57 protein-coding genes, 3 tRNA genes and 1 other RNA gene (1 of these 61 running past the window's edge) are annotated in these 57,671 nt (G+C 30.0%); 12 read left to right on the top strand and 49 right to left on the bottom strand.

Going from position 1 to position 57,671, the window contains the following annotated elements:
• Both FAY47_RS16925 and FAY47_RS16920 read left to right on the top strand, forming a co-directional pair.
• Positions 1–738, top strand: the 3' portion of a protein-coding gene (locus FAY47_RS16925; RefSeq protein ID WP_143318112.1) for a metallophosphoesterase. It extends 366 nt beyond the left edge of the window; the window shows 738 of its 1,104 coding nt (coding positions 367–1,104); the start codon falls outside the window, past its left edge; its stop codon occupies positions 736–738.
• A gap of 133 nt (positions 739–871) precedes the next feature.
• Positions 872–1,813 carry a DUF2935 domain-containing protein gene (locus tag FAY47_RS16920; protein WP_143318111.1) on the top strand — a complete coding sequence of 314 codons (942 nt, stop codon included), beginning with the start codon at positions 872–874 and terminating at the stop codon, positions 1,811–1,813.
• 186 nt (positions 1,814–1,999) lie between these two features.
• On the opposite strand, the gene FAY47_RS16915 is transcribed toward FAY47_RS16920, so the two are convergent.
• The 20 genes from FAY47_RS16915 to FAY47_RS16825 form a co-directional block, all read right to left on the bottom strand.
• Entirely contained in the window at positions 2,000–2,437 is a 438-nt protein-coding gene (locus tag FAY47_RS16915) for an NUDIX domain-containing protein (protein WP_143318110.1), read from the bottom strand.
• Positions 2,438–2,500: 63 nt separating this feature from the next.
• Positions 2,501–3,175 carry an HD domain-containing protein gene (locus tag FAY47_RS16910; RefSeq protein WP_143318109.1) on the bottom strand — a complete coding sequence of 225 codons (675 nt, stop codon included), beginning with the start codon at positions 3,173–3,175 and terminating at the stop codon, positions 2,501–2,503.
• A gap of 261 nt (positions 3,176–3,436) precedes the next feature.
• Positions 3,437–4,681, bottom strand: a complete 1,245-nt coding sequence (locus FAY47_RS16905; protein ID WP_143318108.1) for a DUF1015 family protein — start codon at positions 4,679–4,681, stop codon at positions 3,437–3,439.
• A 22-nt stretch (positions 4,682–4,703) separates the two neighbouring features.
• Positions 4,704–5,612, bottom strand: a complete 909-nt coding sequence (locus FAY47_RS16900; protein WP_143318107.1) for a D-2-hydroxyacid dehydrogenase — start codon at positions 5,610–5,612, stop codon at positions 4,704–4,706.
• Between the two features lie 84 nt (positions 5,613–5,696).
• Positions 5,697–6,770: an alanine--glyoxylate aminotransferase family protein gene (locus FAY47_RS16895; RefSeq protein ID WP_143318106.1), complete on the bottom strand. Its 1,074-nt coding sequence runs from the start codon at positions 6,768–6,770 to the stop codon at positions 5,697–5,699.
• A 221-nt stretch (positions 6,771–6,991) separates the two neighbouring features.
• Positions 6,992–7,204 carry a hypothetical protein gene (locus FAY47_RS16890; RefSeq protein WP_207706263.1) on the bottom strand — a complete coding sequence of 71 codons (213 nt, stop codon included), beginning with the start codon at positions 7,202–7,204 and terminating at the stop codon, positions 6,992–6,994.
• Between the two features lie 3 nt (positions 7,205–7,207).
• Positions 7,208–8,185, bottom strand: a complete 978-nt coding sequence (locus tag FAY47_RS16885) for a dipeptide ABC transporter ATP-binding protein (RefSeq protein WP_143318105.1) — start codon at positions 8,183–8,185, stop codon at positions 7,208–7,210.
• Positions 8,185–9,183, bottom strand: a complete 999-nt coding sequence (locus FAY47_RS16880) for an ABC transporter ATP-binding protein (RefSeq protein WP_143318104.1) — start codon at positions 9,181–9,183, stop codon at positions 8,185–8,187. The genes FAY47_RS16885 and FAY47_RS16880 overlap by 1 nt, the downstream gene beginning before the upstream one ends.
• Before the next feature lie 11 nt (positions 9,184–9,194).
• Positions 9,195–10,094, bottom strand: coding sequence for an oligopeptide ABC transporter permease (opp4C, locus tag FAY47_RS16875; protein ID WP_143318103.1), 900 nt, complete (start codon positions 10,092–10,094; stop codon positions 9,195–9,197).
• Positions 10,095–10,105: 11 nt separating this feature from the next.
• Positions 10,106–11,068 (bottom strand): ABC transporter permease, encoded by a 963-nt coding sequence (locus FAY47_RS16870; protein ID WP_143318102.1) that lies wholly within the window; start codon positions 11,066–11,068, stop codon positions 10,106–10,108.
• Between the two features lie 86 nt (positions 11,069–11,154).
• Positions 11,155–12,873: an ABC transporter substrate-binding protein gene (locus tag FAY47_RS16865; protein ID WP_143318101.1), complete on the bottom strand. Its 1,719-nt coding sequence runs from the start codon at positions 12,871–12,873 to the stop codon at positions 11,155–11,157.
• A 271-nt stretch (positions 12,874–13,144) separates the two neighbouring features.
• Entirely contained in the window at positions 13,145–13,315 is a 171-nt protein-coding gene (locus FAY47_RS20445; protein ID WP_185966879.1) for a hypothetical protein, read from the bottom strand.
• A 297-nt stretch (positions 13,316–13,612) separates the two neighbouring features.
• Positions 13,613–14,836, bottom strand: a complete 1,224-nt coding sequence (locus tag FAY47_RS16860; RefSeq protein WP_143318100.1) for an ABC transporter permease subunit — start codon at positions 14,834–14,836, stop codon at positions 13,613–13,615.
• Entirely contained in the window at positions 14,836–15,750 is a 915-nt protein-coding gene (locus FAY47_RS16855) for an ABC transporter ATP-binding protein (RefSeq protein WP_143318099.1), read from the bottom strand. The genes FAY47_RS16860 and FAY47_RS16855 overlap by 1 nt, the downstream gene beginning before the upstream one ends.
• 156 nt (positions 15,751–15,906) lie before the next feature.
• On the bottom strand, positions 15,907–16,173 hold the full coding sequence (locus FAY47_RS16850) for a pro-sigmaK processing inhibitor BofA family protein (RefSeq protein ID WP_143318098.1): 267 nt from the start codon (positions 16,171–16,173) through the stop codon (positions 15,907–15,909).
• 20 nt (positions 16,174–16,193) lie between these two features.
• Positions 16,194–16,472, bottom strand: coding sequence for a DUF2508 family protein (locus FAY47_RS16845; RefSeq protein ID WP_143318097.1), 279 nt, complete (start codon positions 16,470–16,472; stop codon positions 16,194–16,196).
• Between the two features lie 194 nt (positions 16,473–16,666).
• Positions 16,667–17,263, bottom strand: coding sequence for a recombination mediator RecR (gene recR, locus FAY47_RS16840; RefSeq protein WP_143318096.1), 597 nt, complete (start codon positions 17,261–17,263; stop codon positions 16,667–16,669).
• A gap of 96 nt (positions 17,264–17,359) precedes the next feature.
• On the bottom strand, positions 17,360–17,704 hold the full coding sequence (locus FAY47_RS16835; protein WP_143318095.1) for a YbaB/EbfC family nucleoid-associated protein: 345 nt from the start codon (positions 17,702–17,704) through the stop codon (positions 17,360–17,362).
• An 81-nt stretch (positions 17,705–17,785) separates the two neighbouring features.
• The gene (gene dnaX / locus FAY47_RS16830) at positions 17,786–19,411 is read right to left on the bottom strand and encodes a DNA polymerase III subunit gamma/tau (RefSeq protein WP_143318094.1); all 1,626 of its coding nucleotides are present in this window, start codon (positions 19,409–19,411) and stop codon (positions 17,786–17,788) included.
• A gap of 185 nt (positions 19,412–19,596) precedes the next feature.
• On the bottom strand, positions 19,597–20,151 hold the full coding sequence (locus FAY47_RS16825; RefSeq protein WP_143318093.1) for a biotin transporter BioY: 555 nt from the start codon (positions 20,149–20,151) through the stop codon (positions 19,597–19,599).
• A 131-nt stretch (positions 20,152–20,282) separates the two neighbouring features.
• Here FAY47_RS16825 and FAY47_RS16820 point away from each other — a divergent pair, with 131 nt between their 5' ends.
• From FAY47_RS16820 to FAY47_RS16810, 3 genes are all read left to right on the top strand, one after another.
• Positions 20,283–21,239, top strand: coding sequence for a biotin--[acetyl-CoA-carboxylase] ligase (locus FAY47_RS16820; protein WP_143318092.1), 957 nt, complete (start codon positions 20,283–20,285; stop codon positions 21,237–21,239).
• A gap of 98 nt (positions 21,240–21,337) precedes the next feature.
• Entirely contained in the window at positions 21,338–22,129 is a 792-nt protein-coding gene (locus FAY47_RS16815) for a thymidylate synthase (protein WP_143318091.1), read from the top strand.
• Entirely contained in the window at positions 22,129–22,620 is a 492-nt protein-coding gene (locus tag FAY47_RS16810) for a dihydrofolate reductase (RefSeq protein WP_143318090.1), read from the top strand. Before FAY47_RS16815 ends, FAY47_RS16810 begins: the two co-directional genes overlap by 1 nt.
• Positions 22,621–22,773: 153 nt before the next feature.
• Here FAY47_RS16810 and ffs read toward each other — a convergent pair.
• The 8 genes from ffs to FAY47_RS16770 all read right to left on the bottom strand — a co-directional run bounded on the left by ffs (position 22,774) and on the right by FAY47_RS16770 (position 28,713).
• Positions 22,774–23,037, bottom strand: an RNA gene (gene ffs, locus FAY47_RS16805) — signal recognition particle sRNA large type.
• 3 nt (positions 23,038–23,040) lie between these two features.
• Positions 23,041–23,130: transfer RNA gene (locus tag FAY47_RS16800), tRNA-Ser, on the bottom strand.
• A gap of 130 nt (positions 23,131–23,260) precedes the next feature.
• Complete coding sequence (lgt, locus tag FAY47_RS16795) at positions 23,261–24,034, bottom strand: prolipoprotein diacylglyceryl transferase (RefSeq protein ID WP_143318089.1); 774 nt, start codon at positions 24,032–24,034, stop codon at positions 23,261–23,263.
• A gap of 26 nt (positions 24,035–24,060) precedes the next feature.
• Positions 24,061–24,151: transfer RNA gene (locus FAY47_RS16790), tRNA-Ser, on the bottom strand.
• 6 nt (positions 24,152–24,157) lie between these two features.
• Positions 24,158–24,598: a nucleoside deaminase gene (locus FAY47_RS16785; RefSeq protein WP_143318088.1), complete on the bottom strand. Its 441-nt coding sequence runs from the start codon at positions 24,596–24,598 to the stop codon at positions 24,158–24,160.
• A 41-nt stretch (positions 24,599–24,639) separates the two neighbouring features.
• Complete coding sequence (locus tag FAY47_RS16780; protein WP_143318087.1) at positions 24,640–25,893, bottom strand: hemolysin family protein; 1,254 nt, start codon at positions 25,891–25,893, stop codon at positions 24,640–24,642.
• Positions 25,894–26,116: 223 nt separating this feature from the next.
• Positions 26,117–26,191, bottom strand: a tRNA-Arg gene (locus FAY47_RS16775).
• 125 nt (positions 26,192–26,316) lie between these two features.
• Positions 26,317–28,713, bottom strand: a complete 2,397-nt coding sequence (locus FAY47_RS16770) for an HAD-IC family P-type ATPase (RefSeq protein WP_143318086.1) — start codon at positions 28,711–28,713, stop codon at positions 26,317–26,319.
• A gap of 314 nt (positions 28,714–29,027) precedes the next feature.
• Here FAY47_RS16770 and FAY47_RS16765 point away from each other — a divergent pair, with 314 nt between their 5' ends.
• On the top strand, positions 29,028–29,744 hold the full coding sequence (locus FAY47_RS16765; protein WP_143318085.1) for a lysophospholipid acyltransferase family protein: 717 nt from the start codon (positions 29,028–29,030) through the stop codon (positions 29,742–29,744).
• Between the two features lie 630 nt (positions 29,745–30,374).
• Positions 30,375–32,693, top strand: coding sequence for a glycoside hydrolase domain-containing protein (locus FAY47_RS16760; protein WP_143318084.1), 2,319 nt, complete (start codon positions 30,375–30,377; stop codon positions 32,691–32,693).
• A gap of 69 nt (positions 32,694–32,762) precedes the next feature.
• Here FAY47_RS16760 and FAY47_RS16755 read toward each other — a convergent pair whose 3' ends face one another.
• The 7 genes from FAY47_RS16755 to FAY47_RS16725 all read right to left on the bottom strand — a co-directional run bounded on the left by FAY47_RS16755 (position 32,763) and on the right by FAY47_RS16725 (position 39,178).
• Complete coding sequence (locus FAY47_RS16755) at positions 32,763–33,290, bottom strand: hypothetical protein (protein ID WP_143318083.1); 528 nt, start codon at positions 33,288–33,290, stop codon at positions 32,763–32,765.
• A gap of 581 nt (positions 33,291–33,871) precedes the next feature.
• The gene (locus FAY47_RS16750) at positions 33,872–34,207 is read right to left on the bottom strand and encodes a hypothetical protein (protein WP_143318082.1); all 336 of its coding nucleotides are present in this window, start codon (positions 34,205–34,207) and stop codon (positions 33,872–33,874) included.
• Positions 34,208–35,076: 869 nt separating this feature from the next.
• Positions 35,077–35,733 carry a DUF6483 family protein gene (locus FAY47_RS16745; RefSeq protein ID WP_143318081.1) on the bottom strand — a complete coding sequence of 219 codons (657 nt, stop codon included), beginning with the start codon at positions 35,731–35,733 and terminating at the stop codon, positions 35,077–35,079.
• Between the two features lie 509 nt (positions 35,734–36,242).
• Entirely contained in the window at positions 36,243–37,055 is an 813-nt protein-coding gene (locus FAY47_RS16740; RefSeq protein ID WP_143318080.1) for a nitroreductase family protein, read from the bottom strand.
• An 18-nt stretch (positions 37,056–37,073) separates the two neighbouring features.
• Entirely contained in the window at positions 37,074–37,670 is a 597-nt protein-coding gene (locus tag FAY47_RS16735) for a TetR family transcriptional regulator (protein WP_143318079.1), read from the bottom strand.
• Between the two features lie 183 nt (positions 37,671–37,853).
• Positions 37,854–38,321, bottom strand: coding sequence for a chemotaxis protein CheX (locus FAY47_RS16730; protein WP_143318078.1), 468 nt, complete (start codon positions 38,319–38,321; stop codon positions 37,854–37,856).
• Entirely contained in the window at positions 38,303–39,178 is an 876-nt protein-coding gene (locus FAY47_RS16725) for a response regulator (RefSeq protein ID WP_143318077.1), read from the bottom strand. The genes FAY47_RS16730 and FAY47_RS16725 overlap by 19 nt, the downstream gene beginning before the upstream one ends.
• Positions 39,179–39,662: 484 nt before the next feature.
• On the opposite strand from FAY47_RS16725, the gene FAY47_RS16720 reads away from it, so the two are divergent.
• The 5 genes from FAY47_RS16720 to FAY47_RS16700 are packed head-to-tail and all read left to right on the top strand — an operon-like array spanning position 39,663 to position 44,156.
• On the top strand, positions 39,663–40,808 hold the full coding sequence (locus tag FAY47_RS16720) for an ABC transporter substrate-binding protein (protein WP_143318076.1): 1,146 nt from the start codon (positions 39,663–39,665) through the stop codon (positions 40,806–40,808).
• A gap of 23 nt (positions 40,809–40,831) precedes the next feature.
• Positions 40,832–41,707 carry a branched-chain amino acid ABC transporter permease gene (locus FAY47_RS16715; protein ID WP_143318075.1) on the top strand — a complete coding sequence of 292 codons (876 nt, stop codon included), beginning with the start codon at positions 40,832–40,834 and terminating at the stop codon, positions 41,705–41,707.
• Positions 41,708–41,715: 8 nt separating this feature from the next.
• Complete coding sequence (locus tag FAY47_RS16710) at positions 41,716–42,690, top strand: branched-chain amino acid ABC transporter permease (protein ID WP_143318074.1); 975 nt, start codon at positions 41,716–41,718, stop codon at positions 42,688–42,690.
• Entirely contained in the window at positions 42,691–43,449 is a 759-nt protein-coding gene (locus FAY47_RS16705) for an ABC transporter ATP-binding protein (RefSeq protein WP_143318073.1), read from the top strand. It begins immediately after the preceding gene.
• A 2-nt stretch (positions 43,450–43,451) separates the two neighbouring features.
• A complete protein-coding gene (locus FAY47_RS16700; RefSeq protein ID WP_143318072.1) occupies positions 43,452–44,156 on the top strand; it encodes an ABC transporter ATP-binding protein in 705 nt (234 codons plus the stop codon).
• Positions 44,157–44,278: 122 nt separating this feature from the next.
• Here FAY47_RS16700 and FAY47_RS16695 read toward each other — a convergent pair whose 3' ends face one another.
• The 14 genes from FAY47_RS16695 to FAY47_RS16630 form a co-directional block, all read right to left on the bottom strand.
• Entirely contained in the window at positions 44,279–44,461 is a 183-nt protein-coding gene (locus tag FAY47_RS16695; protein ID WP_143318071.1) for a (2Fe-2S)-binding protein, read from the bottom strand.
• Between the two features lie 188 nt (positions 44,462–44,649).
• Positions 44,650–45,192, bottom strand: a complete 543-nt coding sequence (locus FAY47_RS16690) for a glutathione peroxidase (RefSeq protein WP_143318070.1) — start codon at positions 45,190–45,192, stop codon at positions 44,650–44,652.
• A 14-nt stretch (positions 45,193–45,206) separates the two neighbouring features.
• Positions 45,207–45,518: a thioredoxin gene (trxA, locus tag FAY47_RS16685; RefSeq protein WP_143318069.1), complete on the bottom strand. Its 312-nt coding sequence runs from the start codon at positions 45,516–45,518 to the stop codon at positions 45,207–45,209.
• A complete protein-coding gene (locus FAY47_RS16680; protein ID WP_143318068.1) occupies positions 45,506–46,402 on the bottom strand; it encodes an NAD(P)/FAD-dependent oxidoreductase in 897 nt (298 codons plus the stop codon). The genes trxA and FAY47_RS16680 overlap by 13 nt, the downstream gene beginning before the upstream one ends.
• Before the next feature lie 26 nt (positions 46,403–46,428).
• The gene (locus FAY47_RS16675) at positions 46,429–46,908 is read right to left on the bottom strand and encodes a glutathione peroxidase (RefSeq protein WP_143318067.1); all 480 of its coding nucleotides are present in this window, start codon (positions 46,906–46,908) and stop codon (positions 46,429–46,431) included.
• 365 nt (positions 46,909–47,273) lie between these two features.
• The gene (locus FAY47_RS16670) at positions 47,274–48,350 is read right to left on the bottom strand and encodes a CatB-related O-acetyltransferase (protein WP_243129651.1); all 1,077 of its coding nucleotides are present in this window, start codon (positions 48,348–48,350) and stop codon (positions 47,274–47,276) included.
• A 138-nt stretch (positions 48,351–48,488) separates the two neighbouring features.
• Positions 48,489–49,820, bottom strand: a complete 1,332-nt coding sequence (locus FAY47_RS16665) for an FAD-dependent oxidoreductase (RefSeq protein WP_143318066.1) — start codon at positions 49,818–49,820, stop codon at positions 48,489–48,491.
• A 116-nt stretch (positions 49,821–49,936) separates the two neighbouring features.
• Positions 49,937–51,202 carry an FtsX-like permease family protein gene (locus tag FAY47_RS16660; protein ID WP_143318065.1) on the bottom strand — a complete coding sequence of 422 codons (1,266 nt, stop codon included), beginning with the start codon at positions 51,200–51,202 and terminating at the stop codon, positions 49,937–49,939.
• Between the two features lie 11 nt (positions 51,203–51,213).
• Complete coding sequence (locus tag FAY47_RS16655; RefSeq protein ID WP_243129650.1) at positions 51,214–52,410, bottom strand: ABC transporter ATP-binding protein; 1,197 nt, start codon at positions 52,408–52,410, stop codon at positions 51,214–51,216.
• A 258-nt stretch (positions 52,411–52,668) separates the two neighbouring features.
• The gene (locus tag FAY47_RS16650) at positions 52,669–54,201 is read right to left on the bottom strand and encodes a S8 family serine peptidase (protein ID WP_143318064.1); all 1,533 of its coding nucleotides are present in this window, start codon (positions 54,199–54,201) and stop codon (positions 52,669–52,671) included.
• A 29-nt stretch (positions 54,202–54,230) separates the two neighbouring features.
• The gene (locus tag FAY47_RS16645) at positions 54,231–54,509 is read right to left on the bottom strand and encodes a peptide maturation system acyl carrier-related protein (RefSeq protein WP_185966878.1); all 279 of its coding nucleotides are present in this window, start codon (positions 54,507–54,509) and stop codon (positions 54,231–54,233) included.
• A 10-nt stretch (positions 54,510–54,519) separates the two neighbouring features.
• Positions 54,520–55,638 carry a TIGR04066 family peptide maturation system protein gene (locus tag FAY47_RS16640; protein WP_143318062.1) on the bottom strand — a complete coding sequence of 373 codons (1,119 nt, stop codon included), beginning with the start codon at positions 55,636–55,638 and terminating at the stop codon, positions 54,520–54,522.
• 18 nt (positions 55,639–55,656) lie between these two features.
• On the bottom strand, positions 55,657–57,123 hold the full coding sequence (gene ccpM / locus FAY47_RS16635) for a Cys-rich peptide radical SAM maturase CcpM (protein ID WP_143318061.1): 1,467 nt from the start codon (positions 57,121–57,123) through the stop codon (positions 55,657–55,659).
• An 81-nt stretch (positions 57,124–57,204) separates the two neighbouring features.
• Positions 57,205–57,393: a CLI_3235 family bacteriocin precursor gene (locus FAY47_RS16630; RefSeq protein ID WP_185966877.1), complete on the bottom strand. Its 189-nt coding sequence runs from the start codon at positions 57,391–57,393 to the stop codon at positions 57,205–57,207.
• Positions 57,394–57,671: the final 278 nt, after the last annotated feature.

Here is a 57,671-nt window from a genome sequence, read left to right as displayed (position 1 = left end):
AATTCACCTTACGTAAAAGAATATACTATAAGTACTGACAAACAACTTAAGGATGGTAAATTAAAAATTGCTTTAGTATCCGACCTTCACTTAGGATATTTCAGAGGAAACAATAGAATAGACCTATTGAAAAGTGAATTAAACAAATTAGGCGCTGATGTAGTGATAATAGCTGGAGATCTTGTAGATGGTAACTTAGATCCTATTATTGAAGATAATATGTTTAGTCATCTTAAAGATATAAAAAGTACTTATGGGACTTACTTTGCTACAGGAAATCATGATTTTTATACAGGAAAAGTTGATGAGTTATGTACTCTCTTAACTGAACAAGGTATTCATATTTTGAGAAACGAATCAACCTTAATAAATGATGAATTCTATATCTTAGGTAGAGATGATGTTACTGCTGATCGTCTAGGTACTAAAAGACCACCTTTAGATAATATGTCTTCAAATATAGATAACAATAAATTTAGTATCCTTATAGATCATAATCCTCAAAATATAAAAGAAGCTGAAGGAGATAATATTGATCTTCAAGTTTCAGGCCATACACATAAAGGTCAGATTATCCCTGGAAATTTAATTACACATGCCATTTTCCCTTTAGATTATGGATATGGTAAATTTGGCAATACAAACCTTGTAGTTTCTTCAGGATATGGTCTATGGGGACCTCCTATTAGAACTGGAAGCAGATCTGAAATAGTTTTAATTACACTTTCTAATAAATAATAATAAAGATATATTAGGTGAAGATTCATCAGATCTTCACCTCTTTTCTATTTAACTCTAATTAGATTCACTTAATTTATTACTCTGAATATATTATATATTGTTAAAATAATAATAATATCGGGAGAACATAATGATTTCAAATCAAGAATTCATTAATCAATCACTAGAAACAAATTTATTCTTTCTAAGAATAATGAAAGAACATTCTATCTTTCTAGAAGCAGCATTCTCAATAAAAGATCAAAACCTAATTGCTCAAGCTGATTATTTTAAAAATCAATTTACTAACCTTCTTACAAATGCAATATCCATATCTAACGGTGTAATACCAGCTAGAGTATTAAACTCTAATGAAATAGTAACTAAATATACAATGGATGCTGAAAGAGCAACACAATCTGTTAGCGGTATTTATATAGACTCAAACATAACTTCTATGGAAAATTCTTTATCTGCTAATACAAATAATAATAGCAATAATAATATTGCAATGTTAACAGACTATGTTTCCAGATTAAATCAGTATTCTATAGAATTGACAAGCATGCTCATTAAATTTAAAACCGATCTTAGAGATAATGTTTTATCCTGCAAGATATTCACCACAGCTTATCCACTATTAATAGATCACATACTTAGGGAGGCAATACTTTTTAGAGAAACATTAACAAAACTACAATCGGGAATTTCTATTAGTGCGGAGAATGATAAAGATATACTTGAACAAGAAACTTTTTGGAACAGGATAATGTCAGAGCATTCTTATTTCATTAGAGGATTACTAGATCCTACAGAAGCAGAATTATTTGATATAACAAATAACTTTGGACAAGAATTCGAAACCTTACGAGAAGAATCGTCCACAGCTGATAATATTTCATCAACACTATCTGATTTAACAAATACTACCTTAGATGAAACAATTAAATTAAGAGATTTTAAAACTCAAGGAACTGAAGGACTTTTGGGCTGCAAAATTAAATCAATAATTGTCCCTCTTCTTGGAGATCATGTCCTTAGGGAAGCCAATCATTACATTAACCTTCTTCAATTATTTAATAACTTGTCTTGATAATTTATACAAAAAAGGATAGCCTCCCCCAGCTATCCTTTTAGCTAATGTTCCTATAAAATAAAGATTGATAAAATCAACACTATAGAAGTAATGAAATAATAATTATATTGATAAAATCCTGTTTCTGCTAAATGCTTTCCACAACAATTTTCCCTCATATTCTTATTGCAAAAATACATACAATTAAACTTTATTGATAAATTCTAATACTTTCTTATGCAAAAACGGTTGAATTAACGGATAAGTTAATTCGTTTGGTATATCATCAAATAATTTAATTTCATTTATCTCAAAATCAGGCAACTTACCCAACGCTTTCACTCCTGAATAAAATAATGCACCTAAGGACTCAGTATAATCTCCTGCTTGATCACTTTCTACTGAATATATGCATACAGGAGTAAGATTAAACTCCGTTGCTCCTGTTTCTTCAAATAATTCTCTTGAAGCAGTATCATCTATATTTTCATTTGGTTCTCTATGACCTCCAGGTATTTCCCAAGTCTGTCTCTTCTTGTGCTTTACATAAATCCACCGCCCATTAAACTTTGCCATTATCACAGCAAATAATAATTTATCTTCTTTTATTGTATTTAATTTATGAAAATTGATTTTTAGCATATTCCCATTTTATCCCTCTCTAATTTTATACATTATACTTTATAAGAGTAATTTGGATTAATCTCACTTAACACCATCTATTTCTAACCTTAATCTATTAAAATATTCAGCCATAAATTTTAGTCTTTCTTTTCCTATTTCTCTTGCTTTATCCGTATACAATTTATCTGGAATCTTTTTAAATTTCATCTCGTACTCAATAAAAGGAGTATGTTTTGAAACATCTTTCAACCTTCCATTTTCAACTGTATTATCCTTAAGATATTCATTAAAAGACTCATTTGCTATTAACCTTTGTCCAAATTGTCCTGCTAACATAAAAGTACGAGCAATTCCACTTGCTCCTATAACATCAAGTTTATCTGAATCAAAAAGTATTTTAGCTTCTATTGTTTTAGGCTCATTTCCCGTTCTAAACCTATGTGTTATGATACAATGTTTGATTTTCTTTATTTTCTCTTCTTCATAACCTAAATTTCTTAATATATCCGCTGCCAACATACTACCTAAAACTGCGTGATCAATTTTTCCTGTTTTATCTTGGCTCTCTTCTACTCTGGCAATATCATGTAATAACGCTGATGGAATAAGTATTTCTAAATCAACGCTCTTCTCATATTCTGCAAGTAATAAGCAAAGATTATAAACTCTAAATACGTGATCTAAATTATGTGCTGAACACGTTAATCTTTGCTCCACAATTTCTATAATTTTTTTATATTTCTTCTCTACATTCATATATATATCCATCCTATTTAAATAGTACTCCTATGAAGAACATTATCAAACATACGTCCCTTGTCAAATTATTTTATAATTCTCATATAATTAAACTTTTCATAGATCTTTGATAAAAAAAGAGCATAAATCCGAGTTTTTCAAATCTGCTCAAAGACTTTGATTCCTCCCTTTTATGCTCTCTTCTTTTATATCTTTGCTTCTCTCTGCCTCTTTATTAGCTCTTCCTATCTCTTAGTCGAACTTCTTTGAAAGATGCAACTAACTTAATTTATGCACAAACAATCCACTTCTAAGTTTTGGCTCAAACCATGTTGACTTAGGTGGCATTACCTCTCCTATATCCGCAACATCCATTATATCTGAAACTTCTGTTGGATACATAGAAAATGCTATCTTCATATCTTTATGAACTCTTCTTTCAAGTTCTTTAATACCTCTAATTCCTCCAATAAAATCAATTCTATCAGAAGTTCTTACATCTTCTATTCCTAAAATAGGATTTAACACATTATTTTGTAGTATAGCAACATCAAGACAATCTATAGGATCATTTTCATTATATATGCCATCTCTAGCCTCTAAAACATACCAATTATCCTCTACATACATTCCAAAAGTATGTTTTTTACTTGGCTTAACAGCTTCATTATCTTTAGATTTTGTTACTATAAACTTATCTTGAAGCTTATCTATAAGTTCAGCTTTAGTTAATCCATTTAAATCCTTAACTACTCTGTTATAATCCATTACCATTAAATCATTATCTGGAAATGCTACTGCTAAAAAATAATTAAATTCTTCTTCTCCAGTAAAATTTGGATTAGCTTCTCTTCTTTTAAGCCCAACCTTTACAGCTGAGGCTGACCTATGATGTCCATCAGCTATATAAAATGCCTTAACATCCTTAAACAACTCAATTACTTCATTTACTATAATTTCATTATCTATAACCCAAACAATATGACTTATTCCATCTTCTGAAACAAAATCATATACTGGTCTTCTTTTTGTCCATGCTTTTATAACTTCCGAAGCTACATCATCTTCTTTATAAGTTAAAAATATAGGTCCTGTATTAGCATCACAATAATCAACATGATTTATTCTATCTTGCTCTTTATCAGCTCTAGTAAACTCATGTTTCTTAATATTATTATTAATGTAATCATCTATAGATGCACAAAATACTAATCCTGTTTGAGATCTTCCTTTCATTATTTGTCTATAAATATACAGACATGGATGTTCATCTTGAACGTATTCTTTATTAATAACTTTATTATCTAAATTTTCTCTTGCCTTTGCATAAACCTTCTTATCATGTATATCTATCGATGGATCTAAATCTATCTCAGCTCTATCTACATGCAAAAATGAATAAGGATTATCCTTTACCATTACTCTTGCTTCATCGCTATTCATTACATCATAAGGAAGTGCAGCTATCTTTGACGCTAATTCTTCAATTGGTCTTATTGCCTTAAAAGCTCTAACTATAGCCATCTCGATTTCCCCCTAGTATTTATTAGATGTTAAAGAATGTTCTAATTGTAGAAACTACTTCCTCACCTATTCTATTTTGAGCTTCTTTAGTTGATGCCCCTATATGTGGAGTAACACTTACTCTTGGGTGTTTTACTAAAGCTTCATTTAATGTTGGTTCTTGTTCAAATACATCTACTCCAGCACCTGCAACTTTACCACTTTCAAGAGCTTCTAATAAAGCTTTTTCATTTACAACTTTACCTCTAGCACAGTTTATCAAATAAACTCCATCTTTCATTAAATCAAATTCTTTCTTTCCTATCAATGATCCCTTAGTTTTATCATATGGAACATGTAATGATATAAAATCAGAAGCTTTAAATAATTCTTCCATTGAAAGAAAATCATATACTAATGAATCTTGTTTACCAAACAAATCAGTATAAACTACCTTCATCCCTAAAGCAGTAGCTTTAGCTCCTAAAGATCTACCGATTCTACCCATTCCAACTATTCCTAAGGTTTTTCCGCTAAGTTCTATTCCCTCATACTTTTTCTTATTCCATTCTCCATCTCTCATAGTTACATTTGCAATATTTACAAATCTTGCAACTGCAAACATGTGAGCAAGTGCTAATTCAGCAACTGAACCAGAACTAGCATTTGGTGTATTTTTAACTGTAACACCTTTTTCATCAGCTGCTACTACATCTATATTATCTATTCCGACACCTGCTCTTACCACTAATTTTAATTTTCCGCCTTCTTCTTTATCTAAAACCTCTTTAGTAACTTTTGTTGCTGATCTAACAACTAACGCATCAAATTCTTTTAACGCTTCCCCAAGCTTGTCTTGATCTATATGCTCATTAACAACTTCTATTCCTGCTGCTTTTAAATTTTCTATGGCAGTTGCTTCTAACCCATCGTTTGTTAATACTCTAATCATATTAAATTAATCCCCCTTATAATCTTTACTTATTGTTTATATAGTTATTAGAGTTTAGAGATTTTTATCTCTAAACTCCATCTATTAAAATTCTAATATTTCATCAATGTTTTTTAATAAGTCTTTAATATCTTTAACTTGACAGTCTGCCATATGAGCTATTCTAAAAGTCTTATCCTTTAAACTTCCATATCCATTAGATATTTGGAATCCTCTTTCCCCAAGCGCTTTATTTAATGCTGACACATCAATATTTCTTGTATTCTTAATATTAGTTACTGTATTTGATAAGTGATTTTCATCAGAATATAGCTCAAAATGTTCTCTTGCCCAATTTCTAACAACTTCAGCCATTTCTTTATGTCTCGAAAACCTGTTTTCTAATCCTTCTTCATTCAATATATAATCTAGTTCATAATCTAAAGCAAACATATGCGAAAGTGAAGGAGTTGACGGATATTGATAATCTTTCTTTTGAATATACTTGTAAAGTTGTAGTAAATCCAAATAATATCCTCTATTTGGTACTTGCTCTGCTCTCTTAAGAGCTTTTTCAGAGAAAGTACAGACTGCTAATCCTGGAGGTAACCCAAGACACTTTTGAGATGATGTGATACATATATCTATACCACACTTGTCTACTTCCACCTTACTACCAGCTGCTGAACTCACCATATCCACAATGTAAACAACATCTGGATACTTTTTAATTACTTCCCCAATTTCTTCAACAGGATTCATAACACCAGTTGAAGTTTCATTATGAGTTACTGCAACTAAATCATATTCGCCAGTTGCTAATGCCTTTTCGACATCACTTGGATCAACTGCTTTCCCCATTTCATATTCAAAGATATCTGCTGATACATTATTGAACTTGGCCATTTCATACCATCTCTTACCGAAGGCCCCAACTGAAAATACTGCCGCTTTCTTTAGTGTTCCACATCTTATTGCTCCTTCCATAAGACCACTACCTGAAGTGGTTGAAAGAAGGATCTCACTCTTAGTGAAAAATACTTTTCTCAAATTATCACTAATTCTTCTTTGAAGTGCTGAAGCATCCTTACTCCTATGTCCTATCATAGGTGTTGCCATCTTTTCTAAAACTTCAGGACGGACTTCAACTGGACCTGGAATAAATAATCTCTTATGCATATAGCATATCCCCCCAATTTTTATTATATTATCAAGGTTAATAGTATATTTTAACCTTTTTGTTAATTTTACTACTAATTACATTTCAATTCAATACTTTACCACTCCAAATTATCCTACAATATATTATTATTTCCCCTTAATTTTTTTTTCATCATAAAAGAAAAGGAACTGATTTATATAAGAATTAAATCTTATTTAAATCAGTTCTTTTTTCATTTCTAATACATCCATACTTTTGTCAAAAAAAGTATAACCAAGAAATATAAAAAAGCTACAATTGCTGCTATAGGAAGAATTAATTGAAATAAAGCTATTATAAGAGCTAAAATATCTTTTTTCCCTAAATTCTCACTCTTTAGTTGTTGTAATTCCTCTTTTCGTTTTTCTTTGTCTTCTATCTTTTCAAATCTCCTAATACTAAATGGATTCATCTTCTATCCCTCATTTGCTTTATGACAAGCTACAAAATGATTTTTTATTACTTCTCTATACTCTGGCACTTCATTTTCACATATATCACTTGCATAAGGACACCTAGTATGAAACTTGCATCCATTAGGAGGATTTGCTGGAGACGGAATATCTCCTTTTAATATTATTCTATCTCTTTTTGCTGTTGGATCTGGAATAGGAATTGCAGACAATAATGCTTTAGTATATGGATGCAGAGGATTTTCAAATAATTCTTCTTTATCTGTAAGCTCCATCATAGAACCAAGATACATAACACCTACTCTAGTACATATATGCTCAACTACAGAAAGGTCATGAGATATAAACATATATGTAAATCCCTTTTCCTTTTGAAGTTTTACTAACAAATTAATTATTTGAGCTTGTATAGAAACATCTAATGCCGAAACTGGCTCATCAGCTACAATAAATTCAGGATCTAATGCTAGAGCTCTAGCAATTCCTATTCTTTGTCTTTGTCCCCCTGAAAATTCATGTGGAAATCTATCTATATAATATTCTGGCAACCCACACTGACTCATTGTATCAAGAACTTTTTTTCTTAATCCATCTTTTGATACTAATTTATGATCAATTAAAGCTTCTCCTATTATTTGACCAACTGTCATTCTTGGATTTAATGACGAATATGGATCTTGGAATACTAACTGCATCTTAGGACGAAGACTTCTAAGTTCTGTCTTTTTCATAGCACTTATTTCTTGTCCTTTAAAATATACTTTGCCTGCCGTAGGTTTAAGTAATTGTAATATAGTTCTCCCAGTAGTAGATTTACCACACCCAGATTCCCCCACAATACCTAAGGTTTCCCCTTTCTTTATTTCAAAAGAAACATCATCAACAGCTCTTACATCTCCAACTCTATGTTTAAAAAAGCCCCCCATAATAGGAAAGTATTGCTTTAAGTTTTCTACTTTTAATACTAATTCCTCTGTCATTATTTCTTCTCCTCCTTTGATGCAGTCTCTTCATCATATAACCAACATGCAACCTTATGATTTTCACCAATAAGCTTCAAACTAGGTATAGAGGTTTTGCATATATCCATCACCTTATCACATCTATCACAGAAATAGCAACACTCCTTCATTCCTACTGGATTTGGAACTTGCCCTGGTATTGAATAAAGTTCTGTTTGTCTTTCTGATAATTTGGGTTTTGATTTTAGCAATCCAATAGTATATGGATGAGAAGTTTCTTTAAATATCTCCATAACAGGGGCCTCTTCTACAACTTTTCCAGCATACATAACCACAACATAATCTGCCATTTCAGCAACAACTCCAAGATCATGTGTAATCAAAAGTATGGAAGTTTTGAATTTATCTTTAATGCCTCTCATAAGGTCTAAAATTTGAGCTTGAATCGTAACATCCAATGCCGTTGTCGGCTCGTCTGCTATTAATACTTTCGGATTACAAGAAAGCCCCATAGCTATCATTACTCTTTGTCTCATTCCTCCTGATAACTCATGCGGATATGAATCTACTATTTCATTTGCTCTAGGTATTCCTACTTCTTCTAATAACTCTATAGATCTCTTTCTTGCAGCCTTTTTATCCATTCCTTCATGAATCATTAAACTCTCTGAAATTTGAAGTCCAATTGTAAATACAGGATTCAAAGAGCTCATAGGCTCTTGAAATATCATAGCAATATCCTTACCTCTTATTTTTCTCATTTCTTCATCTGACAATTTTAACAAGTCTTTGCCATCATATAATATTTCTCCACCTTCAATACTACCATTGTCCTTTGAAATTAATCCCATAATACTCATGGCAGTTATTGATTTTCCACAACCTGATTCCCCAACTATACAAACTGTTTCACCTTTTCTTACACTAAATGAAACATCATTAACTGCTTTGACTATTCCAGCTTCTATCTTGAAAAAGGTCTTTAAACTCTTTATTTCTAATAAATTATTACTCATACCTCTTCCCCCTATCTCTTCATCTTTGGATCTAATGCATCTCTAAGTCCATCACCTAATAGATTTACTCCCATAGTAATTATTAGTATGCATATACCTGGTGGTACCCAAAGCCAAGGTCTATTTTTAAAATCCGGAAGATTATTTGCAATAGTAATCATATTTCCCCATGAAGGAACAGGTTCAGCAACTCCCATTCCAAGATAACTTAAAGCTGATTCTGTTAAAATAGCTGATGCTATTCCAAGAGTTGCATTTACTATTATTACTGGAATAACGTTCGGAATTAAATGTCTTATTATTTTTCTTCTATCTCTAAGACCTAAAGCTTCTGTTGCCTGCATAAATTCTTGTTCTCTTAAAGATAAAATCTCACCTCTAACAAGTCTTGCAATAGTTGGCCAAGATAATATTCCTATTATGAAAATTAAAAATACAATCCTTAGAGAAGCACTTACCTTAAGGTCTGATAATACACTACCCAAAACTAATATTATAGGTAAGAAAGGAAGAGCTAAAAAAATATCTGTTATAGACATTAAAATAGAATCCACTTTTCCTTTATAATATCCTGCTATAGCACCTACTAAAGTACCTACTATAGTTTCTATTAATACAGCTACAACTCCAACCAATATTGATATTCTTCCTCCGAACATTAATCTAGTTAGCATATCCCTACCTAAATAGTCAGTTCCTAATACATGTCCACCTCCTGGTGGCATTTTTAGATCATCTGTATGAGTATTATAGCCATACTTCATAAAAAATGGTCCAACAAAACTAAATAAAACAATAATTATTATAAGTATTAAGCCAAGCATGGCTAATTTATTCTTTTTCAATCTATTCAACACCATTTTTGAAGGTGATATTATTTCTTGCTCTTTTTCATTAACTAAACTTTCCATTAGCCTTCCTCCTATTTCAATCTAATTCGTGGATCAACCACTGCATATAAAACATCAGAAAGCAAATTCCCAATTAAGGTCAATATGCCCATAAACATGTTGAATCCCATAACAAGTGTATAATCTCTATTAACAATAGCATCATAGCCAACTTTACCAATTCCAGGCCAAACAAAAATAGTTTCTGTTATTATAGCTCCTGCAAAAAGTGATGGTATAGTTAATCCTATATATGTAATTATCGGTATTAGCCCATTTCTTAATGCATGTTTATATATAACCACTTTTTCTTTTAACCCCTTAGCTCTAGCTGTGCGAATATAATCCTGTCTAATAACTTCAAGCATGGAAGTTCTAACATACCTAATATAGTTTCCTATATTTAATATAGTTAGTGTAGCAACTGGCAAAAACATATGTTTTAAAAGATCCATAAACTTAGCCATTCCTGTATAATTAGTCCCTGCAGTACTCATTCCTGCTACAGGAAGAATTCCAAGCTTTAATGAAAAAATATTTATAGAAACTAATGCTATGAAAAATGATGGAAGTGATATTCCTATAAACGTTAGTATGGTAAACGTTTTATCAAACTTTGAATACTGCTTGACTGCTGATATAATTCCTATAGGTATTGATATAATTAAACACAATATAAATGATACAAAAGCTAAGTAAAATGAATTCCATACATAATCTCCCAAAACCTTACTAACAGGCTCTTTATATTTTAATGAATCCCCAAAGTCCATTAGAATAGCTTTTTTAGCCCAATTAATATATCTAACTGGTACTGGTTTATCGAATCCATAAATCTCCTTCAGTTCTTGAACTTTTTCCGCACTCATATTAGGATTAGCCTTTGTATCAACAAAGTCCCCTGGTGTTAAGTTTACTATAACAAAAAATATAATAGATAAAATAAACATTATTGGTATCATTTTTAATACCCTTTTTATAATATACTGTATCATTTAACCTTCTCCATTCCACAATTAATATACTTAATCTATTAAAGGCATCATTAAAAGATGCCTTTAATAACTTTTTATTAATTCAATTAATCTTCTACAGACACCTTGTAAAGATTATAAGTATAACGTACGTATGGAGAAACTTCTAATCCTTTAACTCTTCCATTATATGCCCACATATCATTTCTTTGATACATATAGATATATGGTAAATCTTCATTCAATTCTTTATACAATTCTTTGAATAGTTCTTTTTGCTTATCTTTATCTGATTCTGCTGCTATCTTCTTATATATCTCATCAACTTTAGAATTTGAATATGCAGTTTTATTTTGTGATCCGTTTGTTCCATATATAGGACTATCATTGGGATCTGCTGTTAATACCCATGCCATGAATAACATATCCCAATTGCCAGTCTTTTGTTTTGCTGTCATTGAATTAAAGTCCATCTTTTCACTAGTGAACTTAATTCCAAGTTCTTTCCAGTTATCTGTAGCTACTGATAAAAGCGCATCTACTACTGAATTTGGAGTAGTTCCTGTAAAGTTAATTTCAAGCTTTTGACCATTTTTTTCTCTTATTCCATCTGATCCTACTTTCCATCCAGCATCATCTAACATCTTTTTGGCCTTATCCATGTCAAACGCATAATCTTTGTCCCCATCTGCATATGCCCATGAAGCTTTAGATTGTGGAACATTTATAACACTTGCATATTTTCCATATACTGAGTTGACTATTTTAGCTCTATCTAAACCAGTTGCCAATGCTTGTCTTACAGCTTTATCTTTAAATATTGGCTTAGCTTCATTAAATGCTATATATCCGTATCCGTTAGTTGGGAATAACTTATATGACATATACCCTAATCCCTCTATAGTTTCTACATTGTCTTCTGAAACAGTAGGACTGACTATATCTACATCTCCAGATTGTAACATTGGAATTTGTACATCTTCCTCAGTAATCTTATATATAAGATTCTTCGTTTTTGGTGTTCCTTTATGATATTTAGAATTTGCTTCTAAATCAATTTCTTGCCCCTCTTTGTAAGAAGTCAACTTATAAGCACCAGATACAGGTCCTGGCTTTTTATATGTTTCCTTTAATCCATCTGTATTTCCATGTCTATAGTACTTTCCATAATAACTTTCAGGAATAGGTCTAAAAACTCCTAAATCATATATAGCTGATGAACTTTTTTCTTCTAAAGTTATTTTTATAGTTTCATCATCTACAATTTGAATTCCTGATATATCTTCTGCTTTTCCTTCTTTGTAATCTCTACCACCTTTTATTTTTGTTTTTCCTGTAACAAAATCTAAAGGGCCTGTATATGTTCCATCACATACAACTTTAATAGGAAATGCTATATCTTTTGAAGTTATTTTGTTCCCATCAGACCATGTTAAATCTTTCTTTAATTTAAAAGTATATGTTAAACCATCATCTGACAAGCCATGGCTTTCAAGTAGGTTATCCTCTACTTCTCCATTTTCTGTATTAGTCATTAAATACTCATACATACTATCAGTAATATAATCGTCATTCAAACTCTCTGCATATAAAGGATTAAGTACCCCATCAGGAGCTTCCGTTCCAATTATCAATGTATCCTTTCTATTTTTAGCTGTTTCAGGATTTTTGCTCATATCAGTAGCATCATAAGTTGTAACTATTGAAGATGTTAAATCTGACTTTTCTTTACTTACAGATGAACTATTTGCTGCCCCCCCACAAGAAACAGCCATTGATGCTGTCAGCATTAAGGATAATACCATTAACACTTTTTTTAATTTCATTTTTTATTCCCCCTTATTATTTTTGATCTTTATTTATAAACCTTTTCTTTTAAAGTTATAAATCCCCAATTGCTTAGTTCTTTAATATATTAAAAGAGGTTACAATGCTTCACCGCTTCATAACCCCTTTGTTATACATCTTAAGTAATATTTAACTTTTCCGTAATATACACCTATATATTGATTAATTAATATAATAATATTATTCACCTGACATGTCAATATATTCTTTATTATATATTTCTTTATATTAATTTAATAATTATCCACATCATTTTTCAAAATATAATACCGACTCTGTTTCTCTGCAATACTTAACACAAATACATTGCGCCAATTTTCTCGGACACTTATAGCATAGACATCCCAAATCATCTCCAGCACATTCACCACTTTTCTTTTCTGGGCACTCTCCACAATTAACTCCATTACCTGCTGGCATAAAATCATCTCCTCTTCTTACTTACAATTATAGTTATATAGAATATATTTTTATAAGTCTACTAGGATAATTATACTCCAAAGCATTATAAAAAAACTCATTTAAATAAATGAGTAGAAGTAAATGAAATATTTATTTTTATATTCTCACACTATAAAGCTAGTACTTATGCTAAATACAATAAGAAAGAGACTTTCAAAATTACTTTGAAAATCTCTAGAATATCTTCTTTCTTATCATATTTTATTACGTTGAAGTATAATTATAACCTTATTAATTTCTTTTTGAGTAACAAAATTAAATTAATATATCTTTTTTACTAAATACAATGTGGGCAATTACATAAGAAAATATTATAGTTCCTATCATTAATCCAATACCTAAACTAATGTTGAAATTAGGATTTTGAAACACTCCACTAATATCTCCACTAATTACATCCCCACTTCTACCATAGTTAAAGAACATAAGGTGAGCTACTTTAGCTACTTTAGCAGATACCATACATGCCATAGTACTTGCTACTGATATTATTACAGTTAAAGCCATAGTTGTCATACTACTTTTAAATAAAGCTGATATCAAAAATACAAATGCACAGCAAGTGATAATGAATAAAACTTGTAACCCAAAGCTTTGAAGCAAAGCATCTCCTCTTGTAGCCGTAAATCCACTATTAGTCACTTGCTTAATCATAGGTTCACCCATTCTATTTAAGTTTGAATAATCAAATTCATATGTTTTATGAATTATTTCAGGTATTTTTGTTCCATCAAATCCACCTACAACTCCTACTACTCCGAAAGCTAGAAGTTCAAGTCCACCTATCATACTTACAACTGTGATAACAACTGCAATAAACTTTGATAAAATCACCTTGCCTCTTGATATAGGCTGTACCAATAAGAATTTTAGAGTAGGAGGTGTCGATTCCCCTGATACCATATCGCTCATAAATACAGCAATACCTGATACTAATATTATTAATCCTAAAACCTGAATAATATCTTTTAAATAGTTTATAGCATTAAACTTCCATGATTCAATTGGTTTTACATCATTATCTAAATAATAATTAATTGCTTCTAATCTTTCATTTTGATATTGTTTGCTTTCTTCATTTCCACTTTTGTCATTTAAAGTTTTCTCTATATTTTCTTTTTCATTTTCTAAATTCTTTTTCCAGCTATTCGGGTCATTTTCATTTTTTAACAAATCTTCTTGTATCTTAATTAATTCTTGATCTTTCTCTATTTGTTGCTTACTATTTATAACTTCTTCTTTAGCCCATGATTCAGAACTTTTTTCCGCATCTTTAATTCTATTATTAGCTAAATCTATTTGTCTATTCAACGATTCAATTTGCCCTTGTGGAGAATTTCGATATTCAGAATCCTTAGACCCATAGTAGCTAAGGAATATAGATCCTGTAATAAGAGCTAAAAACAAACCAAAGACTACCCAAGTCTTTCCTCTCCTAAGTAGCTTTATTAATTCATTCTTTATTAATGTAAATATCATTATCTCATTCCTCCTTCCACAAGTTCCATATATCTTTGTTCCAATTCACTTCTATTTCTATATATCTCTTCAACTTCTATATTTTTATTTATGAGTTCTTTTAATACAATGTTAGTACTTCCAAATTCTATTATAATATGAATTTCATTTTCCTTAATCTGTGCATCTCTGACATTACCTAAAGTTTTTAATATAGTTACTGCCTTGACTTCATCTTTTGCTACCTTCAATGTTAAACTATCTAATTCAGTTTCTACACTGTTATCACTAATTTTTTCTACTGATTGTATAATTCCTTTATTGATGAAGGCAACTCTATCACAAAGATTTTGCACTTCACTTAAAATATGAGATGAAATAAATACAGACATACCCTTTTCTTTAGCAGCCTTCTTAACTATATCTCTAAAATCCAGTATTCCAGATGGATCAAGTCCATTTGTAGGTTCATCCAAAATCAATAACTTAGGATTTCCTATTAAAGCTGCTGCAAGTCCTAATCTTTGCTTCATTCCTAATGAATACTTTCTAACCTTGTCATTAATTCTATCTTTTAATCCTACAAGTTCAATAAGTTCTTCCACTTCTTCCTTAGACACTCCTCTAATCCTAGCTATTTGCATAAGATTTTCTCTTCCTGATAAGTACTTGTATAACTCAGGATTTTCTACAACTGCTCCCACGTATCTTAGAGCCTCTTCTTTATCCTTTTGAACACTATGTCCACAAATTGATATATCCCCTTCATTTTGAGCTATAAGTCCAACCAACATTCTTATTGTAGTAGTCTTTCCAGCTCCATTAGGCCCTAAAAAACCAAATATTTCGCCTTCTTCAACTGTTAGATTTAAATCTTTTATAATTTCTCTTTTGCCTAGTCTCTTCTTTACACCTTTAACTTCTAAAACATTCATTATTTTTCCTCCTTAATACCTATAACTAATACTATCCTCCAAAACTTAATATTTCTGTAAATAACATCTTAAGAATTCCTTAACTAATTCTAAATATATTTCTGTATAAAAAAAGACCCTTCAAAATGATTCAACTCATTTTGAAGGGCTCTATCTTTACATAAATAACTTAAATATTATAAGTGCTGCTACACCAGGAATACCTAATGTACCTGCAATCAAAGCAGTTACTAAATTAATTCCTATGTGAAAATTAAAGCTCGCTCCGATTAAATTAACTATATATAAAAGTACGACTCCAAATATACCATTTAATAATATCTTTAATGGCCACTTAAAAAGTTTAAGTAAAAGAAATAATAAGACTACACCTATTAATCCATATATTATTAATCTAGTATCTGCAGATTGTAATAATTCCATTTTCTCACCTCACTACTATCCTATTCAGCTAATTCTAAAAATTTATCAACAATATACTCATTACTTACCGAAATTCCTCGTTCCCTTGCAATAGATAGTAAATGATCAAATCTCTTCATAGCAACCTCTTCTGAGTATATTGCAACTTCAATAAGCCTTGGATCTTCAACATTATTAAAAATATTTCTTGCTGTTTCAATTTCAAGTAAAGCATATTCAATTTCAGTAATTAATTCATCATCTGTTTTATTGTTACTTATTATACCTTTAACATATTCAATAATATTTCTTTTATTCATAACATGCCTCCAAATAATTTATCTAGAGTCTTGCCATTTATTTGATCAAATATACATTTTTAACATTTAAAGGTAACACTTTTAACTTAACTCACATATACTATTTCTATAAGAAGCTTTTCACTCATTATCAAACAAAACTTCTAAAACTCCCATCTATCTATTAAAGGGTCCATTTATTATTGGGCCCTCCTTTATATCTCTTTTCTTCCCTCTAAAGCTTTGGATAAAGTAACTTCATCTGCATACTCCAAGTCTCCACCTACAGGCAAACCTGAAGCTATCCTTGTGACCTTAACATCAAGAGGTTTTAATATTTTAGATATATACATAGCTGTCGCTTCTCCTTCTATATTAGGATTAGTTGCTAAAATTACTTCTTTCACTTCTTCCTTCATTCTTGAAACTAATTCTCTAATCCTTATATCTTGAGGGCCTCTTCCTTGCATTGGAGATAAATTACCATGTAAGACGTGATATGTACCATTGAATTCTTTAACTTTTTCCATAGTCATTATATCCTTAGGCTGCTCAACTACACATATTACACTATTATCTCTATTAGGATTTGAACATATAGAACATGGATCTTTATCCGTAAAGTTCCCACATACCGAACAATACTTAATAGTTCCTCTTGCCTTAACTAAAGCCCCTGCAAACTCTTTAACTTCATCTTCAGGTAAATTTAAAACATGCAAGGCTAGTCTTTGTGCTGTCTTTTGTCCTATACTTGGAAGTTTTGCAAACTCTTCTATTAACTTTTCTATAGCCACTGGATAAAAATCCATATTAATTCATTCCTTTCAAAACATGCATATTAATCTTTATCTCTAATAAAGAAGACATACAAGAATTAAGCTTGTATGCCATCAAAAGTAGATATGCTAGAATAAACCAGGCATATTCATTCCACCTGTTAATTTTCCCATTTTGTTTGAAGTTTCTTCATCAGCTTTTCTTAATGCTTCATTTACTGCACTAAGTACTAAATCTTCTAACATTTCAACATCATCTGGATCTACTACTTCAGGTTTTATATTAATTCCTAATACTTCTTTCTTTCCACTAACACGCACTGTAATAGCACCACCACCAGCTGAAGCTTCAAATTCTGCTGATTCAATTTCTTTTTGAGCTTCTTGCATTTGCTTTTGAAGCATTTGCGCTTGCTTCATTAAGTTGTTCATATTGCCTCCACCGAAGCCTCCTGGGAAACCTCCTCTTGCCATAAACAATTCCTCCTTAATACTAATCTATTTTTCTATTATATAGCATTTTTTATAACAATTCTATCACTGATTTATAATAATTTATTCATCTATTATTTCTACTAATGAATCTCCAAGAGCATCAATCAATATATCTTCAGGTCTTCTCTCATCTTCCCCAGTTTTCTCTACGGTAAACTTTACTTTAATATTCTCTCGCATGACTTCAGATATTACTTCATTTATAACTTTATAGTTATAAGGTTTTTCTAATCTCTGCTTATTAAAAGCATATTCATCATCATACTGTATAGTTAATATTCCACCACTACAAGCTACAGGTTTTCCAGTAACTATTGATGCATATACTACCATTGCTCTCCTAGCTTTAAAGGCTTCTAAGATATCTTTCCAAGCTCTTTGAATATCCCCAATAGTTGTAACTGAATCACTATTCTCTTCTAAATCAAATTTATTTTCTTCATGTACTGAATTTGCAGATACTTTTGCTGAAACCTTATTAGTTTTAACTGCATCTTGCTGCATTCCTGCTGATGCAGCTACAACTTTCACTTTTCCACTTCTCAAAGCTTCCTCAAGTTTATTTACTCTAGCTAATATAACCTCATTTGAAGTGTCATATTCAATTTTGCACATTTTAATTGTAGCTAATTCTAAATACAACCTAGATTGTTTGCTAAGCTTCGCATTATTTTCAGCTTCTTGAAGTATCCTTATATCTCTCATTATTTCTTCAACTCTCATTCTAGAACCTTGTTCTTTAATAAGAGATATATTTTCTAATGCCATATCTAGCACTTCTTCAGGGTTATTAGTTACCTTAATCATAAGCAGATTTCTAAAATGGGTAATTAAATCTTTAATAAATAAGTGAATATCCTTTCCCGCAAATACTATTTTCTCTATAGTATTTATAGCTTTTTCAATGTTTCTCTCAACAATAGCTGATGTTATCTCAAATAAATACTCATTTGTAACAAGTCCAAGCATTCCAATAAGTGAATCATAATCCACCTTTCCATCTCCCATGGCAATAGCTTGATCTAATATACTTAAAGAATCTCTCATAGCTCCATCTGATACTCTAGCTATTAAGTCTAAACTTTTATCATCTGCTAATACGCCTTGTGCCTTAACAATTTTTCTAAGTCTATCTGTTATATTTTTACTACTTATTCTTTTAAAATCAAATCTTTGACATCTTGAAAGAATAGTTATAGGAAGCTTTTGTGGATCTGTTGTAGCTAAAATAAATATTACATTAGCTGGAGGCTCCTCCAGTGTCTTCAAGAAAGCATTAACAGCTCCTATTGATAACATATGAACCTCATCCAGTATATAAATCTTAAATCTAGCCTCTTGAGGAGGATATTTAGAATCATCTATAATATCTCTTATCCTATCTATTCCATTATTCGATGCAGCATCTAATTCTGTTACATCAATAGCTAAACCTTCATTTATCTTTTTGCACATTTCACATTCATTACAAGGTTCTCCATCTATAGGATTCAGGCAATTCAAAGCCTTTGCCATAACCTTTGCTGTAGATGTTTTTCCAGTACCTCTAGTCCCACAAAAAAGATAGGCATGGGCTATTCTATCATTTAATATTTGATTTTTCAAAGTGGTAGTAATATGCTCTTGTCCAACTACATCCTCAAAATTTCTGGGTCTCCATTCTCTATATAACGCTGTATACGCCAAGGGCTTTCACCTCTCTATCATCATAAATACTTTAATTTTTATTATACACCAATTATAAAATATTTAATATATTTTATAATTGCCATTATAACCAACCACAAAGATTCAACTTATGCTATATAAAATAAATGTTAACATTAAAATTGAGGATATCCAAAAAACAAATTTTTTGAATATCCTCAATTCTATAGATATGAAGTACTTGATTGTAACAACCTATTTTGAATTCTGTACCCTATTATTACTGCTAAAACTACTTTAATAATATCAAATGGTATGAAAGGTATAACTCCCGCCATTAAAGCTCCCTTAAATGTCAGGTTTGCTACAAATGCAAGTTGTATTGTTCCTATTATGTAACTTATTCCAACTGCCAGAATGCACGCTAACGAAATCATCAAATAGTTCTTTTTATATTTACAAGAGCAATATCCAATAATTGCTGCTACCACCGGAAAGGAAATTATGTATCCTCCTGTTGGGCCAATTAATGTTTGAAATCCTCCTGTAAATTGCGAGAATACAGGAATCCCAATTGCCCCCAAAAGAATATAAATTAAAACTGACATTGTTCCAAGCCTTCCTCCTAAAATTACTGCTGTTAGGACTATTGCAAAAGTCTGCATTGTAATCGGAACCCCAGTGAAAGGAAGTGGAATTGATATTTGTGCTAAAATTGCAATTATTGCCGCGAAAATTGCACATATAATCTGTTTTCTTAAACTTATTGTCTTATTCATACTTTTATCCTCAACCAATTAATTTTTATGTACAAGTTTATAGTAATATAGCTCGTTTGTATTGTCAACTTGAATATTTTTATAGGTTTACAATCTTTTGTGCTATAATCATAGGCAGGAGGAGATATTACATGGAAGAAAAAATTTTAGCTGAACTTAAAAAAGCCAAAGATTATATATCAGGAGAAACATTAAGTTCAAATTTAATGATTTCACGTGCTGCAATTTGGAAGCATATTAAAAACTTAAAAGCAAAAGGATATGTAATAGAAGGGGTATCTAATAAAGGTTATAAATTAGTTTCAACTCCAGATATAATTAGCCCTAATGATGTTTTGGAATCTCTCACTACATCTAATCTTTGGAATGATATTATCCACTTTGATACAATAGATTCAACTAATAAAAAGGCAAAGGAACTTGCTTCTAAAGGAGCTAAAGATGGTACAGTCATAATTTCTGAAATCCAAGAAGCAGGCAATGGTCGCTTTAAAAGAATATGGTCATCTCCTAAAGGCGGCATATGGTTTTCGTTAATTTTAAGGCCTAATATTATTCCAACAGAATGCCCTAAAATTACTCAAATAACAGCTGCTGCTATGCATAAAACATTATGTAACCTAGGTGGCAACTTAGAAATCAAATGGCCTAATGATATTATTCTAAACGATAAAAAGTTATGTGGAATACTAACAGAACTTAAATGCGACCTAGAAACTGTAGATTATTTAATAGTTGGTATTGGACTAAATGTAAATATAGATAATTTTGATGATGAAATATGTTCTATTGCTACGTCACTAAAATTAGAACTTGGCAAACACTTTAATAGAGCTGAAATTTTATCCTCATTTTTAATAAATTTCGAAAGATTATATACCCACTTCATTACTAATGGCGATATAAGTGAAACCATAACTATTTGTAGAGATAACTCAAATTTATTTGATAAGAAAGCTCGACTTATCACATGTAATACAGAAGAGTCCGTTACATGTCTAAGGCTTTCTGATGATGGAACTTTAATTATTAAAGACACCTTTGGAAATGAGAGAGCTGTGTTATCAGGAGAAATTACTTTTAAATAAAATCTTATAAATTAACATATTATTTTTTGCCTATACAGATTATAATTAGTATAAAAGTTAACAGTTAAAACATATTGTTATTTAGAGGAGGATACTAAATGAGTATTTATGACAAAAAATATTTATCCATAGTTAGAAATATCTTAGAAAATGGATATTATGATAAAAATAGAACTGCAGTGGCTACATATAAATTACCACATCAAATAATGCAATTTGATTTACAAAAAGAATTTCCTATTCTAACAACTAAATTTGTTGCATTTAAGACATCTATAAAAGAAATGCTTTGGATATATCAGAAACAATCAAATATTGTTGAAGAGCTTAGGAAAATGAACGTTAAGGTTTGGAATGAATGGGAAGGTGAAGACGGAACAATTGGCAAAGCTTATGGATACCAAGTTAAAAAATTCAACCAAATAGATAACTTAATTGAAGCATTAAAAAATAATCCTCAAGATAGAAGGATGATGATTAATCTTTGGAATTGGGCTGATCTACCAGAAATGAACCTTGCCCCTTGTTGCTTCCTTACTATGTGGGATGTAACAGATGGAAAACTTAATTGCATGCTTGTTCAGCGTTCAGGAGATATGGGCTTAGGTGTTCCTTTTAATACATGCCAATTTGCAGTGCTAACACATATGCTTGCCCAAGTTTCAGGACTAAAACCAGGCTTATTAACTCACGTAATTAATAACGCTCATGTATATGACAATCAAGTTGAAGGATTAAAATTACAGTTAACAAGAGAAAATGATGCATACGATGCTCCAAAATTTTGGATAAATCCTGATATTAAAGATTTTTATGCATTTACTCCAGATGATTTTAAATTAGAAGATTATAAACATCATGAATCTATAAAAATGGAGGTAACAGTATAATGCTTTCTATAATAGTTGCAAAAGCAGAAAATAATGTTATTGGTGGTGACAACAAATTACTTTGGCATATATCAGAAGATCTTAAAAGATTTAAGGGAATAACAACCAACCATACAATTATAATGGGAAGAAAAACTTTTGAGTCTTTACCAAAAGTTCTTCCTAATAGACATCATGTCATTATAACAAGAGATGCTAACTATAAAGTGGATTCTGACCAAGTTACAATATTGCATGACCTAAATGAAGTTTTAGATAAATATGAAAACTCTGAAGAAGAAGTTTTTATTATAGGTGGAGGGGAAATTTATAATTTATTATTCCCTTATTGTAAGAAACTTTATCTTACAAAAATAAATAAAAACTTTGAAGGTGATACTTATTTCCCAAATATTAATTTTAATGAGTGGGGTGTTATTGAATCATCTTATGAAAAGATCAATGATGAAGATGGTCTTAAATATGAATTTATTAACTTAATAAGAAAATAAGAAAAAGAGGGTATCCAAACTAAATTGGATTCCCTCTCTTTCTTGTCCTATTGTCCTATATTGTTAATCCTATTGAAGAGTAACCTTAAATTATATTTCTCATAAAAAAAGCCTTCCTTTTATTAAGAAAGGCATTTCTAACAAAATTATGAACCGTGCACCCCAGTTCGACTATAACTCGTATGCGTTACCCATGTAGTTAGCTCAAGCCAGATAGATCCACGGCACACGGAAGTGACCACTTATCGCTGCTTCCTTCCGGACCTGACGAGGTTCATGGGTTCCGTTGCGTGGGACCCGACTATCAACACCACTTGCATGGGGCAGACCATATTCATTATAGCCTCTCTGGGGAATTCAATCCTGCTATAGCGGATTGCAGGTTACAAGGCACCGCTAACTCCCCATCTAGCACGGCATTGGCGGAGAGAGGGGGATTTGAACCCCCGATAGAGTTGCCCCTATACACGCTTTCCAGGCGTGCTCCTTCGACCACTCGGACATCTCTCCATGCTCTAATCAACTTTCATAATATTTGCCTAATCAAGACCAACTATTTGGTTTTGACACTTTTTCATTCTAGCATAAATATTATTCTTGTTCAATAGAAACATTTTCTTTAAAAGGTTCTATTATTATTCTAACTTATCTTTTTCCCTTTAATGCTAATTACTATAATACCAATAATTCCTGCAACAATACCAATAATACTAACTAACTGTGCCACTCTTAATCCCATAAACATTAAGCTATCTGTCCTTAAACCCTCAACAAAAAATCTGCCTAAAGAATATAGTGAAATATAACTACAGATAACTATCCCATTATGTTTTTCTTTCTTTTTATATAAGATAAATAATAATATTCCACAAACAAGTAAATTCCATACCGATTCATATAAAAATGTAGGATGATAATATGCTCCTTGTATGTACATGCCTTCTTTTATAAACCCTGGAAAATGACTTATAAAAGATTCACTTACAGGCCCTCCATGAGCTTCCCTATTCATGAAATTTCCCCATCTTCCTATTGCTTGCGCTAATATAATTGATGGCGCTGCAAGATCAACATATTCTATCAAATTCATTTTCTTAACCTTCGCAAATATAAATACCACTAAAAAAGCTCCAATTAAGCCACCATGAATGGCTAATCCACCTTCACGTATATTAAATACATCTATCAAATTATCTCTGTAATTATCAAATTCAAAAATAACATAATATAGTCTAGCTCCTATTATTGCAAATGGGAAAGCCCATAAAAAACAATCTGTCACCAAATCAAAACTCAAATTTTTCTTTTTGCAATTGTACCAAGCTAAACCTAATGCAAGTATAACTCCTAAACCAATTAATATACCATACCATCTTATTTCTAAACCAAAGACCTCAAATGCTACTGGATTCATAACATTTCCTCCTATATGTTGTTTTTTGGCGGAGAAAAGGGGATTTGAACCCCTGGTACCTTATAAAGGTACAATAGTTTTCGAGACTACCGCTTTAGACCACTCAGCCATTTCTCCATAAAATCACTTTTTCCTTCTTGTAGAAAAAAACTTTTTTAATAATTCACTACATCTATCATCATAAGTCCAAATAGTATTTACAAAACTATTTAAACTTCTATTATCAATTAAATTAACTACAGAGCCACAAGCTCCCATATCTTTATTAAATGTTCCTATATATAATCTAGAAATCCTACTTTGAAGTATTGCTCCTGCACACATTGGACATGGTTCTAATGTTACATACATTTCTGAACCATTCAATCTCCAATCACCAATAATTTTACAAGCTTCTTTAATAGCTATTATTTCTGCATGCTCCGTAGGATCATTGTTCATTTCTTTTTTATTATACCCTTTTCCAATTATTACACCATTCTTTACAATGACAACTCCAACAGGAATTTCCCCATTTTCTAAGGCTTTCTCGCCTTCTTCTATTGCATAATCCATATAATTCATGATTCTCCACCATTATAACAAATAAAACTTCTACCTTGTCATTAAGTATATATTCTTACTTTCTTTATACGATTCTTTTCCATTTCTTCAACTACAAATCTGAGGTTGTTGATAAATACTTCTTCTTTATTTTCTGGAATTCTCCCTAATTCTTCAATAATTAATCCGCCTACAGAATCTAGATCGTCAGATTCCATATTAACCCCAATTAAATCGCTAATTTCGTGAATTTTTGCACTTCCATCTACAATATATTCCCCCTCTTTTACAACTTCTATTATACTACTTTCTTCATCATATTCATCTTCAATATCTCCAACTATTTCTTCTATTATATCTTCTATTGTTACAATTCCAACAGTCCCACCATATTCATCTAAAACTATAGCAATCTGATTTCTAGTTTTCTTCATCTCTTTAAAAACTTCAGTTATCTTCTTAAATTCAAAAGTGTAAAAAGGTTCTCGTACATAATCCTGAATATTAAATTCTTCACTAGTCCCTTCTGTGATTATCAAATCTTTAACACTCAGTATACCTACTATATCATCTATAGTCTCATTGAAAACTGGAATTCTTGAAAATTGTTCTATTTTAATGGTCTTTATAACTTCCTCGTAAGTTGTTTCTATATCAAGGGCAACTATATCCACCCTTTGAATCATAACATCTCTAACCTGCATATCTGCAAATTCAAACACATTAAATATCATTTCCTTTTCAACATCTTCAAGTACTCCTTTTTCTTCACCAACACCAACCATTGTTTTTAATTCTTCCTCTGTAATAAATTGTTCTGCTACTTTAGGATCATCCCCACCTAACAATTTAATGAATATTGAAGATATTCCTGAAACAGCTGCTATAAGAGGTTTAAAAAAGAATACAAAAAATTTAATTGGCTTACTTATGAATAAAGATACACTTTCTGACTTTTGCTTTGCCAAAGACTTTGGCGTTATCTCTCCAAAAATAAGAATTAAAACAGTCATGACTGCAGTAGCAATAGCAGCACTAAATTCACTACTACCAAGTAACTTAGCCGCTACTGTAGCAGCTAATGCAGCTGCTCCTATATTAACTATAGTATTTCCTGTTAGCATAACTTCCAAAAGCCTATTAGGATCTTTTAAAAGTGTTTGTACAAGTTTTGCATCCTTTACACCATCTTCTACCATATGTCTAATTCTAATTTTACTCAAAGACATTAAAACTGTCTCTGACATCGAGAAAAAACCTGATAGTATTAATAATATAATTAACAGAAAGATATCTCTCACGTAGCTAGAATCCAACTGCAACCACTCCCTAATTTTACTAATTTTTTATTTAACATTATATCATATTGCTATTCTTTTTAATATAAGGTATTCCTGATTGAATTATTTATATACTTATGAGTTGCCAATTTATCAGCATATTCTTAAGAATATCACTTTCAAATCACATTTTGTTCTAGGTACACTTAAATGAAAGAATGGCCCAAGCCTAATGCTTGAGCCATTCTTTCATTTCACTTGGTATCCCCAGTAGGAATCGAACCTACATCTATCCCTTAGGAGGGGACTATTCTATCCATTGAACTATGAGGACATATTTATTTAAATTACATATACGATTTTATTATACTTACCTATAGATGTCAACATTTTCTACCGAAAGTATAATTATAATAAATAGCTGCTCTATATTAAAAACAGATAAAGCAGCTATTTTACTTATATAACTTGAGTTTTTCTTTTCCCTATAAATCTTCTAGCTATTCCCACTGATATAGCTAACATAGGCCATGATAGTGCTGTAAATCCAACCGCTAACATCCATTGCCCACTTGTTATTGGTGTTAAGCTAAATACTATTTGCCCTATCGGAGTAACATAACAAATCATTGCACTAATCATCATAGCTAACACCAAAAATAATTTAAATGGTGTAAAAGGAAGTGCTACTCTTAATAAAATAACCAAACTTATTCCTAAAAACACAAGTACTGCCACAGATCTGCAATGTTCCAACCTTGCACCTGATAAATATGTTATTACAAAAGCACTAACAGTAAATAACACCATAATTATACCATTAGGTATACTTGCAGTTAAAATTCTCTTTAGGAATCCCTTTTTAACTCTTCCCTTTGATGTCTCCAATGCTAAGAAGAATGATGGTATTCCAATAGCACAACTACCAACTAATGATGTTTGAATAGGTAACAATGGATACGGCAACAATAAAATTGACATTATTAATGATAAACTAACAAAAAATACTGTCTTGGAAAGAAATAGTTCAGCCACCCTTTCCAAATTATTAATTTGTTTTCTTCCCTCTGCAACAACTTTAGGAAGTGCTCCAAAATCAGAATTTAATAGCACTAGTTGAGCCACTGCTTTTGTTGCTTCTGAACCATTTCCCATTGCTATTCCACAATCTGCTTCCTTAAGCGCAAGCACATCATTTACTCCATCACCAGTCATAGCTACCGTATGTCCTTTGGCCTGGAGGGACTTTATTATATCCTTCTTCTGATGAGGTGTAACTCTTCCAAATATGCTATAGTCATCAATAACTTCAACTAAATCTTCTGTTTTAGTCGGTAATGTCCTAGCATCAACATATCTATCTGCTCCTTCAACCCCAGCTCTCATAGCTACTGCAGATACTGTTACTGGATTATCTCCTGATATAACCTTTAAATTCACTCCTTCCTTATTGAAAAACTTCAACACTTCTGGAGCTTCCTCTTTAATAACATCTTCAATTAATATAATGGCAGCTTCCTCTACAGGTTCTAGAATACCTTTTTTTAAACTTATTTGCTTAACTTTCCCAAGCAATAGAACTCTTCGTCCCTTTTTAGCTTCTTGTTCCACTTGTTCACTAAAGTTATCATACTTATCACCTAACAAAATTTCTGGTGCACCTAACACCCATGTTCCATATCCTTTTAAAATTATTCCTCCCCACTTCCTTCTAGATGAAAATGGTACCTTTTCTAATATTTCAATATTAGAATCATAATCATAATATTCTAGTATGGCCTTTTGAGTAGGATTCTTACTTGGAAGATTATGCACTAATGCAGCTAATACTTCGTCTACCACTTCTTTTTTCATTTTACCTATAACTTTAATATCAACTAGTTTTAACTTTCCTTCTGTTATTGTCCCAGTTTTATCTACGCAAAGAACATCTACTCTAGCTAGTACTTCTGTTGCTGATAGTTGCTGTACTAATGCATCATATTTTGCAAGCCTTACTACTGAAACTATAAAAGTTGCACTAGTTAATAATACTAAACCTTCTGGTATCATTCCAACAATACCAGATACTACTCCTATAAGCGCTTCTCTCCATCCTGCTTTAGAAAAAAATATTTGTGTTGTCGTTAAAATAATACCTAGTGGAACTATTAACGCCAACAACAATTTAATTATCTTACTTATTGATGTTTGAAGCTCTGAATTTATTATTTTAAATTTTCTAGCTTCATCTGCTAACTTTGATGAATAGGTTTTTCCACCTACTTTAGTTATTTTTGCATAACCTTCTCCAGCAACTATAAAACTTCCAGATAATATCTCATCTCCAGATTTTTTATATACAGGATCAGCCTCACCAGTTAACATAGATTCATCAACTTCTAGTTCATCACTTTGAATTAATTCACAGTCTGCCAATACTTGATCTCCACTAGATAGACAAACTACATCATCTATAACCAAATCTTCAATAGATACTTCTTTTTCCTTACCATTTCTCAATACCTTGGCATAAGCCATACTTAAAACTGATAACTTTTCAAGTGTTTTCTTAGCATTAAGTTCTTGCCCCACCCCAATGATGCTGTTAACTAAAATAACAGCTGCAAATATTGCGTTTTTAGGGGATCCTGCTATTATTACAATACCAGCCAGTACAATATTAAGAGCATTGAAAATATTAAAAAAGTTCGCTCTTATCATCTGCCAAATTGTTCTTGATGGAGCTGTTGGCAATGTATTTACCTGTCCATTCTTAATTCTTACCTGTACTTCTGTATCTGTTAAACCAATCAATTTGCTCTTATCATAATTATTACAATCTACATCCTTACTTTCCAAATTATTACACTCCATAGACTCTCCTCTTAAAAGTTAATTATTATATCCCTACAATTCATTCTAATTTATTAATCTTAAAATACTCTTAAATATTTAATATAAATTATTAAAATTTCCTTTTTTTAATTAACTTATTAAATATAAATCTTTATGCTCAATACATAAATTCTTATTTGCAGCAAACCAATTATATCATATATATTATAAAAAACTTCTAAATTAACAAATCGTTAAGTTTTTAATAACTAAACTCTTTCTACTTTAATTCTTTCCTATCTTGTAATATACTATTCTATATTAATCTATTTAATTTAGAAAGGATAAAAACTATGTTAAGATCATTATTATTCTACCCAAGTGTAGTAATAAGTTTAGTTGTTGTTTTTATAAATACTATTAAAATTAATTATTTGGAACGTAAAGGTAGAACTGAAGAAAGAATTTTACTTATTCATAGAATCACTCATAAATGGGCTAAATTTGTAATGAAGCTTAGTGGATGTAAAGTTACTGTTACAGGACTTGAAAATATTCCAAAAAACCAAACGGTATTGTTTATGTCAAATCACCAAAGTTACTTTGACATTCCTCTATTAATGAGCTCAATAAATATTCCAAAAGGATTCATAGCTAAGAAGGAACTTGCTAAATGGCCCGGTATAAGCATGTGGATGAGATATATGCAATGTATCTTTATGGATAGAGATAATATGCGTAAATCAGCTGAAGCAATAGTTGATGGAATTAATATCCTAAAGAGCGGATATTCTATGGTCATTTTTCCTGAAGGTACGAGAAGTAAAGGAGGACAACCTAGTGATTTTAAAGGAGGAAGTTTTAAACTTGCTCTTAAATCAAAAGTTCCAATAGTCCCAATTACTATAGATGGTACTTACAAAGTTTTAGAAGCAAATAATAGTAAGATTAAAGCTTCTTCAATCACTGTTAAAATTCATCCATCAATTGATGTAACTTCTCTTTCTAAGGAAGAAATAAATGACTTGCCTAACAAAGTTGAGAAAATAGTTTTAGGTGAGTTGAAATAAAAAAGAGCAATTTCAAAACAGGAATTAAATCCACCTATAAGAGTAGACTCATAATTGAAAAGAAACTTCTTGGGTGGTATTAGAGTAGTAAAACTACTCTTTTTTTACTTTTCTTCTAAAAACCCTCTCTTTTCTTGAGATTCTTTCCTTAACATATTCAAGCCTATTATCAAGTTATTTAATATGTTCTTCTATCTGTAATTGATTAGAATTTTGTTGCTATTCTTCACGTAAAGGAATATAACTACTCAGATCACAATCTTATATATATTTCCCCTTTAGCCCTCACTAGAATAAATTTAATATTCCTTGCACTCGCTACTTTAACTAAAAAACTACTTGTAACTAACACTAATACTACGGATAATTTTTTTAAAACCCTTTTTTCATTTCAATTTAACTCATTTTAACATATGTATTTACTTATTAACATTTTTGAATTACTTTCGATACATTGCACTAAACAGTACCTTGCTCGTAAATATTTTACTCAGGTAGTTTACAACTTTTTTGTTGTTTTCTTAATAGAAAGATTAAACTAATTTAAATATTATTTCAAAATTAAGTTTACAAATTACTCTAATCACCCCTTTATATATTATGAAAATTAAAAATAAAGGAGTGATTCAAATGGATCAAGCAGTATTAAAAACTCAACAATGGCTAAACAAAACATATATAGGAAAATCCGGATACATTAAAGTCTCTGAAGATGGGGTAACTGGATGGGGAACTATGAAAGGACTCACAACTGCATTGCAAATAGAACTAGGTATATCCTTACCAAATGGAAATTTTGGTCCAGCAACAACAGCTGCTTTTGCCAATTTAGCATCTGGATCTACTAAAGCAAATCAAATTTATATATTACAAGGAGCCCTATTCTGCAAAGGATATAATCCTGGTGGTTTCAATGGTACATTTGGAAATGGTACAAAAAATGCTGTAACAAAACTTCAATCAGATGCTGGATTAAGTAATCCAACAGGAATTGTTAATTCACTTTTAATGAAATCATTATTATCTATGGATGCATTTGTTTTGTTAAATTACGGTGAATTCTATGGTAATTCTGGCATTCGTACAATTCAACAAAACTTAAATCGTGACTATTCCGCTAATAAATACTTTGCAAAAGATATAGGACTAGTCCCTTGTGATGGAATTTATGGTAGATCAACTAATAAAGCTTTGCTTTATGCATTACAAATTGAAGAAGGTATTTCTGTACCTAATGGAGTATTTGGGCCTGCAACAAAAGCCAATTGTCCAACAATACCTACTAGAAGTACTAATCCTAAATTTATCTTTCTGCTACAATATGCTTTGTATTGCAATGGATTTGATCCAAATGGTTTTGATGGAAAATTTGGTGATGGAGCTATAAAAGCAGTAACCAATTTTCAAAAGTTTACCTGCCTATATGCTGATGGAATTGCAGGACCTCAAACATGGGCATCTTTATTAGTAAGTACAGGAGATGCTTTAAGAAAAGGAACTATGTGTGATTGTGCAACCTCAATTACACCTGCCAGAGCTCAGACTCTTGTAGCAAATAAGTATAAATCAGTAGGCAGATACCTTACTGGTAAGTTTAAAATGACATCAAGTGAATTAAAGACTATTTTTGCTGCTGGACTTAAAGTATTCCCTATATTTGAAACAGGAGGATACCAATTATCATACTTTAATGCACTTCAAGGAAACAAAGACGCAAAAGCAGCAATTGCAGCAGCAAGCAGCTTCGGTTTTGATTCTGGAGCAATTATCTACTTTACAGTAGACTTTGATGCCTTAGATGGAAATGTAACTTCATCAATACTTCCTTACTTTAGTGAAATTTATCAAGTATTTAAAAGAACTGGTACAACATATAAAATTGGTATATATGCTCCTAGAAATGTATGCAGTAGAGTATCTCAAGCTGGATATTCATGTAGTAGCTTTGTGTGTGATATGTCATCAGGATTTAGCGGAAATCTTGGATACCCCTTGCCTAAAGACTGGGCTATAGATCAAATCTCAACAATATCCCTTGGAAGTGGTGATGGTTTAATAGAAATAGATAATAATATAAGTTCTGGTAGAGATTTAGGAGTATCTAGTGTGAATCCTGGAAATAATGCGGCAGGTATCCCAGACCCATTTACTCCATCAATTCCAACACCAACTACACCTTTAATTCCACTAAGTAATGGCTTTGAATATATAGTTGTGTCAGGTAAAGAAAAAGATGTTGAAAATGGAGTTAATCGTTATAAATATAACTTTATTGAAACTGCTTTAAAAAAATTATATGGATACTATCAAAATAAAAAAAATATTCCATCAGGTTCAGTAAGGCTTAAGGATACGTATACATGGTTAATTCATAAATTTCAATATACTGATTCAGATATTGCACATTTTCAAGCTACTGCCAATCGCTTTGGTTACAATATAGTTATATTTAATTCAAATGAAGAATTTATAAATTATATAAATTCAGGTTCTTTATCTGGCAATGATACTAGAAATCAATTAATTAAAGAATTCACAATGTTTAGTCATGGTCATCCTGGAGATATATGTTTTTCTACCTTATCTAATGGAGATGATACTCCATTTTATACATCAGATATTGCAAAACTTAACAAAAATGTTTTTTATGATAATAAATCAGAATTTTATTCATGCAATGTAGCTACTGGAACACCTGACGAAAATAAACTCTTTGAAAGTTTTGGATATACTTGGTCTATACATTTTAGATGTTCTTCAGTTAAAGCATGTTTTCGTAAAACTACATATGAATACATTTGTAATAAGTCAACACTTGAAAATTTAACAAAAAAAATTGACAGAATCCCTTATGGATATATTCAAACAGGTTCTTATAATTATCCTGAACCTACTGATGAAACTTCTGATTCTACATGGGTTTGGATTTTTCCATTAATTAAATCTTAAAATTCAAAAAGCATTTATAGTTTAAACATTAAAATTCTTAAGCTATAGATGCTTTTTCATACATACTATTTATTTTTTAGCTTTGCTTGCTATTATAATTATAATTAATAAAGCAATATTACATTTAATTAAAATACTATTTACTATTTTATATTTATCCCACTCTATCGTATCCTTTATTGCTACATACTTTTTCAAAGGGTACCATTCTGCTACCTTAAATGTTAGTACTCCATACTTATCTGGCTCACTTTCAAATTCCCCATATACCCTAAAATAATGATATTTCATATAATCATTATACCTATATCCCATTCCACTTACTATTGTTTTATAAATAGGATTTCCTTCAGTTAAATTAACCTCACTAGTGTTCAAATTTTTATAGCCCATTTTTTTACCGTATTCAATTATATTTTCATTCCCACTTAAAACTCCAGGGCCTCCTGTAGATTGACTTATTGCAAGCTCTAATTCAACATAGTTTGAATTTTCTAGTTTTCCTGGAATCTTATATGGAAAATTTGGAACTCCTATTGAAATTACAATTAATGATATAGTAAAAAACATTAATAATATTTTTATTTTTTTATTCATATCAATTTAACTCCTTTGGTAATAAAAGTTTTATTTTTAAGTGGCTTTCTTATCCTAGTGATTCCACTCAAACATATGTAAACAGAACTGATTATTATACAATCATGTATAATGAATATCCAAATCCAACATTTTTTGATTATGAATTAATTCAGTTTTAACATTTAGGAAAGCTACAAAATCACCTTTACTTGATGAATACACTATACTAATAATTCCTTCAGATTCATCAAATTTTTCACGTTATCTTTTTATATTGCTAAATCCATTAAAATATTAGATAGTTAATTTACTATCTCACCTTTTGGAGATTCTCAAGCAATGCCTCTTAAATTAAAAAAATAAATACTGTAAATATAAATGTACTATTATAATTGTATTAATGTAAATTTTACCATAATATAAAACTTATCGAAATGCAAAAACTTAAGTAATCTGTAAGTTCTTTAATCTTAATACTGGGCGACTTTTAGCTACTTCTTTCAATTGATTAAAACACAAAAGCCAATGATCTAGAATCATTGACCTTCTTCTTGTCTATATAAAATTAATTTTTTCCACACACAAACTTCATTTTTAACTTATGCTGGTACTGTACTTAAATATATCTTTGCAACTCTTACTCCTGTAGCAGTTGAATCACGCCAGTCTACGCAATAAGTATTATTTGTATAATCAGCGTCAAATCTATCTCCACGATTTAAATAACCTACAACGTTACCTTGACTATCTCTAATACATACCCCATTGCCAGTACACCATACAACTCCAACATACCCAACTGGAGGTTGATTTTGTGAAATCATCTTAGATTCAGATATAGATATTGCCGCTGCTGAAGCACTTATTGGGGCTATTGATATTAAATTAGTACTTATTAATACTGCACCTAATAAAATTTTAATACTTTTTTTCACTTAAAGTTCCCCCTTTATTCAACATATCCACTGCGTTTTAATATGTGGACATGCTTACAATTATACACAATATTTTCCTAATAATCAATTACCTTTAAAAAATAAATATATATGGAACAAACTAAGACTAGAACAGGAATAAGTTAAAGGAAAATATCAAAAAAGTATCAACAGTATCTTTAATAACTTTAAGTCCTTACACATGTTAGAACTGTACAATCTCTTCAACAAGCGCGTCTATATATGAACAGTTTGAGCAAGTAGTACTATAGCACGGAAAAATACACTTACGTAGTGTCTATTTAAATATAAGAGAAGAAGCAAGTAAAGATTCCGCTTCAATAGGTGAATTAAAAGATGGAATGTGGATAACTATATAAATAGTGAAGATAAGTCTAGTACCATATATGCTATCCATCAGAATCATATTTTCCAAATCATATATAGGTGATGTATAAGCAGAATGGTAGTTCATTATATTATGAAAATAATATGTAATTATTAAAATTGTGAAATAGTCTGTATGAATTTCAAATTAATTTAAAATAATGAATATTTTATAGATAAAATGTTAGAAGTATTGGGCAAACATGATATAGAGGCTTTTGATAAATCAAATTATTTATTCAATAGAGATGAAATTTATGTTTAATTTTTTAACAAGCTTATTTGTCTATTTTCCTACTATAGCAGATATGTGGAGACTAAAAATACAATTAAATAGTAGCTGCCAAATTGATATGCCCCCTTTATATTAGACAGTTAAAACAATAAAACTGTTGCTATGAAGGGAACAACTCAAAAAGTTTCCTCTTTTTTATTATCCTTAACAAAGGGTAAACTTTATTTTCTATTTTGAAATTCTTCTTTTATTCTGTCATAGATTTTAAATTTTCTAGCCCATCCATAACTTCATCTAAAGGTAAATTTCCTTCTTCTAACACATGTTCATCCATCTTCTTCAATCTATTATAGAATTCTATTCCTCTAGAAATAACGTTCTTATCTTTATCACTATCTTTTATCATATGAAACAAAACATCTTCTGCCTTATCTAGCTGATTACTAACTTCATAGAATCTAAATATTCTAGCATTATCCTCAACACTAAGTTCATATTGGGATAAATCTTCAACTATATTCATAATATCATCTAAATATTTCTTTTCTATATACTCTTCTTCTATATATGCACAGTAAAAACTCTCCAAAGATTTTTGATAATAATCTATCTTTCTACTATCATCACTTAAAGCATTATACAGATATCCTTGAAAATAAAGTAACTCTCCAAAAGCTATATATCTTTCTGAATTATACTGATTCTCTTTTCTCACTAGCTCAATAACATCAGAAAATGCTAGGGTATTAATTGTATCTACTTCTAATCCCACTAAAGCTTTCACTTCTTTATTTATCATCTTAAATGCTGTATCTGTTTCCCCATTTAATATACTTTTGTCAACCTCTTCTTTTATGTTTTTAAGGGTTGTTTCAATTTCTTTCATATAATCATTTTTTAACATACATACACCTCTATCTAAGCATTTCCTCGGAAATAAATATTTTTACTTATATTATACAAATATTAAAAGCTAAGTTAAATAACTTAGCTTTTAATATTTTTCACAAACCAAAATTCCCACTTAAATTCCATAGTTGTTTCCCACGAAAACTTCAACAAATAATAATAAATCAACTTATTATTCCTCCTTAACTTTACCTCACTTTTTTTCTCAAATCAAGTATAATTATAGTTTCTATAAGGATTTATTGAAAAGTTCGCAAAAAACCTCTAATTCAATTCAAAATTTATCAGTGGTTATTTTATATTTTCACTATTCATTTCTAATACAATTCAACTTCTGCGGAAACAAAACTATTATTAATAAATATTTCTTTGTCGCTTTTTGTCTTTTAATTTTTTTTATATTTCGTCTGCTAACTATATTATTGAATTCTACTTCTTCGTATTTTCTTTCCTTATATAATCACTAATAGTATAACTTTTATATAAGTATTGTTTTATGCTTTTTTACTTCCACAATATATTCGCATCTTTCCTAGGTACTGTCCTTTGATATGTTACATTTGGGTATCCTATAACCATACAAGTTACTATTTCTTCCTTTAACTCTAGTAAATCTGCAATCTTTTTACTGTTTTTTGCAGCCATTGCAAAAAATCCACTAAAGAATGTTCCAAGGCCTTGTGCATCAGTCATAAGCTCCATATTGGATGATGCAAGAGATGCATTAACTGTTGATCCAGTAACTATTATTATTGCCGGAGCATTAAAGAATAGTTTATCTCCTTTAATTGGATCTTCCTTATATTCCTTATACATCACTTGCCAAAGTTCTGCATATCTTTTAAATTTCATAGTTTCCGGTGTTAAATTATCCAGCATATGGGTTCCTAGTTCATTAAGGCTTTCAAAAGCCAATTCTTTTAATTCATTTAATTTCTCTTTTACAACTATATAAGAAACATCTTGAGCATTTGTTCCTGTTTGCGTGAATCTTCCTGCTTCAATTATCTTAGAAATCTTTTCATCTTCCACATCTTTATTTTTAAACTGTCTTACAGTTCTTCTGAATTTTATAAAGTTTAGCAGTCTTTCTGCATCTATATCAAATTCTTCTCGATTATATTCCTTTACCTCTTCCATATTATATTCGTCTGTTGATACCGCACCTTTTGGACATATAGCTATGCAGTGCCCACATTTAAAGCAAGCTTCGTTTTTAATATTGGCCTTACCATCAATTATTTCAATATCTCTAGGAAAACAATCCTTAACACAAAGTCCACATCCAATACATTTTTCATTATTAACATTCATCATATTTAACACTCTCCCTAATTACTTACAATCGTACTTATCATTAATTATTAAATCACTTACTAAATTGTCAATTGCCTTGTCTCTTTGATCTTTATTGTAAAAATTAAATCCAATTTCTTTCTCTATGCTCTCTGCTTTTAGAAAAATATAATTCAAATAGCTTGCCATCAAATAATTTTTTACTGAACGTTTATAGGTATCTTCTTCATAAAGTTCCTTAAGACAATTTTGATATAACTCTTCATTACTTAATAAGTGGGATTCTCCTTCATTATTTTCAAGGTTATCTAATATTGCAATTTTGGCCACTTCTGAATTTTTCGCAATAAAATCCATACATTCTTTTAATATTAAAACCAACCTTTCATGAGCAGGAAGATTTTCTTTTGCTTTCATTTTCTCTGCTAATAATTTTCTTGCACAACTCATAACTTTCTTTACAGCTACTCGAATTAAATTATCCTTGCTTTGGAAATGATAATTTACCATTCCATTGCCAACCTCAGCCTTTTTAGTTATATCTGCTACAGTAATCTCACTTGGTTTTTTTCCTTCACAGATCATTTTAATAGTTACATCGACTAGCCTTTGCTTTGCTGCATCTTTTTCTCCCATCTATTTCATCTCCTTTCCCAAACAGAATGCTATACTGTATACCATACAGTATAGCATATTATTTCTTTTATTCAACCTCCTAAATATTAAAATTATTTTCCTTATAAAAAAGGAGTTGAAATCATTTTTGATTTCGACTCCTTTTTGTAATTTATTTTTAACCCTATCAGAAAGGCTCTTTGTTTAAATTTTACCGCTTTCAATTGAAATATTTACATCAATAACCACATCATCCACACCCATTTTAACACATATAACCTTATCGCATGTAGCATTGGCTGTAAATTCTCCTTGAATAAGTGTTGGTGTAGATATGTCAATAATTATATTATATTGAGAGAAATTTGTTGTAGCATTAGCTGTCAACATATTTATAAGTTCTGAAATAGCACTTTGAGCCAACTCATCAAAATTCTCTACTGGCATCCCCATCATCATTGTTGATGCAATCTTTTTTGCATCCTCTACGCTCATTCCATAAATTATGTTACCTTTAACATCTCCAATAAGCCCAATAATAATAACTACCCCTGGACTTTCTATATATTTTTCTCTTAAAGAAACTCCTTTTTTTTCAACACTTTTAAAACCAAGTTGAGGCATTACATTATTAAATGCATCTAAAATGGAATTTAAATGATTGACATCCATTCTCCCTCACCTCTTTTAAATCCTATATTTATTGATAAATCTCCAAATTGAGATTTAATATGCGCTGAATAAGTATTTTCTAAATCAGCCTTTGAAATATTTATTGATTCTCCATGAAATGTAGTTGGTGGTGCAACTCTTAGTCCAAATAATTTATTCTTTTTATTTATCATTGAACATGCATTACCTGCAAACATATTAGCTATTTCTGACATGACATTAAGCAATTCTTCATTATTTTTAGGTTCTCTTTTTAATAATACAGTTGCCAACTTCCCTGCTGTTTCAAATGACATATCGAAAATTAGTCTCCCTGCATATTTTCCTATAATTCCCATTACTATTGATATACCTTCACTATGTATACCCAAATCAACGTTGCTCTCATCTGTAAATTCTGGAACTGTCTTAGTAAGTTTATTAAATAAATCTAATATAGCCTCCTTAAACACAGATGAATAAATTCCTTCTAGTTCCAAGTATAATTCTTCATTAGCCATAATTCTATTAATTAATAAGGCTAACTCTTCAGAATCAAAAGGTTTTTGAATATATCCAGATACAGATGTTCTTTTAGCTTTTTTAATTAACTCCTCATCCATCATTGAACTAACAATTATAACTTTAATATTGCTATCAATTTTATGAATTTCTCTTGTGCATTCAAATCCATCAGTTCCTGGAATAGTCATATCCATAGTTACTAAATCAGGTTTTACTTTATTAACTTGTTCAATAACTTCTTCTAAAGATTGCGCCTCTCCAACAACATTAAATCCACTTTCAGTAAGAGACTCTCTTAATAACGCTAATTGAAACGGTGAATCATCGACAATTAAAACTTTTACATTTTCCATAACTTCCTCTACCCCTTTTTAATGTTATACCAAATATTTTAGCCACTTAATGTTATTCATGCAATAAGGCATTTTAACTTTTTATAAATAACCTAATTATTAAGTATTCTTATACTAATTATATTTAACTTTTCGATTTTTTTCAACATTTTAAGACTGGTACTTAAAGATAGTTAACGTTTAATTTTTTGTCTTTGCTTTAAACGTAATAAAAAATTACCTTTATTGTTTAAACTCTCATATGATCTTTCGTCATTATATAAAACTTCCCCATGTCCAGATTTATTTTTTAATGTTGGTATTGTTTTCATGATTTTTTTATTATTTTTTCATCAAAATATTAAATATCTTTATTGTAGTTCTTTATCCATTATGGTATTATATCAATAATATAAATATAATTTTCATGATAATTTATTAAATCTTATTCATTTTATTTGTTATTTTATCATTTATATATTGCGATAAAGGGGAGGAAATATTTATGAAAAAAACTTTACTTTCAGGAGTTTTAGCTTCTGTTATAACAATGACGGCTCTTGTTAGCTGCGGAAATAATACTGGTACTAATGGAGATGTAATTAAAATCGGTGCTATTGGACCATTATCTGGTTCAGCTTCAACATATGGTGTATCAGTACAAGAGGGAGCTCAACTATTAGAGAAAGAAGTTAATGATGCCGGGGGGATTAATGGCAAAAAAATTAAATTTATATTTGAAGATGACCAAGCAGACCCTAATTCAGCGATGCAAGCCTTCAATAAGTTAGTTGATGATGAAAAAGTTTCTGCAATCTTAGGACCTGTAACTTCTGGTGCAACTCTTGCAGTAGCTCCAAATGCAACTTCAAGACAAATTCCAATGATTACCCCAACAGGTACTGAACCAACAATAACAAAAGTTGGTGGTGAATATATGTTTAGAGGATGTTTCATAGATTCATTCCAAGGAGAAGTGTTAGCAAAATACTCAACGGAAAAATTAAAATTCAAAACTGCTGCTGTGCTATATAATGCTGGTTCAGATTATTCCAAAGGGATAGCTGATACATTTAAAGATAAGTTTGAAGGAGCTGGCGGAACAGTTGGAGAATTTCTCACTTACAACGATAAAGACACTGATTTCAAAGCTCAATTAACAAAAATTAAAAATTTAAATCCTGACATAATAGTATTACCTGATTACTACAACGTTGTTGGTCTTATAGCTAAACAAGCTAGAGGTATGGGAATACAATCTCAATTCCTTGGTGGTGATGGTTGGGAATCAGAAGAATTAACTAAAATTGGACAAGATGCGGTAAATGGTGCTTTATATATTAATCACTATTATTCTAATGATGAATCTTCTGAAGTAAAATCCTTTGTTGATTCTTACAAAAAAGAATATAATAAAGAACCTGATTCTTTCGCAGCTCTTAGTTATGATACTTCAAAACTTTTAGTTAAGGCTATTGAGAAAGCTGGTAAAACAGATGGTGCTGCTATTAGAGATGCTTTAGCTAGCATGGAATTAGATAGTGTTACAGGTAACATTAAATTTAATAGTGAAAGAAATGCTGTTAAAAGTGCCACTGTCATTAAAGTTGATGGAGGTAAAAAGGTATTAGCTGATAAAGTTAATTCTTAATATTTAATAAGGAGAAATATACTATGGAATTTTTACAACAACTCATTAATGGTTTAGCTTTAGGTAGTGTATATGCCTTATTAGCATTGGGTTATACAATGGTATATGGTATCATACAACTTATAAACTTTGCTCATGGCGAAATATATATGATAGGAGCCTTCGCGGGCTTCTATTCTGCCTCAACTTTAGGATTACCATTAATCCCAACATTACTTATAGCGATGATTGCTTCTGGACTAGCAGGCATTATAATAGAAAAAATTGCATATAAGCCGTTAAGAAATTCTCCAAGAATAACTTTGCTTATTACTGCAATTGGAGTATCTTTATTTCTACAAAATGCTATGAGAATTCTGGTCGGTTCTAATCCTAAACCATTTCCAGACTTAATTAATGCAGGAACATTAAATATAGGTCCTATTCAAATTGAGTGGAAAACAATCTTGATGTTTGTAGTTTCTGCAGCTCTTGTTATTCTACTTCAATTTATTGTTTATAAGACTAAGATTGGAAAAGCTATGAGAGCATCTTCTCAAGACATGGAAGCTGCCTCTCTTATGGGTATAAATGTTAACAATACTATTTCACTGACCTTTGCTATAGGTTCAGCCCTAGCTGGTATAGCTGGAGTTCTAGTTGCAATATCTTACCCAAGTATTACTCCTTATATGGGAGTTATGCCCGGGCTCAAATCATTTGTTGCAGCAGTGCTTGGGGGCATTGGAAGTATTCCTGGAGCTCTTGTTGGTGGAATTGCTATTGGAGCACTTGAAACTTTTTCAAAAGCTTATATATCTACTAACTTTTCAGATGCAATAGTATTTGGAATTTTAATTATAATACTTTTAATTAAGCCTTCTGGTCTATTAGGCAAAAAGACCAATGAGAAAGTGTAGGTGCTAATATGAAAAATTTTATTAATAAAAAAGCAGCTATCATTATAGTAGGCACACTGATTACATATGGAATTTTATTAGGATTAATAAGTGCAGGTGTCATAAATTCTTACTACACAGGTATTATTACCCTATCTTTAATAAACATCGTCTTAGCTGTTTCTCTAAATCTAATAGTTGGATTTACAGGGCAATTAAGTTTAGGTCATGCTGGATTCATGTCAATTGGGGCATATGTATCAGCAATAATAACACAAAAAGCAGGTATTCCATTTATTCTTTCAATAATTATTGGTGCAATAATTGCCTGTATATTTGCAGCATTAATAGGATATCCTACCCTAAGGCTTACAGGAGATTATTTCGCAATAACAACTTTAGCTTTTGGTGAAATTATTAGAATAATTATTATGAATATTGACGCAATCGGAGGTGCCCGTGGTCTTACTGGCATTCCAAAGAAAACAACTTTTACTTTGGCATTCTTGTTCATGGTAATAGCGATCATAGTTATATATAATATAATTCATTCATCGCAAGGTAGAGCAATGTTATCTGTTCGTGAAAATGAAATTGCTGCTGAATCAATGGGAATAAATGCATTTAAATATAAAATTATTGCATTTATAGTAGGAGCTTTTTTTGCTGGTATGGCTGGTGGACTCTATTCACATTACATGGGATATATCCAACCAGTATCGTTTGACTTTAATCAATCAATAAATTATTTAACTTTTGTTGTTTTTGGTGGTATGGGTTCCCTATCTGGTTCTGTTATTGCTACTGTTATGCTAACTTTCTTGCCAGAGCTTTTGAGAAGTCTTGGAGACTTCAGGATGTTAATATATCCTTTAGCTCTTATTATTCTTATGATATTTAGACCTCAAGGATTATTAGGTAATAAGGAACTTTCACTTAAAATATTCAAGAGAGCTTTTCCTATGAATAATTCAAAGTCAAAAAATGAAAGGGGGATTAAGTAAATGCTAAATGTTGAACATTTATCTATTGAATTTGGTGGATTAAAAGCAGTATCTGACTTCAACCTAAATATAAAAGCTAAAGAAATTGTTGGACTTATTGGTCCTAATGGAGCTGGAAAAACCACAGTCTTTAACATGCTAACTGGAGTTTACACTCCTACCGAAGGTACTATAGCTTATTTGGGAGAAAAAATACAAGGTCTTAAACCTTATAACATTACAAAAAAGAAAATAGCTAGAACCTTTCAAAATATACGTTTATTTTCTAATCTTACTGTTCTTGATAATGTAAAAGTTAGTTTTAATTATAGAGTTAATTATTCTCTTTTTGATTCTATTTTTAGAACACCAAAGTTCAGAAAAGAAGAAGCTGAAATTACTAACAAAAGCATTGAATTATTAAAAGTCTTTTCTCTTCATTCAAAAATGAATGATTTAGCTAGTAATCTTCCTTATGGAGAACAAAGAAAACTTGAAATAGTAAGAGCTTTAGCAGCAAAACCTTCATTATTATTATTAGATGAGCCTGCTGCTGGCATGAATCCACAAGAAACTATGGAACTTATGAACCTTATCAATTGGATTAAGGACGAATTTCATATATCAGTTCTCTTAATTGAGCATGATATGAAACTCGTTATGGGAATTTGCGATAAGATAGCAGTTCTTGACTATGGAAAAAAGATTGCAGAAGGTACTCCTAATGAAATTAAAAACAATCCAAAGGTAATTGAAGCTTACCTTGGAGAGGGGGTATAAAAGTGCTAAAGATAGATAACATTAATCTATATTATGGCGTAATACACGCATTAAAAGATATTTCTCTTGAGGTAAGACAAGGAGAAATAGTGACATTAATAGGAGCTAATGGAGCCGGAAAAACTTCTACCCTTAGAGCTATCTCTGGTTTAGAACCTATAAAATCAGGTACTGTTACATTTAAAGGATCCCACTTAAATAAGATACCTGCTAATAAAATAGTGTCTTTAGGACTATCTCATGTTCCTGAAGGAAGGAGAGTATTTCCAACCCTAACTGTTATGGAAAACTTAGAATTAGGTGCTTATCTAAGAAAAGATAAAACTGAAATAAAAAAAGATATGGAAATGGTTTTTGCTAAATTTCCAAGATTAAAAGAAAGAGAAAAGCAACACGCTGGTACATTGTCTGGTGGCGAACAACAGATGCTGGCTATAGGTAGGGCTTTAATGAATAGACCAGAAATGCTTATACTTGATGAACCATCGATGGGCCTTGCACCACTTGTTGTTAAAGATATATTTGATACCATCGTTGAAATCAATAAATCTGGTACAACTATTCTCTTAGTTGAACAAAATGCTAATATGGCTCTTGCTATCGCTGACAGAGCTTATGTTCTTGAAACAGGGAAGATAGTTCAATCTGGGGATGCTAAGATACTTCTAAATGATGATAGTATAAAGAATGCCTATTTAGGTGAATAATAAAAAAATCTGTGATACAAATAGTATTACAGATTTTTTTATTTATATGTGAAATCTTTTCTATTCTTTAATAATAATTTCTTTTAAAATAGCAGTATAAAAAAATAAATATTTTTATCCTTCTATTTCTCTGCTAATAACTCATCTACTAATTCTCTAACACTCTCTTCGCAAGCTCCACATCCAGTAGCAACCTGTGTAGCTTCTTGTACATCATCAAAAGATTTAGCCCCATTATCAATAGCATCTTTTATATCTCGTACAGTAAGCCCCATACAATTGCATATCATATCATTATCTTCCATCTTGTTCACTCCTTTATTTAAGTATTTTCGAACTATTATATGCATTTTGAAGTTGAAATATTTTCATTTTCTATATACATAATAAAATTCCATTATCAATGTTATAGTATCACCATGAAATCTAATATTATACCATTTCTCCATGCAAAAAGCAGAACCAGTACTAGAATATCAATGGTTATTCCTATTTATAATTGCTTATTAAGCAGCTCTTTAATTTGTTCTTCAATCTTTTCAGGTTCATATGTTGGTGCAAACCTAGCAACAACACTTCCTTCTTTGTCTACAAGGAATTTTGTGAAATTCCATTTAATATCTTCCCCTGTTGTGCTAAAACCCATTTCCGATAACTTGCTATATAATCCTTCTGATGCTGCATCTTCAACAGCCTTAGGAGCTTCCTTCTTTAAAAACTTGTATAATTCATCTGCATTCTCCCCATTCACATCTATTTTGGAGAATGTTTCAAAAGTTGTTCCATAATTTAATTGACAAAAATTTACAATCTCTGAATCACTTCCCGGTGCTTGCTCAAAGAATTGATTACATGGAAAATCTAATATCTCAAAGCCATCATTCTTATATTGGTCATAAAGTTTTTGAAGTCCTTCATACTGTGGTGTAAAGCCACATCCTGTAGCTGTATTAACTATTAACAATACCTTTCCTTTATATTGCTCCATTGAAATTTTTTTACCTTCTACATTTTTAACTTTAAAATCATATATCATAATAATCTCTCCTTTTATATATATTGTTCTACTTTTTCCTTAATTATTTCCTTTGGCGAAAAACCAACCATTGAATCTACTTTTTCTCCATCTTTAAAAATTAGCATCGCTGGTATATTGGTTATACTATACTTACTTGCAATATCAGGGCTTTGATCTACATCAACCTTTATAAAGTTAGCTTTTTCTTCTAACTCCGCTCCTAATTCCTGAAAAATTGGAGCTAACATCTTACACGGTGCACACCACTGTGCAAAAAAATCCACTACCACAACTCCATCTTTTACTTCATTTTCAAAATCTACTGAACCTATTACCTTTGCCATTTATTCTTCCTCCTAATTTTTTTCCTTCTTAATTCATCTATATATGCAACGGCTGACAATGCAGCTATATTTCCTTCTCCTGCAGCCTTAATATATTGATATGGTGTCCCTACTATATCTCCTGCTGCAAAACACCCTTTCAGATTAGTTTTCATTAATCTATCAACTTCTACATGTCTATCTTCAATTCTTAGTCCTGGGACTAATTGTTCTGGTGAAATGCTCTCTCTTAATATAAAAATTCCATCAGTTATTATTTCTCTATTTTTAAGAATTAATTTTTCAACTACTTTATCTCCTAAAATTTCTATAGGAAGATCATTTACAATCTCTATTGAAGAATCTACCTCTACTTCTTCCTTATACATAGGAATATAATATACTTTTGAAGCTATAGTTGATATAAAGTTAGCTTCATCTTCTTCATGCTTATTATATGCAATTATTGTAACAACTTTATTCTTATATAATGGAGCATCACAAGTAGCACAATATCCTACACCTTTTCCCAATAGTTCATCTTCACCTTTGAATGGCTTTCCAAAGTTAACTCCTGTAGCTAATATTATTGAAGTTGCTTCATACATCTTATCATTTGCCATTAATGCATAATAATCTCCCATTGGATATACATTATTTATCTTTTCCTTAGTAATTTGTATATCCATAGATTGTAAATGACTCATAAATTCATTTTTAAGTTCTGTTCCGCTTTTTCCGTATAATCCTAAGTAATTATTAATCTTATGAGCTTTCACTAATTTGTTACTAACCTCTTCTCCTCCAAAAATGATAAACTTTTTATTTCTTATCTTTGCATTTAGTGCTGCAGATAATCCTGCCACTCCAGTACCTATTATTGCAATATCATATCTTTCATTCATATTATTTTCTCCTTAACCTATTAAATTTATTTCTTCAATAGATTTTCTATATCACTTTTAATCTTTAATGGTTTTACTGTTGGGGCATACCTTTTAACAACATTTCCATCTTGATCTATTAAAAACTTAGTGAAATTCCATTTAATTTCCTTACTTAAAAAACCTTTTTCTTGTTCTTTTAAATATTTATATAAAGGATGTGCATCTTCCCCATTAACTTTTATTTTTTCAAACATTGTAAAAGTTACTCCATAATTTAATTTACAAAATTGATTTATCTCATCATTGCTTCCTGAATCTTGTTTAGCAAACTGATTACATGGAAATCCTAATATTTCAAGACCTTGCTCTCTATAATCCTTATATAACATCTCCAATTCTTCAAATTGAGGTGTCAATCCGCACTTACTTGCTGTATTAACAACAAGAACAACTTTGTTTTTGTATTCCTCCATCTTCACCTCTTGTCCATTCATCTTTTTAGCTGAAAAATCATAAAAATTCATAATTAATTATCTCCTTTCTTTTACTAAAGATTGCTTACATTCTATTTTTATAAATTTAATTTTATTCAATTCATATGACTAAAAAAAATTACTTATCCTAGCATAACTTTTTCAACAGTATCTTTAAAGACTTCTCTTGACGCTACATATAATGGAAAACATAATTTATTATCTATATTTTATATATTTATAATTATCCATGCTTTCCACTTCATTAATATTTCACAAAATTAAATTGCATCAAATATATTCATTGACTTAATTATATATTCTAAAATCCTAATTGTCAATGTACTTTTTCCAAAAAAAATGTTATCTCATTTTTAACTTAGATAACATTTATAATTATATTCTTTTATTTAAAATTAAAATATTATTTCATCCACACCTGACAATATTTCTACATTGTTTTCATCTGCATAACATGAATGAAGTATAGTATCTTTGCTTCTAGTTGTAATAAAGTAATCTGTGCTTTTAAATATTGCTCTTTCATTTTCTTTTGTATCTATACATATAGTAATGCTACACTTAGCACAATTATTCAATAACACTTTATCAATATATAAATTAAATGTATTGACAAGTTCACTATTGGTGTTTGCAAATTCTTCTTCTATATATAATATCAATAAACAATCATCATTTTCTTTAAAGGTATCTGCAAATTGTTGTATTACTCTTTCCCAAACATAAAATTTTTCTATAAAGTCAGGGAAAAATAAATATGTATATTTCAATTTATCAATATTCAATTCCTTTACTTTTTTCTTTTCTTCTAATGCTTCATCATAAAATCTATCACAAAACTTATTTATATCTTCATTATAAAAATATTCACTATTCTTTTGTATCTTTTCACTATTCCAATTCCACCATTGAATAGTAAGAAGTTTATCTATTATGTCCTTACTAAATCTATACTTTATTATTTTAGCAGGATTTCCACCTACTATAGCATAAGGCGGAACATCTTTAACAACATGTGAATTGGCAGCGACTACCGCACCATTATGTATTGTCACTCCATGCATTACACTCACACTCTGCCCTATCCAAACATCATTTTGTATTAATATTTGACCTTTCATCTTAAATTCTGATTTAATTTCATCATCTTTTTCAAATAAATTTGACACTCCCATAGCTAAATTTAAATAATTATGATTCATTGCAATATTATACTCTCCATAAGGAGCTATTGAAACAAAATTCCCTATTTGTAAATTATGAATTGCATAACCTTTTGAAATAGTAAACTCTATTCCAGTATGGAGCTTTGCACCCCAAACATAACTATCTCTACCTATACATGCTATTGGAAAATTAATATCCCGTAAACCTTTGTATATTGCTGGAAAACTATTATTTTCACAAATATTCTGAAACAATGTAGTTGGTTCCTTTATCACTCTATCTGGCACCGTAAAATCAATTACCATCCATATCCCCCCTAAATTATATAATTATACCACCATTCTAAATCTTAGGACAAATTAATTTCTCAAGATACTCCATACATATTAATAAAACCTCCCTAAAAGGAAGGCTTTTTATTAATGTTTTTATATATGAACAAACTAAATTGCTTTTAAAGCTACTGTATTTAATATATTCCATGGCTTATTAAACTGTGGTTGGAAAAAGAAATCTGTCATTGCCAATTCCTCTAAAGTCATTTCATTTTGGATAACTACCGATATAGTATTCATACTTTGAGTTAAATCTACTTTTGAAATTATTTGTCCTCCAATTATCCTTTTAGTATCTTTATCAAAAACAAGTTTTATTGTCGCTGATTCATGGGTAGGCATAAACTCTGGTCTATAATTTTCTGTGACAATTACACTTCCTACACTTATAGATGTTGTACTCTTTGCAACTTCTTCAGTCATTCCTGTAGATGCAATACACTGATCGTATATTTTAATACCTGATGTCCCTTGAGTCCCCATATATCTAATTGTTGGTTTACTAATATTCATAGCAACCAAAGTTCCCATTCTAACTGCATTTGTGGCTAATGGAATATACCTTGTATCTTTTGCTGGATTAAACTTAACAACACAACAATCTCCAGCGGCATATACATCTTCCCTACTTGTCCTCATATATTCATCTATTATTATAGCTCCATTAGGTAATGTTTCTAACTTATCTTTTACAAGTTTAGTATTTGGAGCAAACCCAATACATAGAACTACTAAATCACCTTTATAAGAACCTTTTTCAGTTACAACTTCTGTTACCTTACCATCTTCACCTTTAAATTTTTGAACTTTCTCTCCTAAAACTAGGTTCACTCCCCTACCTCTAAATTCATTTTCTGCTACATCTGTAAATTCCTTATCTAAATATTTAGCCATTATCCTATTTTCTGCATCAATTAAAGTTACTTTTTTACCTTGAGATTCAAATGCTTCTACTAGTTCAACGCCAATATATCCAGCGCCTATCACCACTACATTTTTAGCATTATCAGACTTCTCTATTATATTTATAGCATGATCATGATTTTTACATAATACTATGTTTTCTAAATCCCCACCTTCAAATTTAGGCACTATTGGCCAAGATCCTAAAGTAAGAACAAGTTTATCATAGCTATCTTCAAAAACCTTATTTGTAACTAAATTTTTTACACTTATCTTCTTATCATCAAAATTAATATCTAGAACTTCATGTTTCATATTTGTAATAACACCTAATTTTGCAAGGCTTTCAGGTGAATTATAAAAAAGACTCTTAGTATCTTTAACTACCCTTCCTACATTTAATGCAATTCCACAGGATAAAAATGATATATTATCATTCTTTTCATATATGGTAATTTCACTCTCTGGATAAAGTTCTTTCAAGTTAACTACAGTTGCAGTTCCTGCATGTGTACATCCAACTATTATTATTTTCATACTAATACCTCCATACTGAGAAATACTTCCACTTCTCATTGTTTATCTTTTAACAATCTTTATAACTATATTATATTCCTTATCTCCAAAAAGTAAATACTAATTAATAATTATTTTTAATTAAGCAATGCAATTTTTTTATATTCACCAAGCGATACCATTGCAGTTGTCAAAAATATAATTATATATTCCATTACCACAACTATTGCCAATTTAATACTCATTAAACCTGCCATAGCACTGCCTAACGCTACTATTAAAATATATAAAAGCGCTAATAATATAATTATTGCATAATACACTACTACCTCTGTTTGTATTATTTTCTTTATCTCACGTTTTGTATATCCAAGTAATTTTAATTGCTCAAAATTTTCCTTCCTGGATTTTGCTTCAATTAGAAACTTATAAACTACTGTAATGCTCATAATACCAATTATCAGAATATAGCAAGCAAGTGACATAGTATTAACTACGGTGCCCATCCTATACTGTCCTGCTGTAGATATTGTTAAAACACTTGAAACCACCAAAAATAACGTTAAAACAATAGACTTTTGTATTGAGAAAAATAAATTGCTTGCTATTATTAGCTTGCACTTATCTGCTATCTTTTTACCATTCCTATAATTATTTATGACCCCTGGTATTACATATCTTATAATGCCCTGAATTCCAAAAATCCCAATAATAATAGCAAAACTTATATTTTTAATTCTTTCTTCTGGAGATGTAGGTATTACTGCTACTGCCAATGGTAATAAATAAATTATTATATATATAATAGGATTAATTTTTACCCTTCTATTGTCTGGAATATATGCTCTCTTTTTTCTATTTACTAATTCATTTATACTCTTTTTATATATTGATCCAGTGTTGATAAGAAACACTGATTCCAGTTCTGTAAATATGATTACGGTTGTTAATATTAACGCTTCCACTGAAATATAGTTACCATTAATATTTACCCCTACTAGTTTAGAAATTCCATTTAAAACAAAAACGCTAGTTATTGCTCCTAACAAGCACCCTATAACTATAGAAATAGCAGTAACTATAAAGTTTCTAATAACTACAATAATACAAATTTCCCCAACTGACCTCCCTGAAAGAGTAATAACAGCATATTCTTTAAACTTATCTTCTAAGTAATATGAGTTAGCAAATGCAATAAACATAATAGATACTGCTAAAATAATAAACACTAACTTAGACATGTCCATGTATTCCTTACTTCTATATGCAACTATTTGTTCATTAAAAATTATATTGAATGTATTAAAAATTATAATTATCGAGAACACCATTACTGCAATATATAGTACGCTTTTTTTTATATCATCTATAAATGTCATCTTTATATATCTTAAAACTCCCATATCTACTCCTCCTATAAAATATCAATTAAGTTTTGCGATTCTTTAGAAGTAATATCAATTATTTTATGAAAGTATTCTTTTTGTGATAAATCTTCTCTCTTGAGTATCTTATCCACTCTACCATCTCTAATAAATAATAGTTTTTGTGAATAACTTGCTATCATATTATCATGAGTTACCATCAATATTGTTGTACCTTCTCTATTAAGTCTTTGCAGCATAGTTAAAAGTTCATGAGAATTCTTAGTATCTAAATTCCCAGTAGGCTCATCTGCTACGATTATCTTGGGACTAGTAACCAAGGCTCTAGCACATGCTACCCTCTGATTTTCCCCACCAGAACACTCATAAGGATATTTATTTAGCAAATCCCTAATGTCTAATTTCTCAACTATCCTATTTACTTTATACTCTATTTCTTCCATGGAGTTAGAAGCCAAAAGCATTGGAATCGAAATATTTTCTTTTATAGTAAGGTTGTCTATAAGGTTAAAATTTTGAAATATAAACCCTAAGTTCTCGTATCTAAACTTTGCTATTTCACGTTCACCCATAGATAATATATTCTTTCCATTAAACTTTATAGTGCCTCTTGTGGGCTCATCTATTGTAGATAAAAGATTTATAAGAGTCGATTTACCTGATCCTGAAGGTCCCATAATACATATAAAATCTCCTTCATGAACCCTTAGGGTTACCCCCTTTAACGCTGCTGATTCTTCTTTATTATTTCCATATAACTTATATAGATTATTTCCTACTAATAAATCTGTTTCTTTTTTACTATCTTCTTCAACCTCATCTTCTCCCTTAAATAGTAAAACTTTAAGTCCAGAATTAAGTTTCTCAAATTCCTCTAAATCCATTTTAATATTTATATTTACCTTAGCATAAGGAACAAAAAACATTTTCTTCTTAGGTATAAATCTTTGATTTTTTATATCAATAAAAACATTATCTCCAATAACCTTATACTTAAATCTTTTCACTACCTTACCTTGCTTAAAAAAATAACTAGAATCTGACCCTTCAACATAGATATATATATTGGCTAAATCACTTATATATATGTCTACATCCTTAATTTCATTTATTTCACTACTATTAATATTTTTACCATAATCAATAGATATATTTTGTATTTTATGAAAGATTACATTTTCATCCTCTTCTAACATTTCTTTTATTTGAATTAATATCTCACCCATTCCAATCACTCCCCATATTATTTATACTTATAATTATTAATTCGTTATTTCTTTAATCATATGTCACTTTTTCTAATCTTCTTAATTTAATTTCATTAAATACTCTAAAACCATTCCCATTTGATTCTTATTAACTTAATAAAAATGACTAACAAAAAGAGAACCTATCTTATACAGACTAAGTTCTCCTATACTCTCCTAATATATACTATAAAATTGTAATTAGTGAAAAACCTCATCAATTGATTTTTAACTTCATTATTCTTCGAATAAATTAAATATATCATTATATAACTTATTTAAATCTACATTTTCATTAACAAAAATTATGTTTTCATTTAATGTAATAGAAACATCAAGTTCAATAATGCTTTTTTCACTTTCTATAATTACTGTTACATCTGGCTGCAAATCAACTTCGCATCTTAAATTATTAACACAATATATGTATATATCTTCATTGTAAATATTATTTGTGATCATACCTAATCTATCGACCGGTACATATTCCAGTCCATATATAATACCTTTTACTTCATTTGTACCAGCAACGCAGTAATACCCATTTGCCTGAAATAATTTTTTCAATCCAATGGCTACAATGCTTGATAAATTTCCTGCAAAATCATATATAACTATCAAAGGACTATTTTTATTGTTACTAATTTTACGCTTAATGTTTTTATATAAAGATTGATGCCAAATTTTTGTTCCTATTGTATTTTTAAGTTTACTTAACTCTAACTCATTTTCCCCATTATCAATGATAATTAGGTTTTTTCCATAACAATTAAGATAAGCTATTAATTTAAATATATCTTCTTGGAATTTTGTTATACTGTAATGCTCCATTAATATTATTATTGTATCAATCACTTTCATCATAGTAATGTTATATTTTATATATCTTATTAAGTTCCTTAGCTTATCTTTTATATCAATTCCTTTTAGGTTCACTTTTTCGACAATATTGCAATAACTAGATATAATATTTTCATCTTCTTTATTGGCAGAAAACAGTATAGCCTTATCAATCCAATCTATATTTTTAGAAAAAAAATAATTATCTCTTCCTAAAGCGAAATTTACAGCTCTCTTCATTAATTCTCTTTTAACATTAACTATATTATTGTTTATTTGCCTGCACATAATATTATAAACACTTGCTGTTATAAAAGGAGTAGCAAAACTATTGCACTTTAATATTTTTTTTACCTCCCCCTTATAATTAGTAATTTCATCTATAGAGTGAGCATTTATCTCTATACCATCAGGAGAATATAAATCATAAGCATATTCACATTCATCAAGTGAAATTTTACTATTTATATCACATTTTACTCCAATAACATTAGATAAAGATGCTGGACATGTATAACCAACATTATTATTACCTGCAGCAACTATAATTAATCCATTTTTAGTTGCATAATTAACCACTTCCCTTATAGGTTCAAAATCCCTATAATCTATAGTACCTAAGCTTAGATTAACAATATCTATTTTTTTATCAACACACCATTCTATTGACTTAACAAGTTGAGCTGCTGTTGATTTATAAGTTTCATTATTTATAATCTTTACACTACTCAAATTTGCATTGGGCGCTATTTTTTTTATTATGGCAGCACATGTTGTTCCATGAGATGAATCAAATGAATCAATGGAGTTAACTTTCCTTATCTTGAGGTTGTATGTAACTTCAACATCATATTCAAGTTCTCCTATACTATATCTATTAATATTTATTCCATCATCAATTATAGCTAATTTTAACTTTTTGCTAATCATTAATAAATCTCTTTCACAAAATCTAATTTTTAATTTTCTTCAGTATTTAACTGCTCTAAAATTATATTTTTTATATTATTAAAACTACAAAATTCCCCACTAACAATATATTTATCCTCAATTTTTATATCAAATTCTTTTTCCACATCAAATAATAAATATATTAAATCTCTCGGAGCAAGTCCAATTGTGCTTGATAATAGATGTGCCTTAGCATTATCTTCATTCCAAAACTTTGATTCAATCTTGAATCTATCACAAAAAATTTTTTTAAGCTTCTCATCTTTTAGTGTTAAATCTGTTATCATATTATCTCTCCTATACATACTGAACATCTTCACTTGCAGAAAGCATATTAATAAAATATTCTGTGAGCTCTTTTGCATCTTTTAAGTTTAATATATTATAAATAGTATTGTATCTAGATTTTAATAATGTTTTCTTTTTATCAACGCTATTAGAATCAACTGTTATGAAATTTAATAACTTTGTTTCCTCTAACTTTGCCCAATCAATTGCATTATTTCCTATGTTTAAACAATCAATTTCAAATCCCAACTTATACTTAACGCTATTTTTTATAAACTCAATATCCTTATCAGAATAACTGTTATATATTAAGCTTAATATAGATACATCCGGAGTAACTGCCTGTGATACCTCATAAGCAAATATACCAAACTTATTTGTAACAAACTTATTAATTGGAGATATTCCTCCAGGAATTCCTATAACTATTACATCTGGATTTTCATTTATTTCAATTTGCTTTATATATTCGTTAAATAATTTTATCTTTTCAGACTCAGTAAACTTCTTTGAATACATAAAATTAGGGAATGAATGAAATCCAAACATTTCACAATAATTCTTAGATCCTACTTGACTGACTTTATATCCTTTTCTAATAAATTCTTCCCGAATTGATAATTGTATTTCAAATTTATTTGTTCTATCACATAATCCTAGAACAAATATAATAGGTGTACTTATTTCCTTTATTTCTTCTTTATAAATATATATATCCTTTACATTTTCATTGAGATTATTATAACTTTTAAAGTACACCTCCTCTTCTTCACATTTTTCTTCTATTTTATTAATAATATCATCTTCAATTTTTAATGTAGAAATAATATTCTTTCCTTTACTTATAGCTTCAACCATCTTAGGATATACAAAGCTATTAAAATCTAAGTTATTATAACTTTCTATAAACAATACAGTGTCACAAGATTGAAGCATATTGCTAAAATTACTTTCCACCATAATACCTATATTTTCTCCGCCACCTACACTTCCAGCATCTTTTCCAGTAAGCCCCCAACCTTTAGGGGACACTACACCAGCTATATCAAGTGATTTTAAACTATTTAAATGTCTTAAAACAGGATAAAAGTCGATATTATAAGGATATATTATTGTCCTTTCTTTCATAATTCACTGTCCACCTTTCTATATGCATTCATATACTGGAATCTCATTTCCAACATCATTCTGAGGATTGTAACCAAATTCCTTTAATGTGCAGTAATCTTTCATAAGACCTTCTATACCATTTCTTATGCTTTCACAACGTACAAGCTTCTTTTCTGGTGAAAGCTTTGTTAGAGAGTCTGCCGCCGCTGCACACAACTCACAATACCTAAATGCCCAACAATTTTTGCAGTTCTCTTGAGTTAGTTTACCTATATTAAGTAAGCTTCTTGCCTTTTCAATATTAAATCCTGTATCTACATGTCCTATTTTTGCTACTTCTGAAGCTTCGCTAACCTTTTCACATGGATATAGATTACCACTTACATCCATAAACAATCTAGTACCGCCTGGAATACATGGTCCGCCTGGATGTCCTGTATCCAAAAGTCCATCTTCTGGTTCTGAAAATCTTTTAAACATCATATCTTTCTGTTGTGAATATTTCATAAATATATTAGAAATGCTCTTATCATCAATTCTTTTTAATTTATTGAGATATATTTTGAAAGTCTCATATCCATACTTTGTTATAAAATCTTCATTTACTTCAACTTTACTTGTTCTATATGTGTCATTTATCAGGGCTGATAATGCAATCATCTCTTTAACTGTGTCACAATTCGTAAAAAACTTATTTACATCTTCAAAGTTGCACTGACTATCAATAACTGCACTTAAGAATACTTTTTCCTTAAAATAACTTGGATACTTTGTTCTTATCATTTCTAAAGTTTCTATTACTTTGTCAAAAGTACCACACTTGTTTCCGGCAAAAACTCTATTTTTATCATGAATATTTTTAGGTCCATCTAAACTTATTACTAACCCCATATTATTCTCTACTAAATATTCTATAACTGTATCATCAATTAGACTTCCATTAGTAGTCATATTAAATAATAGCTTTTTACCTTCAAACTGCTCCTTTGCATATTCTATACACTCTTTAATAAAATCAAATCTTAATAATGGTTCCCCACCATAAAAGGCGATATGTACTGATTCACTATTAGCTGAATGTTTAAGTAAAAAATCAATTCCTCTTTTTGCAGTTTCTATACTCATAACTTGATTTGTATATTTTCTATTTTCATATCCATCAGAATATACACAATATTTACATCTAAAATTACACTGTTGGGTAACTTGTAAAATGATCATGTTCAGTTTGCTATCTAGAATATATGGAAGCATTGGATCTAACGGATGAACAATTTCATCAAATCTTTTGCACGATAAATATCCTTGTTTTTTCATCTCATTAATTGATCCATATTTAGCTTTATATCTACTATCATTTAGATCTATGTTATTATTTAATATCTCTTCAAGAGATTTATATGTATTCTTATTAATTTTTAATATTAAATTTCTATTTACATCATACATATAATATTTATCTATCATATGAAAAAGATGAATAAATGGTTTGTCACTTATCATAATCTCCCCCTTAAATTACAAACCTTCTTAGTCTAATTCCTTACACTAAGAAGGTTTGTCCATGTTTTATTAAGATTAATCTTAATTTGCAGCTAAGCCTGAAGAAGTTTGAGCTGTTATTGATTGATTAACTGCTTCCATTGATGCTGTAATACCTGCACTTGCATCATAACCACCAGAACAACGACAACCTAATCTTTGACAAGAGCAAGAGCAGTAAGCTTCAACGCTTTGCATAGATTTGTTTAATCTTTTTACAAGTTTCTTCATAACATTACATCTCCTCTGTTCCATTTTATTTTGATCTTTCATAATCAATTTCATCATATATTCTTTTCTTTTATTTGTCAACAATCCCGTTTTTTTGATATTAATACAATCTAATCAACTTATGTATTATAGTTGAATTTCATGTGTTTTGTATTACTTCAAAATATTGCAAAAATAAATTTGTAACTATAAAAAAAGGAGCTGTCTCCAAATGATTTAAAATCATTTGTCGGAGACGGCTCCCTTTTTTGAATTTGAAGAAATTATTCAACTTATTT

It is taken from the genome of Clostridium sp. HBUAS56017 (assembly GCF_007115085.1).
Lineage (GTDB): Bacteria > Bacillota > Clostridia > Clostridiales > Clostridiaceae > Clostridium > Clostridium cibarium.
Note: the sequence above shows the minus strand (reverse complement) of the source record. Positions and strands in the feature narration are given on the sequence as shown.

What these genes read in the sequence shown, in the direction of transcription:
- FAY47_RS16655 (WP_243129650.1), bottom strand. Translation starts at nt 52,410, where the DNA reads ATGGGTGAGATATTAATTCAAATAAAAGAAATGTTAGAAGAGGATGAA.
- FAY47_RS16640 (WP_143318062.1), bottom strand. Translation starts at nt 55,638, where the DNA reads ATGAAAGAAAGGACAATAATATATCCTTATAATATCGACTTTTATCCT.
- FAY47_RS16890 (WP_207706263.1), bottom strand. Translation starts at nt 7,204, where the DNA reads ATGAATCCATTTAGTATTAGGAGATTTGAAAAGATAGAAGACAAAGAA.
- FAY47_RS16680 (WP_143318068.1), bottom strand. Translation starts at nt 46,402, where the DNA reads ATGAATGAAAGATATGATATTGCAATAATAGGTACTGGAGTGGCAGGA.
- FAY47_RS16645 (WP_185966878.1), bottom strand. Translation starts at nt 54,509, where the DNA reads ATGATAACAGATTTAACACTAAAAGATGAGAAGCTTAAAAAAATTTTT.
- recR (WP_143318096.1), bottom strand. Translation starts at nt 17,263, where the DNA reads ATGGATTTTTATCCAGTGGCTATAGAAAAGTTAATAGAAGAGTTTGCA.
- FAY47_RS16825 (WP_143318093.1), bottom strand. Translation starts at nt 20,151, where the DNA reads ATGAATAAGACAATAAGTTTAAGAAAACAGATTATATGTGCAATTTTC.
- FAY47_RS16705 (WP_143318073.1), top strand. Translation starts at nt 42,691, where the DNA reads ATGCTAAATGTTGAACATTTATCTATTGAATTTGGTGGATTAAAAGCA.
- FAY47_RS16710 (WP_143318074.1), top strand. Translation starts at nt 41,716, where the DNA reads ATGAAAAATTTTATTAATAAAAAAGCAGCTATCATTATAGTAGGCACA.
- FAY47_RS16815 (WP_143318091.1), top strand. Translation starts at nt 21,338, where the DNA reads ATGAGTATTTATGACAAAAAATATTTATCCATAGTTAGAAATATCTTA.
- FAY47_RS20445 (WP_185966879.1), bottom strand. Translation starts at nt 13,315, where the DNA reads ATGCCAGCAGGTAATGGAGTTAATTGTGGAGAGTGCCCAGAAAAGAAA.
- FAY47_RS16820 (WP_143318092.1), top strand. Translation starts at nt 20,283, where the DNA reads ATGGAAGAAAAAATTTTAGCTGAACTTAAAAAAGCCAAAGATTATATA.
- FAY47_RS16690 (WP_143318070.1), bottom strand. Translation starts at nt 45,192, where the DNA reads ATGATATATGATTTTAAAGTTAAAAATGTAGAAGGTAAAAAAATTTCA.
- FAY47_RS16630 (WP_185966877.1), bottom strand. Translation starts at nt 57,393, where the DNA reads ATGAAGAAACTTGTAAAAAGATTAAACAAATCTATGCAAAGCGTTGAA.
- FAY47_RS16900 (WP_143318107.1), bottom strand. Translation starts at nt 5,612, where the DNA reads ATGATTAGAGTATTAACAAACGATGGGTTAGAAGCAACTGCCATAGAA.
- FAY47_RS16860 (WP_143318100.1), bottom strand. Translation starts at nt 14,836, where the DNA reads ATGATATTTACATTAATAAAGAATGAATTAATAAAGCTACTTAGGAGA.
- FAY47_RS16905 (WP_143318108.1), bottom strand. Translation starts at nt 4,681, where the DNA reads ATGGCTATAGTTAGAGCTTTTAAGGCAATAAGACCAATTGAAGAATTA.
- FAY47_RS16715 (WP_143318075.1), top strand. Translation starts at nt 40,832, where the DNA reads ATGGAATTTTTACAACAACTCATTAATGGTTTAGCTTTAGGTAGTGTA.
- FAY47_RS16670 (WP_243129651.1), bottom strand. Translation starts at nt 48,350, where the DNA reads ATGGTAATTGATTTTACGGTGCCAGATAGAGTGATAAAGGAACCAACT.
- FAY47_RS16675 (WP_143318067.1), bottom strand. Translation starts at nt 46,908, where the DNA reads ATGAATTTTTATGATTTTTCAGCTAAAAAGATGAATGGACAAGAGGTG.
- FAY47_RS16880 (WP_143318104.1), bottom strand. Translation starts at nt 9,183, where the DNA reads ATGAGTAATAATTTATTAGAAATAAAGAGTTTAAAGACCTTTTTCAAG.
- trxA (WP_143318069.1), bottom strand. Translation starts at nt 45,518, where the DNA reads ATGGCAAAGGTAATAGGTTCAGTAGATTTTGAAAATGAAGTAAAAGAT.
- ccpM (WP_143318061.1), bottom strand. Translation starts at nt 57,123, where the DNA reads ATGATAAGTGACAAACCATTTATTCATCTTTTTCATATGATAGATAAA.
- FAY47_RS16725 (WP_143318077.1), bottom strand. Translation starts at nt 39,178, where the DNA reads ATGGAAAATGTAAAAGTTTTAATTGTCGATGATTCACCGTTTCAATTA.
- FAY47_RS16910 (WP_143318109.1), bottom strand. Translation starts at nt 3,175, where the DNA reads ATGAATGTAGAGAAGAAATATAAAAAAATTATAGAAATTGTGGAGCAA.
- lgt (WP_143318089.1), bottom strand. Translation starts at nt 24,034, where the DNA reads ATGAATCCAGTAGCATTTGAGGTCTTTGGTTTAGAAATAAGATGGTAT.
- FAY47_RS16850 (WP_143318098.1), bottom strand. Translation starts at nt 16,173, where the DNA reads ATGGAATTATTACAATCTGCAGATACTAGATTAATAATATATGGATTA.
- FAY47_RS16755 (WP_143318083.1), bottom strand. Translation starts at nt 33,290, where the DNA reads ATGAATAAAAAAATAAAAATATTATTAATGTTTTTTACTATATCATTA.
- FAY47_RS16735 (WP_143318079.1), bottom strand. Translation starts at nt 37,670, where the DNA reads ATGGGAGAAAAAGATGCAGCAAAGCAAAGGCTAGTCGATGTAACTATT.
- FAY47_RS16865 (WP_143318101.1), bottom strand. Translation starts at nt 12,873, where the DNA reads ATGAAATTAAAAAAAGTGTTAATGGTATTATCCTTAATGCTGACAGCA.
- FAY47_RS16895 (WP_143318106.1), bottom strand. Translation starts at nt 6,770, where the DNA reads ATGCATAAGAGATTATTTATTCCAGGTCCAGTTGAAGTCCGTCCTGAA.
- FAY47_RS16765 (WP_143318085.1), top strand. Translation starts at nt 29,028, where the DNA reads ATGTTAAGATCATTATTATTCTACCCAAGTGTAGTAATAAGTTTAGTT.
- FAY47_RS16855 (WP_143318099.1), bottom strand. Translation starts at nt 15,750, where the DNA reads ATGAATGTTTTAGAAGTTAAAGGTGTAAAGAAGAGACTAGGCAAAAGA.
- FAY47_RS16760 (WP_143318084.1), top strand. Translation starts at nt 30,375, where the DNA reads ATGGATCAAGCAGTATTAAAAACTCAACAATGGCTAAACAAAACATAT.
- FAY47_RS16920 (WP_143318111.1), top strand. Translation starts at nt 872, where the DNA reads ATGATTTCAAATCAAGAATTCATTAATCAATCACTAGAAACAAATTTA.
- FAY47_RS16810 (WP_143318090.1), top strand. Translation starts at nt 22,129, where the DNA reads ATGCTTTCTATAATAGTTGCAAAAGCAGAAAATAATGTTATTGGTGGT.
- FAY47_RS16720 (WP_143318076.1), top strand. Translation starts at nt 39,663, where the DNA reads ATGAAAAAAACTTTACTTTCAGGAGTTTTAGCTTCTGTTATAACAATG.
- FAY47_RS16870 (WP_143318102.1), bottom strand. Translation starts at nt 11,068, where the DNA reads ATGATACAGTATATTATAAAAAGGGTATTAAAAATGATACCAATAATG.
- FAY47_RS16730 (WP_143318078.1), bottom strand. Translation starts at nt 38,321, where the DNA reads ATGGATGTCAATCATTTAAATTCCATTTTAGATGCATTTAATAATGTA.
- FAY47_RS16785 (WP_143318088.1), bottom strand. Translation starts at nt 24,598, where the DNA reads ATGAATTATATGGATTATGCAATAGAAGAAGGCGAGAAAGCCTTAGAA.
- opp4C (WP_143318103.1), bottom strand. Translation starts at nt 10,094, where the DNA reads ATGGAAAGTTTAGTTAATGAAAAAGAGCAAGAAATAATATCACCTTCA.
- FAY47_RS16845 (WP_143318097.1), bottom strand. Translation starts at nt 16,472, where the DNA reads ATGAATAAAAGAAATATTATTGAATATGTTAAAGGTATAATAAGTAAC.
- FAY47_RS16660 (WP_143318065.1), bottom strand. Translation starts at nt 51,202, where the DNA reads ATGGGAGTTTTAAGATATATAAAGATGACATTTATAGATGATATAAAA.
- FAY47_RS16650 (WP_143318064.1), bottom strand. Translation starts at nt 54,201, where the DNA reads ATGATTAGCAAAAAGTTAAAATTAGCTATAATTGATGATGGAATAAAT.
- FAY47_RS16835 (WP_143318095.1), bottom strand. Translation starts at nt 17,704, where the DNA reads ATGGCAAGAGGAGGTTTCCCAGGAGGCTTCGGTGGAGGCAATATGAAC.
- FAY47_RS16740 (WP_143318080.1), bottom strand. Translation starts at nt 37,055, where the DNA reads ATGATGAATGTTAATAATGAAAAATGTATTGGATGTGGACTTTGTGTT.
- FAY47_RS16665 (WP_143318066.1), bottom strand. Translation starts at nt 49,820, where the DNA reads ATGAAAATAATAATAGTTGGATGTACACATGCAGGAACTGCAACTGTA.
- FAY47_RS16915 (WP_143318110.1), bottom strand. Translation starts at nt 2,437, where the DNA reads ATGCTAAAAATCAATTTTCATAAATTAAATACAATAAAAGAAGATAAA.
- FAY47_RS16695 (WP_143318071.1), bottom strand. Translation starts at nt 44,461, where the DNA reads ATGGAAGATAATGATATGATATGCAATTGTATGGGGCTTACTGTACGA.
- FAY47_RS16745 (WP_143318081.1), bottom strand. Translation starts at nt 35,733, where the DNA reads ATGTTAAAAAATGATTATATGAAAGAAATTGAAACAACCCTTAAAAAC.
- FAY47_RS16885 (WP_143318105.1), bottom strand. Translation starts at nt 8,185, where the DNA reads ATGACAGAGGAATTAGTATTAAAAGTAGAAAACTTAAAGCAATACTTT.
- FAY47_RS16770 (WP_143318086.1), bottom strand. Translation starts at nt 28,713, where the DNA reads ATGGAGTGTAATAATTTGGAAAGTAAGGATGTAGATTGTAATAATTAT.